This is a genomic window from Streptomyces sp. NPDC127038 (assembly GCF_042725875.1).
Lineage (GTDB): Bacteria > Actinomycetota > Actinomycetes > Streptomycetales > Streptomycetaceae > Streptomyces.
Window position 1 is genome coordinate 1 of the sequence record NZ_JBHXDQ010000015.1, and the last position, 57435, is coordinate 57435.

Here is a 57435-nt window from a genome sequence, read left to right on the forward strand (position 1 = left end):
CATCAGGTTCCGGCCACCCCGGCGGCACGTTTCTGCTGAGCTGTCCCTAGGAGATTCAGCCCTCGTCGTGGGCGACGGCGCGGCGCGCGTCGGCGTCCAGGACGCCCCAGCTGATCAGCTGCTCGGTCAGAACCGAGGGGGACTGGTCGTAGATCACGGCGAGGGTGCGCAGGTCGTCCTGGCGGATCGACAGCACCTTGCCGTTGTAGTCGCCGCGCTGGGACTGGATCGTCGCCGCGTAGCGCTGGAGCGGGCCCGCCTTCTCGGCCGGCACGTGGGCCAGCCGCTCCAGGTCGAGGACCAGCTTCGGCGGCGGCTCGGCGGCCCCGCCCGGAGTGGTGCCCGGAAGCAGCTCCTGGACCGGCACCCCGTAGAAGTCCGCCAGCTCGGCGAGACGCTGTACGGTGACGGCGCGGTCTCCGCGCTCGTACGAACCGACCACGACCGCCTTCCAGCGGCCCTGCGACTTCTCCTCCACGCCATGGAGGGAAAGGCCCTGCTGGGTGCGGATGGCGCGGAGCTTGGCCCCGAGCTGTTTGGCGTATTCGCTGGACATATAGCTCCCCGGACGCTGTATCAACGTGCGGCTCCGCCGCGCGGCTGGTGACTCACTGTGAGGTTACGCAGCGTTACTCTCCCCCGTCAAGCCGAAGGATTTTCGACCGGTCCCGGCCGGGCGTGACCCGGGGTGGCTGAAACCGATGTGATCAGCAGTGTTGCCGGGCTGGTACCGTTGATGGCGCAAATCCGACGTCCTTTAATGATCCGTCCCGTGAGGCGGAGAAGGAGGTCCGTTTCCCATGGACACTCAGCACGACAAGCAGCACGAAGAAGCCGACGCGCGTCCCGTGCTGGAGGCACCCGACATCGCCCGGGTGCTGACCCGCATCGCCCACGAGATCGTCGAACGCGCCAAGGGCGCCGACGACGTGGTGCTCCTCGGCATCCCGACCCGGGGCGTCTTCCTGGCCCGCAGGCTGGCCGACAAGCTCGAAGAGATCACCGACCGCAAGATCCCGGTCGGATCCCTCGACATCACGATGTACCGCGACGACCTGCGCATGCACCCGCCGCGCGCGCTGGCCCGCACCGAGATCCCCGGTGACGGCATCGACGGCCGCCTCGTCGTCCTCGTCGACGACGTGCTCTTCTCCGGCCGCACCATCCGCGCCGCGCTCGACGCGCTGAACGACATCGGCCGGCCGCGCGCCGTGCAGCTCGCCGTCCTCGTCGACCGGGGCCACCGCGAACTGCCCATCCGCGCCGACTACGTCGGCAAGAACCTCCCCACGTCGTTGCGGGAGACGGTCAAGGTCCAGCTCGCCGAGGAGGACGGTCGCGACACCGTGCTGCTCGGTGCCAAGCGGACCTCCACGGGCGAGTCCCGGTAGCACTCCGGCCCACGCCGCAGTGCGCCCCCGCGCGCCCGCATGCCCGAATCCTCCCTGAATTCCCTTACGGAGCCTGACAGATGCAGCGTCATCTCATCTCGGCCGCCGACCTCACCCGCGACGACGCCGTCCTGATCCTCGACACCGCCGAGGAGATGGCCCGGGTCGCGGACCGGCCGATCAAGAAACTGCCGACCCTGCGCGGCCGCACCGTCGTCAACCTCTTCTTCGAGGACTCGACCCGGACCCGGATCTCCTTCGAGGCCGCCGAGAAGCGCCTCTCCGCCGACGTCATCAACTTCACCGCCAAGGGGTCGAGCGTCTCCAAGGGCGAGTCCCTCAAGGACACCGCCCAGACCCTGGAGGCCATGGGCGTCGACGCCGTCGTCATCCGGCACGGCGCCTCCGGAGCCCCCTACCGCCTCGCCACCTCCGGCTGGATCGACGCCGCCGTGATCAACGCGGGCGACGGCACCCACCAGCACCCCACGCAGGCCCTGCTCGACGCCTTCACCATGCGCCGCCGGCTCGTCGGCCGGGACGCCGGACTCGGCCAGGACCTCTCCGGCAAGCGCATCACGATCGTCGGCGACGTCCTGCACAGCCGCGTCGCCCGCTCCAACGTCGACCTGCTGCACACCCTCGGCGCCGAGGTCACCCTCGTCGCCCCGCCCACCCTGGTGCCGGTCGGCGTGGAGAGCTGGCCCTGCGAGATCTCGTACGACCTCGACAGCACCCTCTCCAAGTCCGACGCCGTGATGATGCTGCGCGTGCAGCGCGAGCGGATGAACGCGGCGTTCTTCCCGACCGAGCGCGAGTACTCGCGTCGCTACGGGCTCGACGGCGACCGCATGGCGAGAATGCCGGAGCACGCCATCGTGATGCACCCCGGCCCGATGGTCCGCGGCATGGAGATCACCGCCGAGGTCGCCGACTCCGAGCGCTGCACCGTCGTCGAGCAGGTCGCCAACGGTGTCTCCATCCGCATGGCCGTCCTGTACCTGCTCCTGGGCGGCAACGAGCCCGCCGTCACCCACACCCGTACCGAGGAGAAGTAAGACCATGAGCAAGATCCTTATCCGTGGTGCGCGGGTGCTCGGCGGCGAGCCGCAGGACGTCCTGATCGACGGCGAGGTCATCGAGGCCGTAGGCACCGGGCTGTCCGCCGAGGGCGCCGAGGTCGTCGAGGCCGACGGCAAGGTGCTGCTGCCGGGCCTGGTCGACCTGCACACCCATCTGCGCGAGCCCGGCCGCGAGGACTCCGAGACCGTGCTGACCGGCACCCGCGCCGCGGCGAGCGGCGGCTTCACCGCCGTGTTCGCCATGGCCAACACCTTCCCGGTCGCCGACACCGCCGGCGTGGTCGAGCAGGTCTACCGGCTCGGCCAGGAGCACGGCTACTGCGACGTGCAGCCCATCGGCGCCGTCACCGTCGGCCTGGAGGGCAAGAAGCTCGCCGAGCTCGGCGCCATGCACGAGTCCGCCGCCGGCGTCACCGTCTTCTCCGACGACGGCAAGTGCGTCGACGACGCCGTGATCATGCGCCGCGCGCTGGAGTACGTGAAGGCCTTCGGCGGCGTCGTCGCCCAGCACGCCCAGGAGCCCCGCCTCACCGAGGGCGCCCAGATGAACGAGGGCGTCGTCTCCGCGGAGCTCGGGCTCGGCGGCTGGCCCGCGGTGGCCGAGGAGTCGATCATCGCCCGGGACGTCCTGCTCGCCGAGCACGTCGGCTCCCGCGTCCACATCTGCCACCTGTCGACCGCCGGCAGCGTCGAGATCGTCCGCTGGGCCAAGTCCCGCGGCATCGACGTCACCGCCGAGGTCACCCCGCACCACCTGCTCCTCACGGACGAACTGGTGCGCTCGTACAACCCCGTCTACAAGGTCAACCCGCCGCTGCGCACCGAGCGGGACGTCATGGCCCTGCGCGAGGCGCTCGCCGACGGCACGATCGACATCGTCGCCACCGACCACGCGCCGCACCCGCACGAGGACAAGGACTGCGAGTGGGCGGCCGCGGCGATGGGCATGGTCGGTCTGGAGACCGCGCTGTCCGTCGTCCAGCAGACGATGGTCGAGACCGGCCTGCTCGACTGGGCCGGCGTCGCCGACCGCATGTCCGTCAAGCCCGCCGCGATCGGCCGGGCCACCGGCCACGGACGTCCCGTCTCGGCAGGTGAGCCCGCCAACCTCACGCTCGTGGACACGGCATACCGTGGGACCGTGGACCCCGCCGGCTTCGCCTCGCGCAGCCGCAACACCCCCTACGAGGGCCGTGAGCTGCCGGGCCTGGTCACCCACACCTGGCTGCGGGGCAAGGCCACCCTCGTCGACGGGAAGCTCGCGTGACACCTCACCTCTCCATCGCCGCCGCCCAGAAGTCCGCGGAAGTGACCGACTGGTCCGCCCGGATCGGCTGGCTCGTCGGACTCGCCCTCTTCGTGGCGCTCGTCTACTGGCTGATGCGCGAGGGCTGGAAGTGGCGGGGCACCCTCCAGGGCGACCTGCCCGAGCTCCCCACCGCGCCGGAAGACACCGGCCCGGCCAGACTGAGCATGAGCGGCCGCTACCACGGCTCCACCACCGCCGGGCAGTGGCTCGACCGCATCGTGGCGCACGGTCTGGGCACGCGCAGCCGGGCCGAGCTCACCCTGACGGACGCGGGACTCGACGTCGTACGCCCCGGAGCGGACGACTTCTTCATCCCGGCCTCGCAGCTGCGCGAGGCCCGGCTCGACAAGGGCATCGCGGGCAAGGTCCTCACCGAGGGCGGACTCCTGGTCGTCACCTGGGCGCACGGCGACAGGCTCCTCGACTCCGGATTCCGCTCCGACCGCGCGGCCGAGCACAACGAATGGGCCGACACCCTGAACGACATGATCAACAAGACGGAAACGGAAGGCGCACGATGACGACCTCCACCCAGGGGAACGCCTCGCACAAGGAGAAGGCGCTTCCCGCCGTACTCGTCCTGGAGGACGGCCGGGTCTTCCGCGGCCGGTCCTACGGGGCCGTGGGGGAGACCTTCGGCGAAGCGGTGTTCTCCACCGGCATGACCGGCTACCAGGAGACCCTCACCGACCCGTCGTACCACCGCCAGGTCGTGGTGATGACCGCCCCGCACGTCGGCAACACCGGCGTCAACGACGAGGACCCCGAGTCGCAGCGGATCTGGGTCGCCGGCTACGTGGTCCGCGACCCCGCGCGCGTGCCCTCCAACTGGCGCTCGCGCCGCTCCCTCGACGAGGAACTGCGCAACCAGGGCGTCGTCGGCATCAGCGGCATCGACACCCGCGCCCTCACCCGCCACCTGCGCGAGCGCGGCGCCATGCGCGTCGGCATCTTCTCCGGCAACGCGCTGCCCGACGAGGGCACCATGCTCGCCCAGGTGCGCCAGACGCCCGAGATGACGGGCGCGAACCTCTCCGCCGAGGTCGCCACCAAGGAGACGTACGTCGTCCCCGCGATCGGCACGAAGCGGTTCACCGTCGCCGCCGTCGACCTGGGCATCAAGGGCATGACCCCGCACCGGATGGCCGAACGCGGCATCGAGGTGCACGTGCTGCCCGCGACGGCCACCGCCGAGGACGTCTACGCCGTGAACCCCGACGGCGTGTTCTTCTCCAACGGCCCCGGTGACCCCGCCACCGCCGACGGCCCCGTCGCCGTGATGCGCGAGGTCCTCGCCCGGAAGACGCCGCTGTTCGGCATCTGCTTCGGCAACCAGATCCTCGGCCGCGCGCTCGGCTTCGGCACGTACAAGCTGAAGTACGGCCACCGCGGCATCAACCAGCCGGTGCAGGACCGTACGACCGGCAAGGTCGAGGTCACCGCGCACAACCACGGCTTCGCCGTCGACGCCCCGCTCGACGAGGTCTCCCAGACCCCCTTCGGCCGCGCCGAGGTCTCCCACGTCTGCCTCAACGACAACGTGGTGGAAGGCCTCCAGCTGCTCGACCAGCCGGCCTTCAGCGTCCAGTACCACCCCGAGGCGGCGGCGGGGCCGCACGACGCCGCCTACCTGTTCGACCGCTTCACGTCTTTGATGGAAACAGCTCTGATGGAGGGCCAGCGTGCCTAAGCGCACCGATATCCAGTCCGTCCTGGTCATCGGCTCCGGCCCGATCGTCATCGGCCAGGCCGCCGAGTTCGACTACTCCGGCACCCAGGCCTGCCGCGTCCTGCGCGCCGAGGGCCTGCGGGTCATCCTCGTCAACTCCAACCCGGCGACGATCATGACCGACCCGGAGATCGCCGACGCCACGTACGTCGAGCCGATCACCCCCGAGTTCGTCGAGAAGATCATCGCCAAGGAGCGCCCCGACGTCCTGCTGCCGACCCTCGGCGGCCAGACGGCGCTCAACACCGCCATCTCCATGCACGAGCAGGGCGTGCTGGAGAAGTACGGCGTCGAACTGATCGGCGCCAACGTCGAGGCGATCAACAAGGGCGAGGACCGCGACCTCTTCAAGGGCGTCGTCGAGGCCGTGCGCGAGAAGATCGGCTACGGCGAGTCCGCCCGCTCCGTGATCTGCCACTCCATGGACGACGTGATCGCGGGCGTCGACACGCTCGGCGGCTACCCCGTCGTCGTGCGCCCCTCCTTCACCATGGGCGGCGCCGGCTCCGGCTTCGCGCACGACGAGGAGGAGCTGCGCCGCATCGCCGGCCAGGGCCTCACGCTCTCCCCGACCACCGAGGTGCTCCTGGAGGAGTCCATCCTCGGCTGGAAGGAGTACGAGCTGGAGCTGATGCGCGACAAGAACGACAACGTCGTGGTCGTCTGCTCCATCGAGAACTTCGACCCGATGGGCGTCCACACCGGCGACTCCATCACCGTCGCCCCCGCCATGACGCTGACCGACCGCGAGTACCAGCGGCTGCGCGACATCGGCATCGCGATCATCCGCGAGGTCGGCGTCGACACCGGCGGCTGCAACATCCAGTTCGCGATCAACCCCGACGACGGCCGCGTCATCGTGATCGAGATGAACCCGCGCGTCTCGCGGTCCTCGGCCCTCGCCTCCAAGGCGACCGGCTTCCCCATCGCCAAGATCGCGGCCAAGCTCGCCGTCGGCTACACGCTCGACGAGATCCCGAACGACATCACCGAGAAGACCCCGGCCTCCTTCGAGCCGACCCTCGACTACGTCGTCGTCAAGGCCCCGCGCTTCGCCTTCGAGAAGTTCCCCCAGGCCGACTCCACGCTGACCACCACGATGAAGTCGGTCGGCGAGGCCATGGCGATCGGCCGCAACTTCACCGAGGCGCTCCAGAAGGCGCTGCGCTCGCTGGAGAAGAAGGGCAGCCAGTTCACCTTCGTGGGTGAACCCGGTGACAAGGCGGAGCTGCTGCGCGAGGCCGTCCGTCCCACCGACGGCCGCATCAACTCCGTCATGCAGGCCATCCGCGCGGGCGCCACCCCCGAGGAGGTCTTCGAGTCCACGAAGATCGACCCGTGGTTCGTCGACCAGCTCTTCCTGATCAAGGAGATCGCCGACGAGCTGGCCGCCGCCGACAAGCTCCACCCCGAGCTGCTCGCCGAGGCCAAGCGGCACGGCTTCTCCGACACCCAGATCGCCGAGATCCGCGGGCTGCGCGAGGACGTCGTCCGCGAGGTGCGGCACGCGCTCGGCGTACGCCCGGTCTACAAGACGGTCGACACCTGCGCCGCCGAGTTCGCCGCGAAGACGCCGTACTTCTACTCCTCCTACGACGAGGAGACCGAGGTCGCGCCGCGCGAGAAGCCCGCGGTGATCATCCTGGGCTCGGGCCCCAACCGCATCGGCCAGGGCATCGAGTTCGACTACTCCTGCGTCCACGCCTCCTTCGCGCTCAGCGACGCCGGCTACGAGACCGTGATGGTCAACTGCAACCCCGAGACCGTCTCCACGGACTACGACACCTCCGACCGCCTGTACTTCGAGCCGCTGACGCTGGAAGACGTGCTGGAGATCGTGCACGCGGAGTCGCTGGCCGGCCCGATCGCCGGTGTCATCGTGCAGCTCGGCGGCCAGACCCCGCTGGGCCTCGCGCAGGCGCTCAAGGACAACGGCGTACCGGTCGTCGGCACCTCGCCCGAGGCGATCCACGCCGCCGAGGACCGCGGCGCGTTCGGCCGGGTCCTGGCGGAGGCCGGCCTGCCGGCCCCCAAGCACGGCACCGCCACCACCTTCGCCGAGGCCAAGGCCATCGCCGACGAGATCGGCTACCCGGTCCTGGTCCGCCCCTCGTACGTCCTCGGCGGACGCGGCATGGAGATCGTCTACGACGAGACCCGGCTGTCCTCCTACATCGCCGAGTCCACCGAGATCAGCCCCTCCCGGCCGGTCCTGGTCGACCGCTTCCTCGACGACGCCATCGAGATCGACGTCGACGCGCTGTACGACGGCGAGGAGCTCTACCTCGGCGGCGTCATGGAGCACATCGAGGAGGCCGGCATCCACTCCGGCGACTCGGCGTGCGCCCTGCCCCCGATCACCCTCGGCGGCTTCGACATCAAGCGGCTGCGCGCCTCGACGGAGGCCATCGCCAAGGGCGTCGGCGTCCGCGGCCTGATCAATATCCAGTTCGCGATGGCCGGGGACATCCTCTACGTCCTGGAGGCCAACCCGCGCGCCTCGCGCACCGTCCCCTTCACCTCGAAGGCGACCGCGGTGCCGCTCGCGAAGGCCGCCGCCCGCATCTCGCTGGGCGCGACCGTCGCCGAGCTGCGCGCCGAGGGCCTGCTCCCGGCGAACGGCGACGGCGGCACCCTGCCGCTCGACGCGCCGATCTCCGTCAAGGAGGCCGTCATGCCGTGGTCGCGCTTCCGCGACATCCACGGCCGCGGTGTCGACACCGTGCTCGGCCCGGAGATGCGCTCCACCGGCGAGGTCATGGGCATCGACTCCGTCTTCGGCACGGCGTACGCCAAGTCGCAGGCCGGCGCCTACGGCCCGCTGCCCACCAAGGGCCGCGCGTTCATCTCGGTCGCCAACCGGGACAAGCGCTCGATGATCTTCCCGGCGCGCGAGCTCGTCGCCCACGGCTTCGAGCTGATGGCCACCTCCGGCACCGCCGAGGTGCTCAAGCGCAACGGCATCCACGCCACGATCGTGCGCAAGCAGAGCGAGGGCGAGGGCCCGAACGGCGAGAAGACGATCGTCCAGCTCATCCACGACGGCGAGGTCGACCTCATCGTCAACACGCCGTACGGCACCGGCGGCCGCCTCGACGGCTACGAGATCCGCACGGCGGCCGTGGCCCGCTCGGTCCCGTGCCTGACGACGGTGCAGGCGCTCGCCGCCGCCGTCCAGGGCATCGACGCGCTCAACCACGGAGACGTGGGCGTGCGCTCGCTCCAGGAACACGCCGAGCATCTGATCGCGGCGCGCGACTAGCAGCCCTGAGGGGGACACCGGAAAACGGTGTCCCCCTCTTCATGAGCCCCCCGCCCCTTCCAGAGGCGTTCCCCACCGGGCACCTCAGAGGACACGATCATGTACAAGCTCTTCTTCGGCCTCGTCTTCAAGCGGATGGACCCGGAGCAGGCCCACCACCTCGCCTTCCGCTGGATCCGGCTCGTCGCCCGCGTCCCGGTCCTGCGCACCTTCGTCGCCGCCGCGCTCGCGCCCCGGTACGAGGAACTGCGCACCGAGGCGCTCGGCCTGCGCATGCACGGCCCCTTCGGACTCGCCGCCGGCTTCGACAAGAACGCCGTGGCCATCGACGGCATGGCGATGCTCGGCTTCGACCACATCGAGATCGGCACGGTCACCGGGGAGCCCCAGCCGGGCAACCCCAAGAAGCGGCTGTTCCGCCTCGTGCCGGACCGCGCGCTGATCAACCGCATGGGCTTCAACAACGAGGGCTCCGCGGCCGTCTCGGAGCGACTGGCGGCCCGTACGCCCGTCTTCAGGACCGTCGTCGGCGTCAACATCGGCAAGACCAAGGTCGTCCCCGAGGAGGAGGCCGTCGGCGACTACGTGAAGTCCACCGAGCGCCTCGCCCGGCACGCCGACTACCTCGTGGTGAACGTCTCGTCGCCGAACACCCCCGGCCTGCGCAACCTCCAGGCCACCGAGGCCCTGCGGCCGCTGCTCAGCGCCGTGCGCGAGGCCGCCGACCGCGCCGTCACGGACCGCCGCGTCCCGCTCCTCGTCAAGATCGCGCCCGACCTCGCCGACGAGGACGTCGACGCCGTCGCCGACCTCGCCGTCGAACTCGGCCTGGACGGGATCATCGCGACGAACACCACCATCGCGCGCGAGGGCCTCGGCCTGACCTCGGACCCCTCCCTGGTCGAGGAGACCGGCGGTCTCTCCGGCGCGCCGCTCAAGGCACGCTCCCTGGAGGTCCTCAGGCGCCTCTACGCGCGCGTGGGCGACCGGATCACCCTGGTGGGCGTCGGCGGCGTCGAGGACGCCGAGGACGCCTGGCAGCGCATCCTGGCCGGCGCCACGCTGGTCCAGGGCTACAGCGCCTTCATCTACGAGGGTCCCTTCTGGGGCCGCGCCATCCACAAGGGACTCGCCGCCCGCCTGCGCACGAGCCCGTACGCCACCCTCGCCGACGCGGTCGGCGCCGACGTGAGGAAGCCCGCATGAGCCTGGAACCCTTCGGCGCACGTCTGCGCCGCGCCATGGACGAGCGCGGTCCCCTGTGCGTGGGCATCGACCCGCACGCCTCCCTGCTCGCCGACTGGGGCCTCGGCGACGACATCGCGGGCCTGGAGCGGTTCAGCCGCACGGTCGTCGAGGCGCTCGCCGAGCGGGTCGCCGTCCTGAAGCCCCAGAGCGCGTTCTTCGAGCGGTTCGGCTCCCGCGGGATCGCCGTCCTGGAGAAGTCCGTCGAAGAGGCCCGGGCGGCCGGCGCGCTGGTCGTGATGGACGCCAAGCGAGGCGACATCGGCTCGACCATGGCCGCGTACGCCGAGACCTTCCTGCGCAAGGACGCGCCGCTCTTCTCGGACGCGCTGACCGTGTCGCCGTACCTGGGCTACGGCTCGCTGAAGCCCGCGGTCGAGCTGGCGCGCGAGAGCGGGGCCGGGCTCTTCGTCCTCGCGCTCACCTCCAACCCGGAGGGCGGCGAGGTGCAGCACGCCGTGCGCGCCGACGGGCGGAACGTCGGAGCGACGATGCTCGCGCGCCTGGCCGCCGAGAACGCCGACGAGACCCCGCTCGGTTCCTTCGGCGCGGTCGTCGGCGCGACCCTGGGCGACCTCTCCTCGTACGACCTGGAGATCAACGGCCCGCTCCTCGCGCCCGGCATCGGCGCCCAGGGAGCGACCGCCGCGGATCTCGCGGGCGTGTTCGGGTCCGCCGTGCGCAACGTCGTCCCGAACGTGAGCCGGGGTGTCCTTCGTCACGGTCCCGACGTCATGGCCCTGCGCGAGTCCGCCGAGGGCTTCGCGGAGGAGATCAGGGCCGCCGTGGCGGCCGCCTGAGCGCTCCGACAGCCGTTCGAGAGTCCTCCGACGAGTGCCTTCCCGGCGCCGAGAGTCTGAATACATTCTCAAATCCGGGGAGGTTTGTCGTAAATGTCGGCCTCCAGGGAGGCTGACCAGGACTTTTCCTCTGTTCTCGCTGACTCCGGCGCACTTGCCCGCTAGTCTCCGACGAGTGGGAGCACCTCCCGCGCTGTCAAGGCGGCGGGAATCAACGGGCGAGCGTGTTGCCCGGGGCTCCCAGGTGAGGGGCGACCAGGTCCCTCACCGGTCCGTATCCGACAGTTCGACATCCGAGGTGACGTAGGCGTGGCTCTTCCGCCCCTTACCCCTGAACAGCGCGCAGCCGCGCTCGAAAAGGCCGCCGCGGCTCGCCGGGAGCGGGCCGAGGTCAAGAATCGACTCAAGCACTCCGGCGCCTCTCTTCACGAGGTCATCAAGCAGGGCCAGGAGAACGACGTCATCGGCAAGATGAAGGTCTCCGCTCTCCTGGAGTCCCTGCCGGGCGTGGGCAAGGTCCGCGCCAAGCAGATCATGGAGCGACTCGGGATCTCCGAGAGCCGCCGCGTCCGCGGTCTCGGCTCGAACCAGATCGCCTCTTTGGAGCGCGAGTTCGGCGGTTCCGGCGCCTGAGTCCTGGACACACCGGGATTGCTGGAATAATCGCTGTATGGCTGCAACACCCCGGGGGACGACCCCCGTACCCCCGGACGTACGTCCGCGGCTGACCGTGCTCTCCGGCCCCTCCGGGGTCGGCAAGAGCACGGTCGTCGCTCATATGCGCAAGGCGCACCCCGAGGTCTGGCTCTCGGTGTCGGCGACGACCCGTAAGCCCCGCCCCGGCGAGAAGCACGGAGTCCACTACTTCTTCGTCACCGACGACGAGATGGACAAGCTGATCGCCAACGGCGAGCTCCTGGAGTGGGCCGAGTTCGCCGGCAACCGCTACGGCACCCCGCGGGCCGCGGTCCTGGAGCACCTGGAGTCCGGTGTCCCGGTCCTCCTGGAGATCGACCTCCAGGGAGCCCGGCAGGTCCGCGAGTCCATGCGGGAAGCGCTGCTGGTGTTCCTGGCACCGCCCTCCTGGGACGAGCTGGTGCGCAGGCTCACCGGGCGGGGCACCGAGCCGCCCGAGGTCATCGAGCGCCGGCTGGACGCGGCGAAGATCGAACTGGCCGCCGAACCCGAGTTCGACGTCACCCTGGTCAACACCTCCGTCGAGGACGTTGCGCGTGAGCTGCTAGCCTTGGTGGCAGTTGTTTGATCTTTCAGGTCAATTTCCACCTTTCGGAAGGCAGAGCGTGTCCTCTTCCATCACTGCTCCCGAGGGCATCATCAACCCTCCGATCGACGAGCTTCTCGAGGCCACCGACTCGAAGTACAGCCTGGTGATCTACGCGGCCAAGCGCGCCCGTCAGATCAACGCGTACTACTCGCAGCTCGGCGAGGGCCTCCTCGAGTACGTCGGTCCGCTCGTCGACACCCACGTCCACGAGAAGCCGCTGTCGATCGCGCTGCGCGAGATCAACGCGGGTCTGCTGACCTCCGAGGCCGTCGAGGGCCCCGCTCAGTAGTCGTATCAAAACGCTCATCCCAGGCCCGGCGGCGCGACCGCCGGGCCTGTGGTGTGTCATGGAGTCGTACGTTTCCGAGCCCGGGGAGAGACGGTGGACAAGCCCAAGGTCGTTCTGGGGGTCAGCGGTGGCATCGCCGCGTACAAGGCCTGTGAGCTGCTGCGACGGCTGACGGAGTCGGGTCACGACGTACGGGTCGTGCCCACCGCCTCCGCGCTGAACTTCGTCGGCGCGGCCACCTGGTCCGCGCTCTCGGGCCACCCGGTGTCCACCGAGGTCTGGTCGGACGTCCACGAGGTCCCGCACGTCCGCATCGGGCAGCACGCCGATCTCGTGGTGGTCGCCCCCGCGACGGCCGACATGCTGGCCAAGGCCGCCCACGGGCTGGCCGACGACCTCCTCACCAACACCCTGCTCACCGCGCGCTGTCCGGTCGTCTTCGCGCCCGCCATGCACACCGAGATGTGGGAGCACCCCGCCACCCAGGAGAACGTGGCGACCCTGCGTCGGCGCGGTGCCGTCGTCGTCGAGCCGGCCGTGGGACGTCTGACCGGCGTCGACACCGGCAAGGGGCGGCTGCCCGACCCGGGGGAGATCTTCGAGGTCTGCCGCCGTGTCCTCGCCCGCGGCGCCGCCGAGCCCGATCTCGCCGGACGGCACGTCGTCGTCAGCGCCGGCGGCACCCGTGAGCCCCTCGACCCGGTCCGCTTCCTCGGCAACCGCTCCTCCGGCAAGCAGGGCTACGCGCTCGCCCGCACCGCCGCCGCCCGCGGCGCCCGGGTCACCCTGATCGCGGCGAACACCGGCCTGGCGGACCCGGCGGGGGTCGACGTGGTCCGGGTGGGCACCGCCGTGCAGCTGCGGGAGGCCGTGCTGAAGGCCGCCGCCGACGCCGACGCCGTGGTGATGGCGGCCGCGGTGGCGGACTTCCGCCCCAAGGCATACGCCTCCGGGAAGATCAAGAAGAAGGACGGCAAGGAACCGGAGCCGATCGTTCTCGTACGCAATCCGGACATCCTCGCGGAGATCTCCGCGGACCGCGCCCGCCCCGGCCAGGTCGTGGTGGGCTTCGCCGCCGAGACCGACGACGTCCTGTCCAACGGACGGACCAAACTGGAGCGCAAGGGATGCGATCTCCTGGTGGTGAACGAGGTGGGCGAGCGCAAGACCTTCGGTTCCGAGGAGAACGAGGCCGTCGTGCTCGGAGCCGACGGGAGTGAGACCCCGGTGCCCTACGGACCCAAGGAAGCCCTGGCCGAGACCGTGTGGGATCTGGTGACACACCGGCTGGTGTGAAACCCCTCCTGTCGCACCTGTCACACAAATCGCGCAAAATCGGGCGTGGCGACCCTGGCGAAGACCCATGGCCATGGCGCAGAATGCCCGTGCCGCAGGTCACAGGCCTTCCGAGAGGCGAGACAGGGGTCCCGCGGCCGAGTGCGACCGATAAACTGTTCTCGGACGACGCCGGGCGCAGCCCCCGACCCGTCCACCAATGATCAGCCAGCAGCCGCTGCAACCACAGGGAGCGTTGTGTCCCGTCGCCTGTTCACCTCGGAGTCCGTGACCGAGGGCCACCCCGACAAGATCGCTGACCAGATCAGCGACACCATTCTCGACGCGCTTCTGCGCGAGGACCCGACGTCCCGGGTCGCCGTGGAGACGCTCATCACCACCGGCCTGGTGCACGTGGCCGGAGAGGTCACGACCAAGGCGTACGCGCCGATCGCCCAGCTGGTCCGCGACAAGATCCTGGAGATCGGCTACGACTCGTCGAAGAAGGGCTTCGACGGAGCCTCCTGCGGCGTGTCGGTGTCGATCGGCTCCCAGTCCCCGGACATCGCGCAGGGTGTCGACACGGCGTACGAGTCCCGTGTCGAGGGCGACGAGGACGAGCTGGACAGGCAGGGCGCCGGCGACCAGGGCCTGATGTTCGGGTACGCGACGGACGAGACCCCGAACCTGATGCCGCTCCCGATCCACCTCGCGCACAAGCTCTCGCGCAGGCTGTCCGACGTCCGCAAGAACGGGACCATCCCGTACCTGCGCCCCGACGGCAAGACCCAGGTCACCATCGAGTACGACGGCGACAAGGCGGTCCGTCTGGACACCGTCGTCGTGTCCTCGCAGCACGCCTCGGACATCGACCTGGAGTCCCTGCTCGCTCCCGACATCCGCGAGTTCGTCGTGGAGCCGGAGCTGAAGGCCCTCCTCGAGGACGGCATCAAGCTGGAGACCGAGGGCTACCGCCTGCTGGTGAACCCGACCGGCCGCTTCGAGATCGGCGGCCCGATGGGCGACGCCGGCCTCACCGGCCGCAAGATCATCATCGACACGTACGGCGGCATGGCCCGCCACGGCGGCGGCGCCTTCTCCGGCAAGGACCCGTCCAAGGTCGACCGCTCCGCCGCCTACGCGATGCGCTGGGTCGCCAAGAACGTCGTCGCCGCGGGCCTCGCCTCGCGCTGCGAGGTCCAGGTCGCCTACGCGATCGGCAAGGCCGAGCCCGTCGGTCTGTTCGTCGAGACCTTCGGCACCGCCAAGGTCGAGGCCGAGAAGATCGAGACCGCCATCACGGACGTCTTCGACCTCCGTCCGGCGGCCATCATCCGGGACCTCGACCTGCTGCGCCCGATCTACTCCCAGACCGCCGCGTACGGCCACTTCGGCCGCGAGCTGCCCGACTTCACGTGGGAGCGCACGGACCGGGTGGACGCGCTGCGCAAGGCCGCGGGCCTGTAGGTCCCGGCGGTTTCGTCAGAGCCGTGAGGCCCGGTACCCCTCGGGGTGCCGGGCCTCACGGCTGCGCGGAAAGGGGTGGCCGGACCACGGGCCGGGTCCGTACGCTGATGATCTCCCGGTGCGATGGCCGCGGTTACTTCGGTGGAGTACGCCCATGGCGTGCGGTGAATCTGGATACACGTTCCGCTGCCGACCTGATCTCGGGAGAACCGACTCCGCCCCCGCCCGGTGCGAGGGCCGCGGATACTTCCCGGGGTACCGACCCCTCGCAGGTTCGAATCCTGCTGCCGGTCCCCGACCGGTATGGCCGAGCGGTCCAAGGCAGAAGCGTCTTCACGGCGTACGCGATCCGCGGCCGGCCCGATCTCGGGCGGGCGGCGCTGTCGGTGGGGTCTGGTAGGAATACTGCTGTGAGCAGCGCGAACGGGCGATCCGACGACGGCGCGGGCGGAGCGGAGGGCGCCCCGCCCGAGCAGCTTGCGCTGATCCGCGAGGCCGTGCGGCAGGCCAAGGCGCCGAAGGCCAAGCCGCGGACCTGGCGGGGCGCCCCGCTCGCGAAGGACCTGCCCGTCGCGCGGGTGCTCGTCGACAAGGGCGTGCTGCACCTCGACCGCTACTTCGACTACGCCGTGCCCGAGGACCTGGACGAGGCCGCGCAGCCGGGTGTCCGGGTCCGGGTCCGGTTCGGCGCCGGCGGCCGCACCGTGCGCGAGGGGCGGCGCGAGGGCGGCTCCCTGATCGACGGCTACCTGGTCGAGCGGGTCGCCGAGTCCGACTACTCGGGGCCGCTGGCCGCGCTCGCCCAGGTCGTCTCGCCCGAACCCGTCCTCGGACCCGAACTGCTGGGCCTCGCCCGCGCCGTCGCCGACCGGTACGCGGGATCCCTCGCCGACGTGCTGCAACTGGCCGTGCCGCCCCGGCACGCGCGCGCCGAGGCGCGGGAGTCCCCGGCGCCCCCTCCGGCGCCCTCCGCACCCGACCCCGGGACCTGGCGCCGTTACGCGCGCGGCGCAGACTTCCTCACCTCGCTCGCCTCGGGGGGCGCCCCGCGCGCGGTGTGGACCGCGTTGCCCGGTCCCGAGTGGGCCGAGGAGATCGCCCGCGCCGTGCGGGCGACGCTCGCCTCGGGGCGCGGCGCGCTCGTCGTCGTACCGGCGGGCCGGCCCGCCGCCCGCGTGGACGCCGCCCTCAAGGCGCAGCTGGGGGAGGGGCAGCACGCCGTGCTGACCGCCGACGCGGGACCCGAGCGGCGCTACCGCGACTGGCTCGCCGTACGACGCGGTTCCGTACGGGCGGTGGTCGGCACCCGGGCCGCCATGTTCGCGCCGGTGCGCGACCTCGGGCTCGTCGCCGTCTGGGACGACGGGGACGACGGACACAGCGACGACAACGCGCCCTTCCCGCATGTCAGGGAAGTGCTGGAGCTGCGTGCCTCCCGGGACAAGTGCGGCTTCCTGCTGGGGGGTTGGACCTGCACGGTGGAGGCGGCACAGCTGGTGGAGAGCGGCTGGGCGCTGCCGCTCGCCGCGGACCGGGAACAGGTTCGCGCCGCCGCGCCGTTGGTGCGGACCGTCTCCGACACCGATCTCGCGCGCGACGAGGCCGCCCGCGCCGCCCGGCTGCCGACGCTCGCCTGGCAGACCGTCAGGGAGGGGCTCAAGCACGGCCCCGTGCTTGTGCAGGTGCCCCGGCGCGGCTATGTGCCCCGGATGGCCTGTGCCCGGTGCCGTGAGCCCGCGCGCTGCCGGCACTGCGCGGGTCCGCTGGAGGCGCGGGACGCCCGGGCGCTGTGCTGTGCGTGGTGCGGGCGGGACGAGCCGGCCTGGCACTGCCAGGAGTGCGGCGGGTTCCGGCTGCGGGCCCAGGTCGTCGGCGCCCGGCGGACCGCCGAGGAACTGGGCCGGGCGTTCCCGGCCGTCCCCGTGCGCACGTCCGGGCGGGAGCAGGTGCTGGACACGGTGCCCGCGACGCCCGCCCTGGTCGTCAGCACGCCCGGGGCCGAACCGGTCGCCGAGGGCGGGTACGCGGCGGCCCTGCTGCTCGACGGCTGGGCCATGCTCGGGCGGCCCGATCTGCGGGCGGGCGAGGACGCGCTGCGCCGGTGGACGGGGGCCGCGGCGCTGGTCCGTCCGCAGGCGGCGGGCGGCACGGTCGTGGTCGTGGCCGAACCGACCCTGCGGCCCGTGCAGGCGCTCGTGCGGTGGGATCCGGTCGGGCACGCGGTGCGTGAACTGGCCGAGCGGGCCGAGCTGGGCTTTCCGCCGGTCTCCCGGATGGCCGCGGTGTCGGGGGCGCCCGAGGCGCTCGCCGGGTTTCTCGCGGCGGCCGAACTGCCGCGGGACGCCGAGGTGCTGGGACCCGTGCCGGTCGCGGCCGGTGAGCCGGGGAGGCCCCGGCGCCCCGGTGGGCCGCCCGTCGGGGAGCCGGGGGAGCGGGTGCTGATCCGGGTGCCTCCGGGCAGCGGCGCGGCTCTGGCGGCGGCGCTGAAGAGCGCGCAGGCGGCACGGATGGCCCGTGGCGGCGGTGAGCCCGTACGCATCCGGATCGATCCGCCCGACATCGGCTGAGCCCGGGCCGGGCGGTGCCGAACCGGAGGCGCGGACTCCCGTGCAGGTACGGGTACTTGTGCGGGTACCTGTACGGATACGGGTGTGTGGGTACGCGGGGGACTGCCCCCCGGGTCTGGCGCCGGGAGGCAGGTGTCGCCTCGGTGCGTCGGGTCAGCCGTTGCGCGGGCCAGGGAAGGCCGTGGGCCTGACCTCGTCGCGGAACGCCGGACTGCCGGAGGTCGGCTGCGTCGGCATCGAGCGGGCCGCGGGCACGGTCGGCACCGAGGGGATGACACTGTCGACCGAGACCGGGCGCGGTTCGCCCGTCTCCGTCGCGCGCTCCGCCTCGGCGGCGGCCTGGGCGGCGGCACGGCGGGCGCCGTAACGCCGGTGCACGGCCTGCTTGGTGACCCCGAGGGCCGAGCCCACCGCGTCCCAGGAGAAGCCGAGGGAGCGGTCGAAGTCCACGGCGGCGGTGACCAGGGTCTCGACGCTGTCCCGCAGCTCCTGGGCGAGACGGACCGTCGGGGCGGGGGCGCGCCCGTAGACGACGAAGCCCGTGGAGGGGCCGGCACGGCGCGGGCGGTAGACGTTGCCCAACTGGGCGGTGAGCGTGCGCAGTGCGTCCACCTGCCGACGGACCCGCTCGATGTCGCGCACCAGCAGGTGCAGGCTGGCCCGAGCCTGGGCGTCGTGGGTTGCATGGTCGGCCATGAACAAACCTCTCGAACCGGCGTTGAAAGGGAGCGGGCCGCTGCTCTGCGGCCCGCCGTGGTCAACTCTTTCTTGACCAACGCGTGGACGGGTGAGTGGTCACGGGTGCAAGGGCGCAAGAGCATATGAACGGGGCGCGTCACCTGCTGTACGCCCCCCGTCGTGCGGCGGACGCGCCCCGTGCGCCGCGGGACGAGGCCCACCACCTGCACCGACGCCCGGCCCCACCCCGTACCGCCCGCCCCCTCCGCGTCTTCGTCGGGTGTCGGGTGCCCTCCGTGGGGGCGCGTGGCCCGGGGAACCCCCGGGCCCTTGGGCCGTGGGCGGCATAGACTGGTGCGCTGCCCCGTGCGCCGCACGCGCGCGGGGGACGGAAGTGCTCCCGCCCGAGAGGCCAACCGCCACTTATGAAGCTCGTCTTCGCAGGCACCCCCGAGGTCGCCGTTCCCGCCCTGGACGCCCTGATCGCCTCCGGGCGGCACGAGGTGGCCGCCGTCGTGACCCGGCCGGACGCGCCGGCCGGACGGGGGCGACACCTCGTCGCGAGCCCGGTCGCCGAGCGGGCGGAACAGGCCGGGATCGAGGTGCTCAAGCCCGTGAAGCCGCGGGACGAGGAGTTCCTGGCCCGGCTGCGGGAGATCGGCCCCGACTGCTGCCCCGTCGTGGCGTACGGCGCGCTGCTGCCCCGGGTCGCCCTCGACATCCCCGCCCAGGGCTGGGTCAACCTGCACTTCTCGCTGCTGCCGGCCTGGCGCGGCGCCGCCCCCGTCCAGCACGCGATCATGGCCGGTGACGAGATCACCGGCGCCACCACCTTCCTGATCGAGGAGGGCCTCGACTCGGGACCGGTCTACGGGACCGTCACCGAGGAGATCCGCCCCACCGACACCAGCGGGGACCTGCTCACCCGGCTCGCCTTCGCCGGTTCCGGACTGCTCGCCGCGACGATGGACGGGATCGAGGACGGCACCCTCAAGGCCGTGCCCCAGCCCCTCGACGGCATCAGCACCGCGTCGAAGATCACCGTCGAGGACGCCCACGTCGACTGGGCCGCCCCGGCCCTGCGCGTCGACCGCATGGTCCGCGGCTGCACGCCCGCCCCCGGCGCCTGGACCGTCTTCCGCGGCGAGCGGCTCAAGCTCATCCAGGCCGCCACGGTCCCCGACCGCACCGACCTCGCCCCGGGCGAGCTGTCCGTCGCCAAGAACAACGTCTACGTGGGCACCGGTTCGTACGCCGTCGAGCTGCTGTGGGTCCAGGCCCAGGGCAAGAAGCCGATGCGGGCCGCTGACTGGGCCCGCGGGGTGCGGATCCCCTCCGGCGAACGCCTCGGAGTCTGACGCCGGCCTCGCGGCGTACGCTGATAGACGCACCTTTTCCTGGATCCGGAGCACCTTTTTCGTGAGTGAGCAGCCCCGTCGGCCGCAGAAGCCCGGCAAGCCCTACCGCCGCCCCCAGAAGGACCCGGTCCGCATGCTCGCCTTCGAGGCGCTGCGGGCCGTGGACGAGCGGGACGCGTACGCGAACCTCGTCCTGCCGCCGCTGCTGCGCAAGGCGCGGGCCAAGGGCGACTTCGACACCCGGGACGCGGCGCTCGCCACCGAGCTGGTGTACGGCACGCTGCGCCGCCAGGGGACGTACGACGCCGTCATCTCGGCCTGTGTCGACCGGCCGCTGCGGGAGGTCGACCCGCCGGTCCTCGACGTGCTCAGCCTCGGTGTCCACCAGCTGCTCGGCACCCGCATCCCCACGCACGCGGCCGTCTCCGCCTCGGTCGAGCTGGCCCGGGTGGTCCTCGGCGACGGGCGGGCCAAGTTCGTGAACGCCGTGCTGCGCAAGGTCGCGCGCCAGGACCTCGACACCTGGCTCGAACAGGTCGCCCCGCCCTACGACGAGGACCCCGAGGACCACCTCGCCGTCGTGCACTCGCACCCGCGCTGGGTCGTCTCCGCGCTCTGGGACTCCCTCGGCGGCGGCCGGGCCGGCATCGAGGACCTGCTGGAGGCCGACAACGAGCGCCCCGAGGTGACCCTCGTCGCCCGCCCCGGACGCTCCACCAGCGAGGAACTCCTCGGCTCCCTCGACGAGGACTCGGCGCTCCCCGGACGCTGGTCCCCGTACGCCGTGCGGCTCACCGAGGGCGGCGAGCCCGGTGCCGTCGACGCCGTGCGCGAGGGCCGTGCGGGCGTCCAGGACGAGGGCAGCCAGCTGGTCGCGATCGCCCTGGCGAACGCGCCGCTCGACGGCCCCGACCGTCTCTGGCTGGACGGCTGCGCCGGGCCCGGCGGCAAGGCCGCGATGCTGGCCGGCCTCGCCGCGCAGCGCGGCGCGACGCTGCTCGCCTCCGAGAAGCAGCCGCACCGCGCGGGGCTCGTCGCGAAGGCACTCGACGGGAACCCCGGTCCCTACCAGGTCATCGCCGCCGACGGCACCCGCCCGCCGTGGCGCCCCGGCACCTTCGACCGCGTGCTGATGGACGTGCCCTGCACGGGTCTGGGCGCGCTGCGCCGCCGTCCCGAGGCCCGCTGGCGCCGCCGTCCCGAGGACCTCGACGGCTTCGCTCCGCTCCAGCGCGGACTGCTGCGCACGGCGCTCGCCTCCGTACGGGTGGGCGGTGTCGTCGGCTACGCGACCTGCTCGCCGCACCTCGCCGAGACCCGTGCCGTCGTCGACGACGTCCTCAAGCACTTCGAGGACGGCTCGGCCGAGCTGCTCGACGCCCGCCCGCTGCTTCCCGGCGTGCCCGCCCTGGGGGACGGCCCCGACCTCCAGCTCTGGCCGCACCTGCACGGAACGGACGCCATGTACCTGGCCCTGATCCGCCGGACCGCCTGACCCGGCCGGGGTCGTTCGATCTCCCGTCAGCCGGGTGGCCCGGGTGGCACGGGCGGCCCTGGCGGCTCCGCGTCTGCCGGAGGTGAGCCTCCGTCCTCGTGCGCGGGACCGTCCCCGTGCGCCGGGCCGTCCTCGTGCGCGAGGCGGTTCGGCCACCACACCTTCGGGCCGACGTCCAGGAACAGGGACGTGACCAGCACCGAGCGGACCACGAAGGTGTCCAGGAGCACGCCGAGGGCGACCGCGAAGCCGATCTCCGCGAAGCCCACGATCGGCAGGGTGCCCAGGGCCGCGAACGTGCCCGCGAGCACCAGGCCGGCCGAGGTGATCACCGCCCCGGTCGTGGCGAGTCCCGTGACGACGCCCTGCCGGGTGCCGTGGCGGGTCGCCTCCTCGCGGATGCGGGTCGTCAGGAAGATGTTGTAGTCGATGCCGAGCGCCACCAGGAACACGAACACGAACAGCGGGAAGGCCACGTCCTCGCCCGCGTAGTCGAAGACGTGCCGGAAGGCCAGAGCGCTCACGCCGAGGGCGGTGGCCAGCGACAGCACCACGGTCCCGATCAGCAGGAGCGGCGCCACCAGCGCGCGCAGCAGGACGCTCAGAACCAGCAGGACCACCGCGAGGACGAGGGGGATGACGAGGTAGTTGTCGTGGGCCTGGGCGTTCTCCATGTCCAGCAGGACCGCGGCGCCGCCGCCCACCTTCGCGTCCGCCCCCGGCACGGCGTGCACCGCGTCGCGTACCCGCTCCACCGTGTCCTTCGCGGCGGCACTGTCCGAGGGGGCCCGGGTCGTCGCCTCGAACAGCACCCTGCCGTCGTGCACGGGCGCCGTGCCCGGGGGCACGCCGATGCTCGCGGGCACCACGCCCGGGTCCGCCGCCACGGTCCGGCCGACCTCCCTGGCCTGGGCCGTGTTCGACACGATGACCAGGGGATCCCCGTCGCCCGCCGGGAAGTATCGCGCCGACACCTCCTGGCCGACGACCGAGTCCGGTCTCCCGGTGAACTGGTCCGCGTTGGGGATGCCCGCGGCCCGCAGCTGGATCAGACCGAGGGACAGCAGCCCCAGCGCCAGCGCCGTGGCCACCCAGGTGGTCCGGGGACGGCGGGCGATCCGCCGGCCGGTACGCGCCCAGACACCGCTGCGGGTCGGATCGGCCGAGCCGACGTGCGGGACGGCGGGCCAGAAGATCCAGCGGCCGAAGACGAGCAGCAGCGCGGGGAAGAGCGTGAGCATGGCGAGCAGACCGACGGCCACGCCGATCGCGGCGACCGGGCCGAGGCCCCTGGTGGAGTTCATCTCGGCGACCAGGAGCACCAGCATGCTCAGGACGACCGTCGCGCCCGACGCGAGGATGGCGGGACCGGCCCGGTTCATGGCGAGCTTCATCGCCTCGTGCCGGTCCTCGTGGCGCCGCAGTTCCTCGCGGTAGCGGGCGACCAGCAGCAGCGCGTAGTCGGTCCCCGCGCCGAACACCAGCACGGTCAGGATGCCGGCGCTCTGGCCGTTGACGGTCAGACCCGCGTGTTTCGCCAGCAGATAGATCAGCGCCTGGGCCGTGAACAGGGCGACGACCACCCCGAGCAGGGGCACGAACAGCAGGATCGGGCTGCGGAAGGTGATCAGCAGCATCACCACGACGACCGCCATCGCGGCGTAGAGCAGCGTCGAGTCGATGCCCTGGAAGGCCTTGGAGGAGTCGGCGGCCGTACCGCCGGGCCCGGTGATGTGCACGGAGAGCCCGTCTCCGCCCTTGCCGACCTGGTCACGGATCGAGGAGACGGCGGGGGCGATCCGCTGCCAGCCGGACGCGTCCATGGTGATGGGGACGTAGACCTGCGCCGCGCGCGGATCGGGCTGCCGGTCGAACACCGGGCCCCGGGTCTCCTCGCCGCGGACGCCGTGGGCCCGCAGCGTCCTGAGCTGCCCGACGTCCTCGGCGATCTGCACGCGGTCCTTCGCCGTCAGGCCGTCCGGGCGCGCGTAGACGACGACCGCGGGGATCTGCTCGGGCCTGAACCCGTTCGAGATGCCGAGGACCTGGGTGGACTCCGCCGAGCCCGGCAGCCAGGACTGGGCGTCGTTGTCCTCGGCGCCGCTGAGCTTGGCCCCGAGGGGCGCCACGAAGAGCAGGACCAGCAGCCACAGGGCCAGGACCAGCCACTTGGAGCGCCTGCCGCACACGGCCGAGACGGCCCCGTGCTTCCAGCCGTCGAGCCGGTTCATGCCCACCCCCGGGACCGGGCGCCGTGCCTCAGGACCGTTCCGCGGGGCACGACGGACCCTCGTACGGTGTCCACGGAGCGAACCAGGTCCGGACCGAGGCGGGCAACGGGCCCGCGGCATGGCAGTCTTGGGGCATGGCCGCGCAGATCAACCCCAGCATCCTGTCCGCCGACTTCGCCCGTCTTGCCGAGGAGGCAAAGGCGGTGGAAGGCGCGGACTGGCTCCATGTCGACGTCATGGACAACCATTTCGTACCGAACCTCACCCTCGGGGTGCCGGTCGTGGAGTCCCTGGCCCGTGCCACCGACACGCCGCTGGACTGCCATCTGATGATCGAGGACGCCGATCGCTGGGCGCCCCAGTACGTGGAAGCCGGTGCCGGCTCCGTCACCTTCCATGTGGAGGCGGCCGCCGCGCCCGTCCGGCTCGCCCGCGAGATCCGGGCCAAGGGCGCCCGTGCCTCGATGGCGCTCAAGCCCGCGACCCCGATCGAGCCGTACGAGGATCTGCTGCCCGAGCTCGACATGCTGCTGATCATGACGGTCGAGCCCGGATTCGGAGGCCAGGCTTTTCTTGACATCATGCTCCCCAAGATCCGCCGCACGCGCGAGTTGATCAGCAAGCACGGACTGGAACTGTGGCTCCAGGTCGACGGCGGCGTCTCCGCCTCCACCATCGAGCGGTGCGCGGAGGCGGGAGCCGACGTGTTCGTCGCCGGTTCGGCGGTGTACGGGGCCGCGGACCCGGCCGGGGCGGTACGTGCACTGCGCACCCAGGCCGAGGGGGCGATGACCCGTGCGTCGTGGGCGTGCGGCCACTGAGCCAAGGGAACGTGAACGCCGCCCATCAGGGCGGATCAAGTGCGCCGGATCTGCAAGGATGAACGGCGTATCCAGAGTGTGAACAGAAGTGAGGAGATGGCCGTGTCGGGTATGTCGGCGGGCCGGTCAGCCATGCGGATGGGACCCGCTGAGCTGGTCCAGGCGGCGGCCATGGCCCGCCGCTTCTACCTCGAGGGCAAATCCAAGATCCAGATCGCCGAGGAGTTCGGCGTCAGCCGCTTCAAGGTGGCCCGGGTCCTGGAGACCGCTCTCGAACGGGATCTCGTGAGGATCGAGATCCGCGTCCCCGCCGAGCTCGACGCGGAGCGCTCGGACGCGCTGCGGGCCCGCTACGGCCTGCGGCACGCCGTGGTCGTCGAGTCCCCGGCCGAGGCCGAGGAGTCGCCCGACCCGGAGAACCTCGGCGAGGTGGCCGCCGACCTGCTCGGCGAGCTCGTCAACGAGGGCGATGTGCTCGGCCTCGCCTGGGGCCGTTCCACCATCCACATGGCGGCCGCCCTGGACCGGCTTCCGCCCTGCACCGTGGTGCAGCTGACGGGCGTGTACGACGCCGGGACCGCCGAACGCGGCTCCGTCGAGGCCGTCCGGCGCGCCGCGCAGGTGTCGGGCGGCGACGCCCACCCCATCTACGCGCCGATGCTGCTCCCCGACGCGGCCACCGCGGCGGCGCTGCGCCACCAGACGGGGATCGCCCGCGCCTTCGAGTACTTCGACAAGGTGACGGTCGCCTGCGTCTCGATCGGCTCCTGGGAGCCCGGCATCTCCACGGTGCACGACATGCTCAGCGACGCGGAGCGCGCGCACTACGCCTCGCTCGGTGTCGCCGCCGAGATGTCCGCGCACCTCTTCGACGCCGAGGGCCGCCGGGTCGGGCGCGACCTGGGCGAGCGCTGCATCACGGTCGAGGCCGACCGACTGCGCCGCATCCCCGAGGTCGTCGCCATAGCGGGCGGGCAGCGCAAGGCGGCCGCCATCGACGCGGTGCTGCGGTCCGGGCTCGTCACCAGCCTGGTGACGGACACCTCGGCCGCGGACGCGCTGATGACGGCGGGCCCGCCGCCGCGTCCGGCGCTGAACCGGGCGGACCCCGACGGGCCCTGAGGAGGGCACACGGAGCGCGCCCCGAGGGGACGGTCGTGGCAGCATCGACGTCATGCTGCCACGGCCGTCCCCTCGGGCGTTCACGGTCCGCCTGTTCGCGGGACTGCTGGTCTGTCTGACCGTCCTGCTGACGGGCTGCTCGGCGACGGGCGGGGCCGGTCCGGGAGACTCGGCGGCCACCGCCGTGAGCCGTTCCGGGCGGACCCCGTCATGGGCCGGCGGTCTGCCGGCCGTCTCCGTGACCGCGCTCCCCGCCGAGGCGCGGTCGACCCTCGCCCTCATCGACCGGGGCGGCCCCTTCCCGTACGCCAAGGACGGCGCCGTCTTCGGCAACTTCGAGCGCGAACTGCCGGGGCACACCAGGGGCTACTACCACGAGTACACGGTGCCGACCCCGGGGGAGCGGGACCGGGGGGCCCGCCGCATCGTCACCGGGCGGGGCGGGGAGATCTTCTACACCGACGATCACTACAACTCGTTCAAGGCGGTGCTGAGATGACGCACGGTCCGCTCGCCGCGGTGTGCCGTTCGGCCGGGTGGCAGGTCACCGAACTCGACCTCACCGGGGTCCTCGACAAGGCCGCCTTCATGGCGCGCTGCGTCCGCTCCCTCGACCTGCCTGAGTGGTTCGGGCGCAACTGGGACGCGCTCGGCGACCTGCTCGGCGACCCCGACTGGGGACCGGCCAGTCCGGGCAGACTCCTCGTGGTGACCGGCTGGCGCCCCTACGCGCGGGCCCGGCCCGACGAGTGGGAGACCGCGCAGGAGGTCCTGGAATCGGCCTCCGGCTACTACCAGGACTCCGACGCGGCCCTCTCGGTGGTCCTGTCCCTTGGAGGATCCGACCAGCTGCCCCCTGACCAGCCTGGATGATCCGCCCGGGGACCGCGCACCGGCGGTCATGGGACAATGAAGTACGTGCTCTTCCCCCTGGCTGACCTGTCCGGGGGCCACCTCTGATCGACTGGGATGTGCAGCACGTGCGTTTCCTCAACGACATCCAGCCCCCGTACGACCTGACGTACGACGACGTCTTCATGGTGCCCAGCCGCTCGGCCGTGGGCTCCCGTCAGGGAGTGGACCTCTCCTCCCCCGACGGCACCGGCACCACCATCCCCCTCGTGGTCGCCAACATGACGGCGATCGCGGGACGCCGGATGGCCGAGACCGTCGCCCGCCGCGGTGGCCTTGTCGTCATCCCGCAGGACATTCCGATCGACGTCATCACCGAGGTCGTCGGCTGGGTCAAGGGACGCCATCTGGTGCTCGACACCCCGATCGTCCTCGCGCCCCACCAGACCGTCGCCGACGCCCTCGCGCTGCTGCCCAAGCGCGCGCACAACGCGGGCGTCGTCGTCGACGAGGACCACCGCCCCGTCGGTGTCGTCACCGACACCGACCTGTCCGGCGTGGACCGCTTCACCCAGCTGTCCGAGGTCATGTCCAAGGACCTGCTGCTCCTGGACGCCGACATCGAGCCCGGCGAGGCCTTCAACCGGCTCGACGCCGCCAACCGCCGCTACGCCCCCGCCGTGGACGCCGACGGCAAGCTGGCCGGCATCCTCACCCGCAGGGGCGCCCTGCGCGCCACGCTGTACACGCCGGCCACCGACGCGAACGGCCGGCTGCGCATCGCCGCCGCCGTCGGCATCAACGGCGACGTGGCGGGCAAGGCCAAGCAGCTGCTCGACGCCGGCGTGGACACGCTCGTCATCGACACGGCGCACGGCCACCAGGAATCGATGATCAGCGCCGTGCGGACCGTGCGCGCGCTGGATCCCCAGGTGCCGATCGTGGCCGGCAACATCGTGGCCGCCGAGGGCGTCAAGGACCTGATCGACGCGGGCGCGGACATCATCAAGGTCGGTGTGGGCCCCGGCGCCATGTGCACCACCCGCATGATGACCGGCGTCGGCCGGCCGCAGTTCTCCGCGGTCCTGGAGTGCGCCGCCGAGGCGAAGAAGTACGGCAAGCACGTGTGGGCCGACGGCGGTGTCCGCCACCCCCGTGACGTCGCCATGGCGCTGGCCGCCGGCGCGTCCAACGTCATGATCGGCTCGTGGTTCGCGGGTACGTACGAGTCCCCCGGCGACCTCCAGCAGGACGCGAACGGGCGCCTGTACAAGGAGTCGTTCGGCATGGCGTCCGCCCGTGCCGTCAAGAACCGCACCAGCGAGGAGTCCGCGTACGACCGGGCCCGCAAGGCGCTGTTCGAGGAGGGCATCTCCACCTCGCGCATGTTCCTCGACCCGTCCCGTCCGGGCGTCGAGGACCTGATCGACTCGATCATCGCGGGCGTCCGTTCCTCCTGCACCTACGCCGGCGCCAACTCGCTGGAGGAGTTCGCCGAGAAGGCGATCGTCGGCATCCAGAGCGCGGCCGGCTATGCCGAGGGCAAGCCGCTGCACGCCAGCTGGAGCTGATCTTCCGCCCTTCCCGTACGGCCCCCGCTCCCCACTGCCGGGAGCGGGGGCCGTACGCGTGGGAGGGCTCCCATCGCGGGCGGAAGTCGCCTCGCGCAACCATCGAAAAGCCCTGCGCAACGAACAGGCGCCGGGATGCGATGAACGCAACGATCTTGCGGAGATGCGCAAGGTTGCTGCATTACGCCCGTGAAGCCCGAACTCATAGGGTCGGGCGCTGTACACAGGCGTGGCGGGGACCCCGCTCGGCGGGTCCCGGCTGTCAGGGGTGCCGCCGGTTCCCGTCCTCTTCGACCGGCAGCGATGAAGGAGAGCGCGCGTGCTCGACCAAGGCACACCCCCGCAGTCCCCACCCACCACCGCCCCGTCGTCCCCGGGCCTCGGCGCGCGCCTCATGCGCCGCAAGCCGGTGGAACTGCTGGTGCGGGAGGGCGGACACGGTGAGGGCGGCTCGCTGCGGCGCTCCCTCGGCCTGTGGCAGCTCACCATGATCAGCATCGGTGCGACGCTCGGCACCGGCATCTTCGTGGTCCTCGGCCAGGCCGTCCCCAAGGCCGGGCCCGCGGTCACCCTGTCGTTCGTGATCGCCGGTGTCACGGCGCTCTTCTCCGCCCTCTCCTACGCGGAACTGGCCGGCACCATCCCGGTCGCCGGGTCCTCGTACTCGTACGCGTACGCAACCATGGGCGAGCTGATCGCCTGGATCTGCGGCTGGTGCCTGGTCCTGGAGTACGGCGTCTCGGTCGCGGCCGTCGCGGTCGGCTGGGGCGAGTACCTGAACGAACTGCTCGACGGCACCATCGGCGTCACCATCCCGGACGCGCTCTCCGCGCCGCCCGGTGACGGAGGCATCTTCAACCTGCCCGCGCTCATCGTCGTGATGCTCGCGATGGCGTTCCTGCTGGGCGGAGCCCGCGAGTCGGCGCGCGCCAACACCGTCATGGTGGCCGTGAAGATCGCCGCGCTGCTGCTGTTCTGCGCGATCGGCGTCCAGGGCCTGCGCTCGGGCAACTACGAGCACTTCATGCCGCTCGGCATGGCGGGCGTCAGCGCCGCAGGCGCCACCCTGTTCTTCTCCTACATCGGCTTCGACGCCGCCTCCACCGCCGGTGAGGAGGCCAAGGACCCGCAGCGCGACCTGCCCCGAGCGATCATGCTTTCGCTGGTCATCGTGACCGCCCTGTACGTCCTGGTCGCGGCCGTCGCCGTCGGGGCGAAGCCCTGGCGTCAGTTCGGCGACGCGCACGCCGCGCTCGCGGAGATCATGAAGGAGGTCACCGGGCAGACCTTCTGGGGCACGCTGCTGGCCGCCTGCGCCGTGATCGCCATCGCCAGTGTCGTGCTGACCGTGCTGTACGGCCAGACCCGCATCCTGTTCGCGATGGCCCGGGACGGTCTCGTGCCCAAGGTGTTCGCCCGGGTCCACCCGAAGACCGGCACGCCCCGCGCCAACACGGTCATCGTCTCGCTGTTCTGCGGTGTCCTGGCCGCCGCGATCCCGCTCGGCCAGCTCGCCGACGCCACCAGCATCGGCACGCTGTTCGCCTTCGCGCTGGTCAACGTCGCCGTCGTCGTGCTGCGCCGGACGCGCCCGGCCATGCGCCGCACCTTCCGGGTTCCGTTCGCGCCGGTCTTCCCCGTGATCGGCTTCCTGCTGTGCCTGTGGATGATGGCCAGTCTCTCCGCCGTGACCTGGGAGGTCTTCGGCGTCTGGATGGCCGTGGGCCTCGTGTTCTACTTCAGTTACGGCCACCGCCGGTCCCGGATGGCGGTCGCGGAACCCGCCGCCGCCGAGCAACCGTAGAACTCCTCGCAGAAAAGTGAACCGCCCGCAGTGCTGAACGATCTCGACGAACGCATCGTGCACGCCCTCGCCGAGGACGCCCGCCGGTCCTACGCGGACATCGGGCAGCTCGTCGGCCTGTCCGCGCCCGCCGTGAAACGCCGGGTCGACCGGCTGCGGGCCACCGGGGCCATCACCGGGTTCACCGTACGGGTGGACCCGGCAGCCCTCGGCTGGGAGACGGAGGGCTTCGTCGAGATCTACTGCCGCCGGAACACCTCGCCTGAGACGATCCAGCGCGGGCTCGAGCGGTACCAGGAGGTCGTGGCCGCCTCCACCGTCACCGGGGAGGCGGACGCGGTGGTGCAGGTGTTCGCCTCGGACATGCGGCACTTCGAGCGGGTGCTGGAGCGGATCGCGGGGGAACCGTTCGTCGAGCGGACGAAGTCCGTTCTGGTGCTCTCCCCGCTTCTGCGGAGGTTTTCGTCGGGGTCGCCGACCTAGGTGGTCCCCCCTTCAGGGGCGCACCAGAGGGTGGGGGTTTCCCGTCGTGGGCGGGTGCGGGTGTGGGTGCCTCGTGGGTTGTCGCGCAGTTCCCCGCGCCGCTGACGGGCGCTCCCCTAACGGGCGCTTCTCGCTCCTTGCGGGGCCTACTCGGCTGGTTTTCTTGCCAGGGTGTTGTTGCCGATCGAGTTGTGGATGCTGAAGCTCACCGCGTCCGAGCGGTAGCGGTCGTCGGACCATTCCACCGGGCGGCCCTCGCGGGTGGTGGTGACGCGGCGGACGCGCAGCAGGGGACTGGTGCGGCGGACGCCGAGGAGGTCGGCGTCCTGGGCCCCCGCCGCCACCGCGTCGATCACGTGCTCGCCGTACGCGAAGACCAGGCCGGTGTCCTCGAAGAGCCGCTGGGTGACCGAGGGGCAACCGGGTTCGATCGCCGCGACGGCCGGGGAGATCCAGTCGGCGTACACCGTACGTTCCAGCAGTACCGGTTCGCCGTCCAGTCCGCGCACCCGCAGGACGTGCAACACCGGTGTCCGCTCGGCGAGTTGGAGGCGTACGGCGTCCTCCGCCGTCGCCGGGCGGTACTCCTGGGACACCACGCTCCCGGTCGCCTCGCGCCCCATCGCCCGGGCCCACTGCGCGAAGCTCCGCAGTTCGGCGAAGCTCTGGCTGCGACGGCCCGCGAGGACCACGCGCCGGGCGCCCTGACGCGACCCGATGAGCCCCTCGGCGGTCAGGGCCGCGACGGCCTGGCGGACCGTGCCGCGCGAGACGCCGTACTGGGCCGCGAGGTCGGTCTCCGCCGGCAGCAGACTGCCCACGGTGTACTCCTCGCGGTCGATCGCCCGCCGCAGCTCCTCGGCGATCTCCTCGTGTCGCGCCGTCATTCTTCCCCTCTGGTCAGCCCGCTGTGCACAGCCTGACCAGCCTAATCGACAGCGGACGGTGATCGGGAACGGTCGGGATTGTGCAGGGAATAGGGGCTTGGGGTTTCACCGCCGTTCACCGTGGGGACACCATCGGCGGGCCTACTGGGGCCGACTTGTTCAGACAAGTTCTTCGATCCACCCCACCCTCGTGCGTCACCCTGGAGAGACCGTGACCGTGTTCCTGCCGAGGACCGCCCTCCTCACCGGCGGCCTCGCCGTCGCCGCAGCGCTCACCCTGAGCGCCTGCGGCGCCGCTCCCGACGACAAGGCGACCACCGCCGACGGCAAGAGCGCGGCCACCGCGACCTCCGCCGCGGACTTCGGCGGTCTCGACGCCCTGGTCAAGGCCGCCAAGAAGGAGGGCACGCTGCACGCGATCGCCCTTCCCCGCGACTGGGCCAACTACGGCGCCCTCATCGACGGCTTCACCAAGAAGTACGGCATCAAGATCCAGGTCGAGAGCCCGGACGGCTCCAGCCAGGACGAGATCAACGCCGTCACCTCGCGCAAGGGCCAGGACCGCGCCCCCGACGTCCTCGACCTCGGCAGCTCCTTCGCGCTGAGCGCCGCCCAGCAGGGCCTGCTCGCCCCCTACAAGGTGGCCGCCTTCGCCGACCTGCCCGCCGGCCAGAAGGACCCGCAGGCCCGCTGGTTCAACGACTACGGCGGCTACATCTCCATCGGCTGCGACGCCAAGAAGGTCAAGGAGTGCCCGACGACCTTCAAGGACCTGCTCAAGCCGCAGTACAAGGGCCAGGTCGCCCTCAACGGCAACCCCACCAAGTCCGGTTCGGCGTTCGGCGGCGTGTACGCGGCCTCGCTCGCGAGCGGCGGCTCCTTCGACGACATCCAGCCCGGCCTCGACTTCTTCGCGAAGCTGAAGAAGAACGGCAACTACACGCCCGTCGAGTCGACCCCGGCCACCGTCGAGAAGGGCGAGACGCCCATCAGCATCGACTGGGACTACCTCAACGCCGGTTACGCCGACGAGTTCAGGTCCAAGGGCGTCGACTGGAAGGTCGCCGTGCCGAGCGACGGCCAGTTCTCGCAGTACTACTCCCAGGCCGTCAACAAGGACGCCCCGCACCCCGCGGCCGCCCGGCTGTGGCAGGAGTACCTCTACAGCGCCGAGGGACAGAACCTCTGGCTCAAGGGGTACGCCCGTCCGGCCCTGATGACCGCGATGGACAAGGCCGGCACGCTCGACAAGACCGCCGCCGCGAAGCTCCCCGCCGTCTCGGGCACCCCGAGCTTCCCGACCGAGGCCCAGCAGAGCAAGGCCAAGACCGTGCTCGCCCAGGGCTGGGGCAAGGCCGTCTCCGGATGACCACCGCCCTCACCGAGGCTCCGGCCGACGTGGCGCCCGCCGCTGCCCACCGGCAGCGGCGGCGCCGGGCCACCGGCCCGCTCGCCGTCCTCCCGCTGCTCGTCTTCGTCGCGGTCTCCTTCGGTGTCCCCGCGCTCGCCATGCTCAACGGCGCCTTCACCGTCAAGGACCAGGCCACCGGCGCCACTTCGTACACGACGGCCAACCTGACCGGCTCGTTCCAGGGCGCCTACCTGACCGCGCTCATGGGCAGCGTCAAGCTGTCCGCCGTCTCCGCCGGCCTCGCGACCGTCCTCGGACTGCCGCTGGCCCAGGCCGTGGTGACCTCCCGCTTCCGCGCCCTGCGCGAGGCCGTGCTCACCGCCTCCGGCGTCCTCGCCAACTTCGGCGGTGTGCCGCTCGCCTTCGCCTTCGTCGCCACCCTCGGCAACTCCGGTGTGCTGACACGGCACTTGAGCCTCACCGAGCGGGGCTGGGACCTCTACAGCTTCTGGGGCCTGGTCGTCGTCTATCTGTACTTCCTGATCCCGCTCATGGTGCTCACCATCACGCCCGCCCTCGACGGTCTGCGCTCCCAGTGGCGCGAGGCCGCGCGGAACAACGGCGCGACGACCGTCCAGTACTGGCTGCACGTCGCCCTGCCGGTCCTCGCGCCCTCGCTCCTCGGCGGACTCGTGCTCCTCTTCGGCAGCGCCTTCGCCGCGTACGCCACGGCGGCCGCCATGGTGGGCAGCGCGGTGCCGCTCGTGACCCTCCAGATCGCCGACGCCATCTCCGGCAACGTGCTGGTCGGCCAGGAGAACGTGGCGCTCGCCCTCAGCCTCGACATGGTCCTCATCGCGGGCCTGGTCATGGCCGTGTACCTGCCCCTGCAACGACGGAGCGCGCGATGGCTCGCCTGAACCCGTGGCGCTGGGTGGTCCTCGCCCTCGCCGCGCTGTACTTCCTGGTGCCCATGGCCGCGTCCGTGGTCTTCACGGTCGACGTGCCGGGACAGGGCGTCACCTTCGACGCCTACAGCCGGATCGTGTCCGCCGACGGCTTCGCCTCCAGCCTCGTGCTCTCCCTGGAGCTCGCCGCAGCGACCATCGCCGTGGTGCTGCTCCTGATGGTCCCCGCCATGGTCGCGCTGCGGCTCGGCTCGCCCCGGCTGCGGCCCGTCGTCGAGGTGGTGTGCTCCCTGCCGCTGGTCGTGCCCCCGATCGCGTTCGTCGCCGGCATCTCCACCGTCCTGAAGTGGGGACCCGAACACCTCTCGCGCACCCCGCTGTTCCAGACCTTCGTGGCGATCCAGGACCCGGGCTTCCCGGTCGTCCTCGTCCTCGCGTACGTCGTGATGGCGCTGCCGTTCGTGTACCGGGCCCTGGACGCGGGACTGCGCGCCGTCGACGTGCGCACCCTCGTCGAGGCCGCCCGCAGCTGCGGCGCGAGCATGCCGCAGGCCCTCGTGCGGGCGGTGCTGCCCAACCTGCGCGGCGCGCTCCTGAACGCCTCCTTCCTCACCCTGGCCCTGGTGCTCGGCGAGTTCACGGTCGCGAGCCTGCTCGGCTACCAGCCCTTCGCCGTGTGGATCTACGACATCGGCGGCTCGCAGGCCCAGATGTCCGTCGCCGTCTCCGTGCTCAGTCTGTTCCTCACCTGGGCACTGCTCCTCGCGCTCGCCGTCCTCGGCGGCCGCTCCCGTACCGCTTCCGCCTCCCGGGGATGAACATGACCGTCGCCACGCTCGACAAGGCCGCCACCGTCGAATTCCGCGGACTCAGGAGGGAGTTCGGTCCGACCGTCGCCCTCGACGGCCTCGACCTCACCGTCCGGCCGGGTGAACTCCTCGCCCTGCTCGGCCCCTCCGGCTGCGGCAAGACCACCGCGCTGCGCATGCTCGCCGGCTTCGAACACCCCGACTCCGGCGAGGTGCTGGTCGACGGCGAGGACATCACCCGGGTCCCGGCGCACCGCCGCGACGCCGGAATGGTCTTCCAGTCGTACAGCCTCTTCCCGCATCTCAGCGCCCTGGACAACGTGGCCTTCGGACTGCGGATGCGCAAGGTGCGTACGGCCGAACGGCGCTCCCGCGCGGCCGAGTTGCTGGAACTCGTGGGACTCGGGGACAAGGGGGAGCGGTTCCCGCACCAGCTCTCCGGCGGTCAGCAGCAGCGCGTCGCGCTGGCCCGCGCGCTCGCCCTGCGGCCCCGTGTCCTGCTGCTCGACGAGCCGCTGTCGGCGCTGGACGCCAAGGTGCGGCTCTCGCTGCGCGAGGAGATCCGCCGGCTCCAGCTGGAGCTCGGCATCACCACCCTGTTCGTGACCCACGACCAGGAGGAGGCGCTGTCCATGGCGGACCGGGTCGCGGTGATGCGGGCCGGGCGGCTCGAACAGTGCGCTTCCCCCGCCGAGTTGTACGGGCGTCCCGCCACCGCCTTCGTCGCCGAGTTCGTGGGCACGATGAGCCGGATCCCGGGGACGCTGGACGGTGACCTGGTCGAGGTCCTCGGCCGGCGGCTGCCGGTGGACGGGGACGTGCCCGCGCCGGGGGCGGTGGACGTGCTGGTGCGGCCGGAAGCGGTCCGGGTGAGCGCCGACACGGTCGGGGACGCACGGGTCGTGGCCACCGCGTTCCTCGGTGCGGCCACCCGGGTGACCGTGCGGCTCGCCGACGGGACCGAGGTCAAGGCCGATCTGCCCACGCACGAGGCCGTGGCGCTCGGGGCGGGCGCGGCCGTGACGGTCACTCTGCCGGAGCGGCCGGTGCTGGTCGCCGCGCGTCCGGGCCGGTAGCGTCCGCCGGCCCCCTGACCCCGGGTTCCGGTGCGTGACCCTGCCGCCCACAAGCGATGATCGCCCCCTCCGCCCCTTCCCGACCCGAACCCGGGGCTCCGCCCCGGACCCCGCTCCTCAAACGCCGGAGGGGCTGAAATTTCCCGGGACTGCGTCTCCCCCCACCGAAGAAAGAGATCACCGTGACCCACCGTTCCACCGCCCGGGCCTCCCTCCAGGCCGTTCTGTTCGACATGGACGGCACGCTCGTGGACACCGAGCGGCTTTGGTGGGAGGCGGTGGAGGAGGTGGCCGGCGGGCTCGGGCACGTGCTGACGGGGGCCGATCAGCCGCACGTCCTCGGGCGGCCCGTCGAGCACACCGCCGCCTGGCTGGCCGGTGCCACCGGCGCGCCCCGGGAGGCCACCGCCGCCGAACTGCACCGGCAGTTCGCCGACCGGGTCCGCACGGGCATCGTGCCCCGGCCCGGCGCCGGCGAACTGCTCCTCGCGCTCGCCCGCGAACGCGTGCCCACCGCCCTGGTCACCGCCTCCCCGCGCGCGGTCGCCGACACCGTCCTCGAAGCGCTCGGCGCCGACCGGTTCGCCGTCTCGGTCACCGCCGACGACACCCGCCGCACCAAGCCGGCCCCCGACCCCTACCTCGCCGCCTGCCGCGCCCTCGGCGTCGACCCCGCCGCCTGCGTGGCCGTCGAGGACACCCAGACCGGCGTCACCTCCGCCGAGTCGGCCGGCTGCGCCGTCCTCGCGGTGCCCTCGCTCGCACCGATCGCCCCCGCGGCCCGCCGTACCGTGATCGGCAGCCTGGAAGGGGTCTCCCCGGCCCGGCTGCGGGCCATGGTCGCCCCGGGCGAGCTGCGGGTGATGAGCTGGAACCTCTGGCTCGGCGGCACCCAGGTCGACGGACACCGCGAGAAGCAGCTCAAGGCCATCACCGGGACCGGCGCGGACGTCGTCGGGCTCCAGGAGACCAACGGGACCGCGGCACGCGAACTCGCCGACGCCCTCGGCTGGTACCACCACCAGGCGGGCGACAACCTCGGCGTCATCAGCCGCCATCCGATCACCGCCCGGTTCGGCGACCCGGAGGTCGGCTTCTACGGGGGCACCGGCGTCAGGATCGAACTGGACGGCGGGCAGCGGGTGGACGTCTGGAGCGCGCACCTCGACTGTGCGCCGTACGGCCCCTACGAGGCACGTTTCGACGGCCTGCCCGAGGCCGATCTGATCGCGCACGAGAGCGGCCGCCTCGCCCGGATGCGGGAGATCCTGCGCCGGATCGACGACACCGGCGACGCCTCCGTCCCGGTCGTGCTGACCGGTGACTTCAATGTGCCCTCGCACCTGGACTGGCCGGAGGTCGCCTGGCCGGTGACGCGGGCCGCCGAGGAGGCGGGCCTGCGGGACTCCTACCGGGAGGCCCACCCCGACCCCGTACGGGACCCCGGACACACCTGGTCGCCCGTCCACGCCGAGCACGAGGACGGCAGCGGGCGCCCGGAGCCGCAGGACCGGATCGACTTCGTGCTGCACCGGGGACTGACCGTCCTCGACTCCCGCACGCTGGTCGGCGGTGCTCCGCGCCCCTGGCCGGACGTCGCCGACAACGAATGGCCCTCCGACCACGCGGCGGTCGTCACCGTCTTCGCCCTGCCCGGAGGCGAGTGAGCCGGCACATCCGGTGCCGGATCCGGGGCCCCGGCCGGGGACGGACGCGGTGCCGGATCCGGTGACCGCACGCAGCGTACGTTGAACGCTCAGTCAGTCCGGACCATTGCGGTCCGGGCTCACCATCGACTAGTTTGAGCCGCGCGCCCGCTACCCGCGAGTAACACATGGGTCACCACACGTCACCCGGCCACCCGTTCGTCCCGTCGTCCTGGGGAGACCATGCGCTGGCCCATCGGCCGTCCGCCCACGGTCCGTTCGCGGATCGTGGCCCTCTCGATCGCCCCCGTGATCGCCCTCATGACACTGTGGAGCTTCGCCATGGTGTCCGTCACCGGCGATCTCCGCGCGCTCGTCCGGCTCCAGGGCGTCTACGACGACTTCGGCACGCCGGTCGACACGGCGGTCGGCCAGATCCAGATCGAACGCCGCCTCGCCGCCGCCTACCTGGGCGCGAAGAGCGGGACGACGGCGGGCGTCGAGCTGCTGGCCCAGGAGCGCCGCACCGACCGGGCCGTGACCGCCCTGCGCGCGGCGGTCCGCGACGGGGACCGCAGCCGGCTCTCCGGACAGCAGCGCCGGGCGCTCGACACCCTGCTGCACTCCGTGGACGGGCTGGAGGGACTGCGCGGCCGGGTGCTGGCGCACACCGTCACCTGGGACCGGGCCGTGGCCGAATACAGCACCCTGGTGGAGCCCTCCTTCGACGTCGAGTCCGCGCTCACGGCGCTCCAGGCGGGACAGCTGGCCCGTGAGGCGCAGGTCGTCGTCGAGCTGGTGCGGGTACGGGAGTTCGTGTCCCGCGAGGACGCGCTCGTCGCCGGGGCACGCGCCGCCGGCACGCTCAGCGACCACCAGTACGACACCCTCACCGCGACCATCGAGGACCGCCGCGTCTTCGAGCGGACCTATGTGCCCGATCTGCCGGCCGACTCGCGCTCCCTCTTCGAGACCTTCCAGCGGGGCGACCTCCACCAGGAGCTGACCCGGGACGAGGACACCCTGCTGCGGGCGGGCGCGCGGCAGGCCGGGGAGGCCGTCGCCGCCGGATCCTGGCGCACCACCACCGACCGCGCCGTCAAGCGCTACATGCTGCTGTGCACCCGGTCCGCCCTCAACTCCGCCGCGCGCGGACGGGCGTTCGCCTACCAGGAGCTCACCAAGGCCGCGATCGTCGGCGTGGTGGGGCTGGCCGCCGTGGGCCTGTCGCTCTGGTTCGCGGTGCGCGGCGCCCGGCGCATCTCGCGCCGCCTGGAGTCGCTGCGCGACGCCGCCGACCTGCTGACCAACCGTCAACTACCCCAGGTCATGGAACGGTTGAGCGCGGGACAGGAGGTCGACGCGGCCGCCGAGGCGCCGCCGCTCGCGGACGTGGAGGCGGTGGCCGACGAGATCGGGCAGGTCGGCCGGGCCTTCAACACCGCCCGGCTCGCCGCCGTCGAGGCCGCCGTCAAACAGGCCACCCTGCGCCGCGGGCTGTTCGCGGTCCTGCTGAACATCGCCCGCCGCAACCAGGCGCTCGTCCACCGCCAGCTCAAGCTCGTCGACACGCTGGAGCGCCGCACCGACGACCCGGACGTCCTGGACGACCTGTTCCGGATCGACCACCTCACCACCCGGATGCGGCGCCACGCGGAGAGCCTGATCATCCTCTCCGGCTCGGCCCCCGGCCGGCGCTGGCGGCGGCCGGTGCCCGTCGCCGAGGTCGTGTCCTCCGCGGTGAGCGAGATCGAGCAGTACGCGCGCGTGGTGGTCCCCCCGATGCCCGAGGTGGGCGTCGCCGCGGACGCCGTCGCCGACGTCGTGCACCTGATCGCCGAACTGGTCGAGAACGCCACCGTGTTCTCCCCGCCCCGGACCCAGGTCACCCTGCGCACCGGACGCGCCGGGACCGGTTTCGTCCTGGAGATCGACGACCGGGGCCTCGGCCTCGCGCCCGACCAGATCGACGAGGCGCACCGCACCCTGAACACGCCCGAGGAGTTCGACCCGACCCGGCACGACCGGCTCGGCCTGTACGTGGTGGGCCGGCTCGCGGCACGGCACGGCATCAAGGTCACGCTGTGCCGCTCGCCGTACGGCGGTACGACAGCCGTCGTGCTGCTGCCCGAGGCCGTGCTCGCACCGGTCGAGACCGTGTACCCGGCGGCCGCGGCGGACCCGGCTCCGCTGCCCTCGCGTACCGCCACCGCGGTCCTCCCGGCGCAGCGGACGGCGTCCGGGGAGCGGAAGACCGGCTCCGCACCCCCGGAGACCTCCCGCGCGGCGACCGAGGCCGCCTCAGCGGCGACCGGGGACCTCTCCCCAAAGGCCGAAGACCTCTCCGTACCGGCCGGGGACCCCTCCGTACCGGCCGGGGACCCCTCCGTACCGGCCGGGGACCCCTCCGTACCGGCCGAGGACTCCTCCGTACCGGCCGGACCCCCGGCTCCCGAACCTCCCGTGCTGCCCACCCGGGTCCGCCAGCGGGCCCTCGCCCCGGAGCTGCGCACCGAGGCACCGGCGGCCGACGGCACGCCGGAGCGCGAGATCACTCCCGAGGAGATGCGCGCGGTCTTCGGGGCCTTCCAGCGCGGTCTCGACCGGGGCCGCAAGGGCCTGCCCTCCCGGCCGGAGACCGACACGATCGACACGACCGGTGGGACCCGGTCCGAGCACCCGGACGAACGGTCCGGCCCCGCGCGGCGAAGCGACACCGAGGAAGGGACGGACGTCCACGATGAGCCCTGACCAGTTCCCAGACAGGCCCGGCAGGACCCTCGGGGCCCGGCGCCCTGACCCGGTGGGCGGCGCCCTCGGGACCGGGGACGACACGGACCGGCCCGGCACCGACCTCGGCTGGCTGCTCGACGACCTCGTGGCCAGGACCGACCACGTCCGCCAGGCCGTGCTGCTGACCGCCGACGGCCTCCCGCTGAGCTGCTCGGACGGCATGCGCAGACGGGACATCGAACACCTCGCGGCGGTCTGCTCGGGCTTCCACAGCCTCGCCCGCTCGGTCGGCGAGCGCTTCGCCGCGGGCGGGGTGCGCCAGACGATGGTGATGCTCGACGACGCCTACCTCTTCATCACCCCGGCGGGTGACGGAAGCAGGCTCGCCGTGCTGAGCGAGGTGCAGACGGACGTCGGACAGCTGGCCCACGAGATGGAACTGCTCGTCCGCCGTGTCGGCCGCCACATGGCCGCCGCCGTACGTTCGGCGGCCGACCCCGCGGGCCGCTGATCCGGCTGTGACCGACGAGCACTGGTACGAGGACGAGACCGGGCCCATGGTGCGGCCCTACACCGTCACCGGGGGCCGGACCCGGCCCTCGGACCGGCACGTCATCGATCTGATGTCCAGGGTCACGGTCCTGGAGACGGACGAGGGCCGCCCGGGAGTCGATCACGCGGCCGCCGCTCTGCTCGCCCTGGCCCGCCGCGGCCCCCGCCCGGTGGTGGAGCTCGCCGCGGACGCCGACCTGCCGCTGACCGTCGTACGCGTGCTGCTCGGCGATCTGGCCGAGGCGGGCCTGCTGGTCATCGACGAGCCGTACCGCCCTCCGGGCGGCGGGCCCGCGGCCGACCCGGAACTGCTGCGCGAGATCGTGGAGCGCCTGCGCGACCTGTGACCGCCCGCCGGGCCGGGCCGTGCGGTCCGCAGCGGCGGAACCCGGGGCGGGTCCCCGCTGTGACCTGCGTCTCCTGGGGTTCGGGACGTTCGGGACCTTGACCGCGCGAGCCCGACGGGCCGCGCAACGAATCGCCGTCGGGGGCCCGAGGTGCGCAACGAATCGTCCACCGGCGCGCAACGGGTCCTTCTTGTCCCCCCGAGCCGGCCGACCGTACCGTCTAAGCGACCCCCCGAACCCCCCTCGTACCGGTGGAGAACCCGCATGCGCACAGCCCTGCTCCAGAGCTCCGGCCGCCCCGGCTCGGTCGTCGAGAACCTCAAGGTCCTCGACGAGGCCGCGGGCCGCGCCGCCGCATCGGGGGCCCGGCTCGTCGTCACGTCGGAGATGTTCCTGACCGGCTACGCCATCGGCGACGACATCGGTCGGCTCGCCGAGCCCGCCGACGGCGACTCCGCCGACGCGGTGGCCGAGATCGCCACCCGGCACGGCGTGGCCGTCGCCTACGGCTACCCCGAGCGCGAGACCCCCGAGGGCGAGGCGGCCGGGGACGGCGGGGCGAAGGTCTTCAACTCCGTACAGCTGATCTCCGCGGACGGCACCCGGCTCGCGAACTACCGCAAGACCCACCTCTTCGGCTGCTTCGAGCACGACCACTTCACCCCCGGCGAGCGGACGGTCGTCCAGGCCGAACTGGACGGCCTCCGGGTCGGCCTCATGATCTGCTACGACGTCGAGTTCCCGGAGAACGTCCGGGCGCACGCCCTCGCCGGCACCGACCTGCTGCTCGTGCCGACCGCGCAGATGCACCCGTTCCAGTTCGTCGCCGAGTCCGTCGTCCCGGTGCGCGCGTTCGAGAACCAGATGTACGTCGCCTACGTCAACCGCAGCGGTCCGGAAGGGGAGTTCGAGTTCGTCGGACTGTCCACGCTGGCCGGACCCGACGGGGTCGCCCGCGCCCGTGCCGGCCGCGGCGAGGAACTGCTCCTGGCGGACGCCGACCCGGTCCTGCTGGCCGCCTCGCGGGAGACGAACCCGTATCTGAAGGACCGCCGCCCCGGCCTCTACGGCTCCCTCGTCTGATCCTCCCCCCGGTCCGCCCCCGGCCGGTCACGCACAGCCTCCCCTCACCTTTTCCGCGCAAGGAGTCCGACCCCATGACGTCCACCGTGCCCAACGCCGTCCAGCACGCCGACGTGCAGCAGCCGCCGATCACCATGTTCGGCCCGGACTTCCCCTACGCCTACGACGACTTCCTCGCGCACCCCGCAGGCCTCGGACAGATACCCGCGACCGAGCACGGCACCGAGATCGCGGTGATCGGCGGCGGACTGTCCGGCATCGTGGCCGCCTACGAGCTGATGAAGATGGGCCTCAAGCCCGTCGTGTACGAGGCCGACGAGATCGGCGGCCGGCTGCGCACGGTCGGCTTCGAGGGCTGCGACCCCTCGCTGACCGCCGAGATGGGCGCGATGCGCTTCCCGCCGTCCTCCACCGCCCTCCAGCACTACATCGACCTGGTCGGCCTCACGACCACGCCGTTCCCCAACCCGCTCGCCGAGTCGACGCCCTCGACGGTCGTCGACCTCAAGGGCGAGTCCCACTACGCGACCTCCGTCGACGACCTCCCGCAGGTCTACCGCGACGTCATGAACGCCTGGAACGCCTGTCTGGAGGACGGCGCCGACTTCTCCGACATGAACCAGGCCATGCGCGAGCGCGACGTCCCGCGCATCCGCGAGATCTGGTCGAGGCTCGTCGAGAAGCTCGACAACCAGACCTTCTACGGCTTCCTGTGCGACTCGGAGTCCTTCAAGTCCTTCCGCCACCGCGAGATCTTCGGCCAGGTCGGCTTCGGCACCGGCGGCTGGGACACCGACTTCCCGAACTCCATCCTGGAGATCCTGCGGGTCGTCTACACCGAGGCCGACGACCACCACCGCGGCATCGTCGGCGGCTCCCAGCAGCTCCCGCTGCGCCTGTGGGAGCGCGAGCCGGAGAAGATCGTCCACTGGGCGTACGGCACCTCGCTCTCCTCGCTGCACGATGGCGCCCCGCGTCCGGCCGTCACCCGGCTGAACCGCACCGCGGGCAACGGCATCACCGTGACGGACGCCAACGGCGACATCCGCACCTACAAGGCGGCCATCTTCACCGCCCAGTCCTGGATGCTGCTCTCCAAGGTCGCCTGCGACGACTCGCTCTTCCCGATCGACCACTGGACGGCGATCGAGCGCACGCACTACATGGAGTCGAGCAAGCTCTTCGTGCCCGTGGACCGGCCGTTCTGGCTGGACAAGGACGAGCAGACCGGCCGTGACGTCATGTCGATGACGCTCACCGACCGGATGACCCGCGGCACCTACCTCCTGGACGACGGCCCGGACAAGCCCGCCGTCATCTGCCTCTCGTACACGTGGTGCGACGACAGCCTGAAGTGGCTGCCGCTGTCCGCGAGCGAGCGCATGGAGGTCATGCTGAAGTCGCTCGGCGAGATCTACCCGAAGGTCGACATCAGGAAGCACATCATCGGCAACCCGGTGACCGTGTCCTGGGAGAACGAGCCCTACTTCATGGGCGCGTTCAAGGCCAACCTGCCGGGCCACTACCGCTACCAGCGCCGTCTGTTCACGCACTTCATGCAGGAGTCGCTGCCCGAGGACAAGCGGGGCATCTTCCTCGCGGGCGACGACATCTCCTGGACGGCCGGCTGGGCCGAGGGCGCCGTCCAGACCGCGCTGAACGCGGTCTGGGGCGTCATGCACCAGCTCGGCGGCACCACCGACCCGACCAACCCCGGGCCCGGCGACGTCTACGACGAGATCGCGCCGGTGGAACTCCCCGAGGACTGACCGCCCGGGGCGGGCGGCCGCTTCAGACCCCGGCCGCCCGCGCCGCCTCGTACAACTCGGCCGCCACGTCCTTCAGTTCCTCGGCGTCGCGAACCGAGCTCTGGAGGTCGAGGAAGATGTCGTCGAAGCCGATCCCGGCGTGGGCGGCCAGATCCTCCACGATCTGTCCGACGGCTCCCTGGAACGGCTGACGGTCCTCGCCCGCGTACGGCTTGGGCGTGTAGCGCTCGTTGGTGCGCAGCACCGTCCGGATCGGCCGGGTGCGCCCGCGCTCGGCGGCCAGCTCCCGCAACCCGGCCCACTGCGCCGCGAGTTGCCCGACCCCCATGCCGATCGGCATCCAGCCGTCCGCGTGGTCGACGAGCCGGCGCCTGGCCTTGGCCGAGTTCGCGGCGAGCAGGATCGGGATCGGCCGGGCCGGCTTGGGCCCGACCACGGCCGAGGCGATCCGGGAGAGACGGCCCTCGTGGACCACGGGGTCGGGGCCCCACACCGCGCGGCACACCTCGATCACCTCGTCCAGGGCCTCGCCGCGCTCCTCGAAGGGACGCGGGGCAGCCGCCGCGTACTCGTCGAGCGACCAGCCCGTGCCGAGACCGGCGACGACCCGGCCCCCGGCAGCCGCGTCGATCGAGGCGAGGGTCTTGGCCAGCCGGAAGGGCGTGTGCAGCGGGGCGACCAGCACGCTGGTGCCGAGTTCGGCGCGCTCGGTGGCCGCGGCCGCGAGCGTCAGGGTCACCAGCGGGTCGGCGACGCTCCGGTAGGAGTCCGGCCAGGCCAGTCCCTCGATGCCGTACAGCCCCTGGGTCGGCGGGTCGGGGAACAGGGCCCGCTCGAACACCCACAGGCTGTCGTACCCGAGCGCCTCGGCGGCGCGTGCCACGTCCGGCACGTCCCGTCCCAGGTCGTAGTGCCGCATCTGCGGGAGGGCGAGGCCGAGTCGCGTCGTCATACCGGTGTACTCCTTCGCATCGGGGTGTGCCGACGTGCCAACGTACAGTGAGCGTCGCGATGTTCCGGCGAGGACCGCGCCGGGGCGCCGGATCAGGCCGGCAGGGGAGTGAGCAGCATCCGGCCGGCCAGGCCCACCGCCGAGTCGAGGCGGTCGCCGAACTCCTCGGCCAGGTCCGGGAGTCCGCGCAGCGCCCACAGGGCCCGCGCCGCCGCCCAGGTGGCCTCGCGGGCGCGTTCCAGGCTCCAGGAGCCGAGCAGATGGGTGAGCGGGTCGGCGATCTGGAGCAGGTCGGGGCCCGGCATCAGTTCCTCGCGGACGCGTTCCTCCAGCGACACGAGCAGATCGCCCACCAGGTCGAACTCGTCCTCCAGATCGGCCGGTTCGCAGCCGAGGGTGTGACAGCCGTCCACCACGGCGAGCGCGAGGTCGTGCCCGATGTGGGCATTGATGCCCGCGAGCGCGAACTGGAGCGGCCGTACGCCCGGATGGCGGCGGAACCGCAGCAGCGGGCGCCAGCAGGCCGGGGCCCTGCCCTCCTCGGCCACCGTCAGGTAGCGCTCGGCGAACCGCACGTCCAGCGCCGTCGCGGCCCGCCGGTCGGGGAAGGCCCCGGCGTCGAGCCGGCGGTCGAACTCCTCGGTGACGGTGAGGTAGACGCGGTTGAAGACCGCGAGACCGTCGCCCGCGGGGAGGCTCGCGTCCAGGGCCCGCATCCGGGCGACGACCGTGTCGACGGGGGTGGTGAGCCGTGCCGAGTGCGCCATGACCGCAGCGTCCCAGGCCCCGCCCGGTGGGCACGCCGCCGGGCCGCGGGGTTCCCCGGAACGGGGGAACGCGGCCGGGCGGCACGGGCTTCCCGGCGGACGGCGGCTATGCTCCGGCGGGCCGGTCGCCGGGGTCGTCGTACGCCGACGTCCCCGCGTCGAGCAGCGGTTCGGTCCTCAGGTGGGGCGGGGCCATCGCCCGCAGCGCGTGATAGCCGGTGATCACGACGATGGTGCCGAGCGCGATGCTGTTCAGCGAGAAGTGGTCGGTGAACTTCAGGGAGACCCCGCCGATGCCGATGATGATGCCCGCGGCGGCGGGCACCAGGTTCAGCGGATTGCGCAGGTCCACACGGCCGTTGAGCCAGATCTGGGCGCCGAGCAGCCCGATCATGCCGTAGAGGATCACGGTGATGCCGCCGAGGACACCGCCCGGGATCGCCGCGACCACCGCGCCGAACTTGGGGCACAGCCCGAAGAGCAGGGCGAACCCGGCGGCGGCCCAGTAGGCGGCCGTGGAGTAGACGCGGGTCGCGGCCATCACGCCGATGTTCTCGGAGTAGGTGGTGTTGGGCGGGCCTCCGACCGCGGTGGAGAGCATGGAGGCGGCACCGTCCGCGGAGATCGCGGTGCCCAGTTCGTCGTCCAGCGGGTCACCGGTCATCTCGCCGACGGCCTTGACGTGCCCCGCGTTCTCGGCGACCAGCGCGATGACCACCGGCAGCGCGACGAGGATCGCGGACCACTCGAAGGTCGGTCCGTGGAAGGAGGGCAGTCCGATCCAGTCGGCCCGCTCGACCGCGGAGAGGTTCAGCCGCCAGTGGTCGGTGACCTTGCCGCTCGCGTCCGCCGAGTGGATCCGGCCGAAGACCCGGTCGAAGGCCCAGGAGACCGCGTAGCCGAAGACCAGTCCGAGGAAGATCGCGATACGTGACCAGAAGCCGCGCAGACACACCACGGCCGCGCCGGTGACCAGCATGGTGAGCAGCGCCGTCCACTGGTCCTGCGGCCAGTAGGTGGACGCGGTCACCGGTGCCAGGTTGAAGCCGATCAGCATGACGACCGCGCCGGTCACGATGGGCGGCATCGCCGCATGGATGATCCTCGCCCCGAACCGGCGGACGGTCAGACCCACCAGGAACAGCGCGACGCCGACCACGAAGCACGCGCCGGTGACCGTGGCGCTGGTGCCGCCCTGCGCGCGGATGACGGCCGCGACGCCCACGAAGGAGAGCGAACAGCCCAGGTAGCTGGGCACCCGGCCACGGGTGGAGAGCAGGAAGACGACGGTCGCGACGCCCGACATCATGATCGCGAGGTTGGGGTCGAGTCCCATCAGGACGGGTGCCACGAAGGACGCCCCGAACATGGCCACCACGTGCTGGGCGCCGAGGCCGAAGGTCCGGGGCCAGGAGAGGCGTTCATCGGGGCGGACGACCGCTCCCGGGGCGGGGGTCCGTCCGTCGCCGTGCAGTTTCCAGCGCACGCCTAGGTCCATGTCGAGGCTTCGCTTTCTCCGTATGTGAATGTGTCCGGACCATTGTCACGTCCGACCAGTCGCTCTACGCTCACACGGTCCCTCTCATGAACATCGTTCATATGTATGATCGGAGTGTTCGGTGAGTACACGATTCGGGCCGGGCCTGGCCGCCGTGGCGGCCGCCCTCACGCTCGCCTCCCTCGTCGCCCCCTCGGCGTCGGCGCGCACGGCCGGGGGCGCCCCGTCGGCCTCGTCCCGCACGACGGCCGGGAGTGGCGCCACGGCATCGGGGCGCAGCGCGCCCGCGGTCCTCGCCGCCCGGGCCCGCCGGGCCGCGCCCGGATCGCCGCGGACCGTGGTCCTCGACGGCGACAGGCTCCGGCGCACCCGCACCCGGCTGGAACACGGCGACCGCCGACTCGCCCGGACACTGCGGGAGTTGACGGCCCGCGCCGACAACTGGCTCGACCAGGGCCCCTGGACGGTCGTCGACAAGCCGCGACCCGCTCCCGGCGGCGACGTCCACGACTACCTCAGCCAGGCCCCCTACTGGTGGCCCTCGAAGCCCGCCACCGCGGACAACCCCTGGGGCTGCCCGTACGTGCAGCGGGACGGGCAGCGCAACCCCGAGGTGGACACCGGCACCGACCGCCAGGACGCGGAGAAGGTCTTCGACTCGACGTACGATCTCGCGCTCGCCTGGTACTACACCGGGGAGAAGCGCTACGCGGTGAAGGCCGGCCAGGTCCTGCGCACCTGGTTCCTGGACCCGGCCACCCGGATGAACCCGAACCTGGAGCACGGCCAGTTCATCCCCTGCCGGTACGACGGCCGTGCCATCGGCGTCATCGACTTCTCGCAGTCCTGCACGAGCGTCCTCGACGCGATCGCCCTCCTGGACACCGGCGCCCCCGGCTGGTCGCGCCGCGACCGGGCCGCGATGCTCGCCTGGAACACCGGCTACCGCGACTGGCTGACGGACAGCGCCTTCGGCGAGGAGGAGAGTGCCGCGCGCAACAACCACGGCACCTTCTACGACATGCAGCTCGCCGCCCTCGCCCTCGCGACCGGCGACGAGGACCTGGCCCGGCGGACCGTCCTCGCCGCGCGGGCCCTGCGCATCGACCCGCAGATCGCCGCCGACGGCAGCCAGCCGCAGGAGCTCGCCCGCACCCGCAGCTGGCACTACTCGACGTTCGACCTGGTCGCGTACACCCGGCTCGCGGCGGTCGGCGAGCGGGTCGGCGTCGATCTGTGGGCGTACCGGGGGCCGGACGGGCAGAGCCTGTTCGGGGCGGTCGACCATCTGCTGCCCGCGGCGACCGGGGCCGCGCCGTGGAGCGGCCCCGAGCTGGAGTTCCACCGCTTCGCGGCGAGCGACGTGGTGCGGGCCGCGGCCGACGCGGGGGACCGGGCCGCGCGGGCCGCCGTGCCGGCGCTCGAAGCACCGCCCGGCGGTGATCTGTGGGAGCTGCGGCCGGCCGCCGAGCAGCTCGACTCGATCGCGGGCTGACCCCGCCCGGGCAGGGCTCCTGAGCGTTTGCTTAGGCGTTTGCCTAGGATGGGGGTGTCGATTCGAGCCAGGCCCGCCCGTCCGCGCGCCGCAGCAGCCAGGAGCCCCACCCGTGACCGCCGAAGCCCCCGTCGCCCCCGCCCCGCCGTACGGCCGGCTCCTGCCCGTCACCGTCCACTTCGACGACCTCGACGCGCTCGGACTGCTGCACAACGCCCGCTACCCGGTGCTGGTCGAGCGCGCCTGGACCGCGCTGTGGAACGAGCGGGGCTTCGGCTTCGAGGGCGACTGGGAGGCGGCGGGCGATTCGTGCAACGCCGTCAAGGAACTGCGGATCACCTATGAGGCCCCGGTCAACCGCCCCGGCGCGTACGCCGTCCACCTCTGGCTGGAGCGGCTCGGGACCACCGGGCTCACGTACGGCTTCCGCTTCTGCTCCCTCGACGGCGCGGTCACCTACGCCCACGGGACCCGGGTGCTCGTCAGGCTCGACGCCGGGACGCTGCGCCCGGCGCCGTGGAGCGAGTCCTTCAGGGCCGTGGGCCGGGAACTGCTGCGCTCGGGGGAGTGACCTTCGCCTGCGAGGGGGCGCGGTCCCCGGAGCGCAGCACCCCCGCGAGCGCGGTGAGCCCGAACGCCAGGACCGTGACCAGGACGAACGACACCATCAGGTTCGTCGCCTGCGCCACCGACCCGATCAGGCTCGGGGCTATGAGCCCCGAGGTGTAGGTGATGGTCGCGACGCCCGCGATGGCCTGGCTGGGGTTGGGGCCGCTGCGTCCGGCCGCCGCGAAACAGAGCGGGACGACGACCGCGATGCCGAGTCCGAGCAGCGCGAAGCCGCCCATGGCCACCGGCGGATTCCCCGCGAGGACGACCATCAGCCCGCCGAACGCGGCCAGGACACCGCCCGCCCGCACGGTCCGTACGGCACCGAAACGGTTCACCACCGTGTCGCCGACCAGCCGGGCCACCGCCATGGTGAGCATGAAGCCGGTGGTGCAGGCCGCGGCGAGCGCGGCCGAACTGTCCAGCCGGTCCCGCAGATAGACCGCCGACCAGTCCAGGCTCGCGCCCTCCGCGAAGACCGCGCAGAAGCCGGCCGCGCCGATGAGCAGGGCCGACCGGGGCGGCAGCGCGAACCGCGGCGGCGGTTCCTCGTCCTCGGTGGGCTGGAGGTCGAGCACCCACCGGCAGGCGGCGAGACCGAGGAGCGTGAGGGTCGCCGCGGCCAGGGCGTGGTGCAGACGCGCGTCCGCGCCCAGGTGCGCGGCGAGGGTGCCGGCCGCCGCGCCGGTCAGCGCGCCGGCGCTCCACATCCCGTGCAGCCCCGACATGATCGACTTGTCGAGCCGGTTCTCGACCTCGACACCCAGCGCGTTCATGGCGACGTCCGCCATCCCCGCCGTGGCGCCGTACACGAACATCGCGAGGCACAGGACCGGCAGGTTCGACGCCAGGGACGGCAGGACCAGGGCCAGCGTCCACAGGGCCAGGAGCCCGCGCAGCGCCGTACGGCTGCCGAAGCGGTGGGTGATCCGGCCGGCCAGCGGCATCGAGCAGGACGCGCCGAACGCGGTGAAGGCGAGGGCGAAGCCGAGCTGCCCGGCGCTCACCGACGCGTGGTCCTGGATCCACGGGACGCGGGTCGCGAAGGACCCGGTGACGGCTCCGTGCACGGCGAAGACGGCCGCCACGGCGTACCGGGCGTGTCTGACCTCGCGCTGGTCGTCGACCACTTCACTCATGCTCGGGCCCTCCCCGGTCGATGGTTCCACGGCGTCCGCTCCACGGTGTGCCGCCGTAAACTATCAGGAACCCTGCCTGATAAATAGATGTCCGCCCGCCGCCCGGTCGCCCGGTGGCCGCACCGATCTGGGAGGATTCCCGCCATGCCCGCATCCCCGAGCACCGCACGGGCCATCAACGACCGGCTCGCGCTGCGGCTGTTGCAGCAGGAGGGCCCGTTGACGGCAGGGCGGCTGAAGCAGCTCACCGGACTGTCCCGGCCGACCGTCGCCGACCTCGTGGAACGCCTGACGGCCTCCGGGCTCGTCACCGTCGTCGGGGAGTCGGGGGAGCAGCGGCGCGGCCCGAACGCCCGGGTCTACGGGATCGTGGCGGACCGAGCCCACCTGGCCGCCCTGGACGTCCGCACGGAAGGGGTCTCCGTCGTCGTCTCCGACCTGGTCGGCCGGGTCCTGGCCGAGGCGTCCGCGCCCATCGGGGAGGGGACCGGGACCGGACCGGCCGTGGAGCAGGCCGTCGCGCTCGTCGAGCGGGCGGCGAAGGAGGCCGGCTCCCTCGGGACGCCGCCCCCGGGGGAGCGCGCCGGAGGGTGGGGCGGGCTGCACACCGTCGGCATCGGGGCGCCGGGACTGATCGACCCCGCCAGCGGTGAACTCCGCGACTCCACCGGGCTGCCCGCGTGGCACCGGCGCCTGGTCGCGGCCCTTCAGGAACGGCTTCCCGAGGCCCGCGTCCTCGTCGAGAACGAGACCAACCTCGCGGCCCTGGCCGAGCAGCGCGAGGGTGCCGCCCGCGACCGTGACACCTTCGTCCTGCTGTGGCTCGGCCACGGGACCGGCGCCGCCGTGGTCCTCGACGGCGCCCTGCGCCGGGGCGCCTCCGGAGGGACCGGGGAGATCGGCTTCCTTCCGGTGCCGGGCACCACGGGCCTGCCCTCGGCGACCGACTGCGGAGGCGGCTTCCACTCCCTGGCCGGGTCCGCGGCGATCGCGGAACTGGCGGCGGAACACGGCGTGCTGGCGCGGCCCGAGGGCTACGAGCCGTGGGCGGCGGCGCTGGTGAGACAGGCGATCGCGGCCTCGGGAACCCCGGCGGCCGACGGCTTCCTCGACGCGCTCGCCCAGCGCCTCGCGATCGGCGCGGCGTCCGTCAGCGCCGTGCTCGACCCGGGCTGCGTGGTCCTCGGCGGCGAGGTGGGCCAGGCGGGCGGCGCGGAACTCGCGGCGCGGGTCGAGCGGCTGCTCGCCCGGATGTCACCGCTCCCGACAGAGGTGCGCGCCACCGCGGTGGGCGGGGCCGCGGTCCTGCGCGGAGCCCTGCTCACCGCGCGCGACGGCGCCCAGGACGAACTGTTCGCCCCGCAGCCGACGCGGTAGCCGGGGGTGCTGCCCGGCATCCGGAGCGGACTCGGGTGGCGCCCGGATCCGGTCGCGGGGGGCGCGGATGCCGCGCGGAATCCGGAGCAGGGCGCGGGTGCCACCAGGAATCCTGAGCGGCGAGGGTGCCCTCCGGAGCCGGTCGTGGGGAACGCCGGCGCCGATCGGAGTAGGGAGCGGGATGCCGAGGGCCTCCGGAGTCAGAAGCGGGGATGCCGGGGCGTCCGGACCGGGGACGCGGGGCTCCTCGCGGCCCGGGGCGCCGGGGCCGCGCCGGAGCGGGGACGCTTCGTCGGCGGGGCGGATCACGTGGGGGGCCGGCCTGGCGGGCCGGCTGGAGACCCGGCGGCGGGGCAAGGGCCTTCGTCACCGCCGCCGGGTCGATCGTGGGGGGACCGGCAATGAATGATCACGCAGTCTTGATCGAGGACATTAAGAGGACTAGACCAGAGCGTCAATAGGTATGGACCAGTTGTGCGAAGCCGTGACCTGGCCCAAGACCGCCCGGAGCCAAGGCGGTTGGCCGGGAAACCGGTCCGCGGAAGTCCATGCGCAACGGCTGTGAGCCAGCCCACAGGGGTACGGCCGTATGACCGTCGTTCGGGCGTGGCACACTGGCCATGTACCAGAAGCAGCGCACTCCGGGGTCGGTGTAATTCCGAACCGGCGGTTACAGTCCGCGACCCGGCCGCTTCCAGCGGCCGGTTGACCAGGTGGAATTCCTGGACCGACGGTTAAAGTCCGGATGGGAGGCAGTGCGCGGCGGGCGGGCATTCGTGCGCGCTGCCGTCAGTTGCTGCTCGTCCTTCGGGACGGGTGTCCTTTCGGCGTCGCTCCCGGTGTGCCGCTGTCCGCTCATTCTGTCGTCATCGACAGCCCCGGAGTCCGTGCCCCATGAGGCAGGAGGACCCGGGAAGTGTTCACCGGAATCGTCGAAGAGCTGGGTGAGGTCACCGCCGTCGAGATGCTCGACGACGCCTCGCGTTTCCGGCTGCGTGGCCCCGTCGTCACGCAGGGCGCGCAGCACGGCGACTCCATCGCCGTCAACGGAGTCTGTCTCACCGTCGTCGAGCACGAGGGTGACGAGTTCACCGCCGACGTCATGGCCGAGACCCTCGACCGCTCCAGCCTCGGGGCCCTCACCGTCGGCTCCCGCGTCAACCTGGAACGGCCGATGGCCGTGGGCGACCGCCTCGGCGGGCACATCGTGCAGGGGCACGTCGACGGCACCGGCGCGGTCATCGAGCGCAAGCCGTCCGAGAACTGGGAGATCGTCAAGATCTCGCTGCCCGCCGACCTTTCGCGCTATGTCGTCGAGAAGGGCTCCATCACCGTCGACGGCATCAGCCTGACCGTCGTCGACGCCGGCCCCGACTTCTTCACCGTCAGCCTCATCCCCACCACCCTCGACCTGACCACCCTCGGCCACAAGCAGCCGGGCGACCCGGTCAACCTCGAGGTCGACGTGATCGCCAAGTACGTCGAGCGACTGCTGGGCGCCCGCGGCGAGGGGCCCGCCGGTCTGCCCGGCGGCCAGGAGGCCGGCCGGTGAACTGGCTCAACTCCGAGGCCTTCGTCCTGTTCGGCCAGCACATCATGTGGTCGGACATGATCGGCAACGTGATCGGCCTGATCGCCCTCGCGCTCGGCTGGCGGCGCTCCGTGTGGAGCTGGCCCGTCCAGCTCCTCTCCGGTCTCGTCCTCTTCGCCGCCTTCTTCGGCCACCTCACCGGCAGCGCCGGCAAGCAGGTCGTCGTCATCGCCGTCGCCCTGTGGGGCTGGTGGCAGTGGAACCGCGGCGAGGGCAAGGACGGCCGCGTCTCCGTACGGTTCGCCACCTGGCGCGAGCGCGCGTACATGGCGGGCGCCGCGGCCGTGGGCACCCTCGCCGTCAGCGCCCTGTTCCACGCGTACCCGACCCTGTCCTGGGACCCCTGGCCGGACGCCTACATCTTCGTCGGCACGATCGTCGCCATGTACGCGCAGGCCCGCGGCATGGTCGAGTTCTGGTTCGCCTGGCTGCTCGTCGACGTGGTGGGCGTCCCGCTCAACTTCGCCAACGGCTACGCCTTCTCCGGATTCGTCTACGTCCTGTACGGCGCGCTCGTCCTGTGGGGCATGCGCGACTGGTGGCTGCGCTCCCGTGAGGCCGGGCAGCCCGTCATGGAAGGAGCCCCGGCATGACAACGGCGCCGGTTCGGTACAGCACCGGGCACGATCAGGATGCCCTCGACCTCGCCCTCGACCCCGTCGAGCGGGCCATCGCCGACATCGCGGCCGGCCGCCCCATCGTGGTCGTCGACGACGAGGACCGGGAGAACGAGGGAGACCTCGTCGTCGCCGCCGAGATGGCGACCCCCGAGATCGTCGCCTTCATGATGAGCGAGTGCCGCGGGCTGATCTGCGCGCCCATGGAGGGCGACGAACTCGACCGGCTGCGGCTGCCGCAGATGGTCGACGACAACACCGAGTCGATGAAGACCGCGTTCACGGTGTCGGTGGACGCGTCCGCCGCCCACGGGGTGACCACCGGCATCTCGGCGGCCGACCGCGCCGCCACCCTGCGGCTGCTCGCCGACGGTGTCTCGGAGGCGGACGACTTCGTCCGCCCCGGCCACATCTTCCCGCTGCGCGCACGGCCCGGCGGCGTGCTGGCCCGCAACGGCCACACCGAGGCCGCCGTCGACCTGGCGCGGCTGGCGGGACTGCGCCCGGCCGGGGCGATCGTCGAGATCGCCGGCGAGGACGGCCGGATGCTCCGGCTGCCCGAGCTGATCCCCTTCGCCCGCAAGCACGGCCTGACGATCATCTCCATCGAGGACCTGATCGCCTACCGCCGTGCCACCGAACGCGGCACGGCGGCCGAGGCCGGGGCGGTGCCCGCCCCCACCGTGCGCCGCGAGGCGGAGGTCCATCTCCCCACCGCCTTCGGCGAGTTCACCGCGTACGGCTACCGCTCCACCGCCGACGGCGTCGAGCACGTGGCCCTCGTCCACGGCGAGATCGGGGACGGCGAGGACGTCCTGGTCCGGGTCCACTCCGAGTGCCTCACCGGTGACGTCTTCCACTCGCACCGCTGCGACTGCGGCCCCCAGCTCCAGGCGTCCATGGAGCGCATCCAGACCGAGGGCCGCGGCATCGTGGTCTACCTCCGCGGTCACGAGGGGCGCGGTATCGGCCTGCTCTCCAAGCTCCGCGCGTACGAGCTCCAGGAGCGCGGCCGGGACACCCTCGACGCCAACCTCGAACTCGGCCTGCCCGCCGACGCCCGGGACTACGGCGCCGGCGCCCGCATCCTGGAGGACCTCGGCGTCCGCAGCCTGCGGCTGATGACCAACAACCCGGACAAGATCGACGCGCTCGTCCGGTACGGGCTGCGGGTCAGCGCGCGCGAGCCGATGCCCGTGGAGGCCGGCGAGCACAATCTGAGCTATCTGCGGACCAAGCGGGACCGGATGGGGCACGACCTGCCCTGGCTCGACCAGCTCACCGTGTCGGCCTGCGGGAGCCAGTGACCCGTACGCCGGGCCCCCACGGGCCAGGCACCATCGGCACGACAGCACGACAGCACGACAGCACGACAGCACGACAGCACGGCGGCGATCGTGGGCGGCACAGCGCCCGCGGCCCCGCATCATCGGCAACACGGCACAGCGGGACTGAAGGAGAGACGTGAGCGGCAAGGGTGCACCTGAACTGTCCGTACGCAACTGCGGCGACCTGCGGGTCGCGGTCATCGCGGCACAGTGGCACGACAAGGTGATGGACGGTCTCGTCGACGGCGCGCTGCGCGCCCTGCGGGAGCTGGGAATCGACGAGCCGACCCTGCTGCGGGTCCCCGGAAGTTTCGAACTGCCGGTCGCCGCCAAGGTCCTGGCGGGCCGCGGCTACGACGCGATCGTCGCGCTCGGCGTCGTCATCCGTGGCGGAACCCCCCACTTCGAGTACGTGTGCCAGGGCGTGACCCAGGGTCTCACCCAGGTCTCCATCGAGACCGGCGTCCCCATCGGCTTCGGCGTGCTGACCTGTGACACCGAGGAGCAGGCCCTGGACCGCGCGGGCATCGAGGGCTCCAACGAGGACAAGGGCCACGAGGCGGTGACGGCCGCCGTGGCGACCGCGGCCACCCTCCGCTCAGTATCTGAACCCTGGCACTGAGGTACGGCCCCGAGCGCGTAGGGTGAGGACCACCATGTCCAATAAGACGTTCGAGGAGCTCTTCACCGAGCTCCAGCACAAGGCCGCCACGGGCGATCCCGCCACCTCGCGCACCGCCGAACTCGTCGGCAAGGGCGTCCATGCCATCGGCAAGAAGGTCGTCGAAGAGGCCGCCGAGGTCTGGATGGCCGCCGAGTACGAGGGCAAGGACGCCGCCGCCGAGGAGATCTCGCAGCTGCTCTACCACGTCCAGGTGATGATGGTCGCGCGCGGGATCTCCCTCGACGACGTGTACGCGCATCTGTAGGAACCGCCCCCGGCGGTATCCCCGGCGAGCACGTCCGCCCCACCCACCCCGAACACCACTACCGAGCAAAGGAAGCCGACCTCATGCTGCGCATCGCCGTCCCCAACAAGGGTTCCCTCTCAGGACCTGCGGCGGACATGCTGCATGAGGCCGGCTACCAGCAGCGCCGGGAGTCCAAGGAACTGCGGATCGTCGACCCGAACAACGAGGTCGAGTTCTTCTACCTCCGCCCCCGCGACATCGCGATCTACGTCTCCTCCGGCCGCCTCGACATCGGCATCACCGGCCGCGACCTGCTGGTCGACTCCGGCGCCCACGCCGAGGAGATCCTCCCGCTCGGCTTCGCCCGCTCCACCTTCCGTTTCGCCGCCAAGCCGGGCACCGCGAACGGCGTCGCGGACCTGAAGGGCCGGACGATCGCCACCTCCTACGAGGGCATCGTCGCGGGCCACCTCGCCGACCACGGCATCGACGCCTCCGTCGTCCACCTCGACGGCGCCGTCGAGACCGCCATCGAGCTCGGTGTCGCCGAGGTCATCGCGGACGTCGTCGAGACGGGCACCTCGCTGCGCAACGCGGGCCTGGAGATCTTCGGCGAGCCGATCATGAAGTCCGAGGCCGTCGTCATCCGGCGGGTCGGAGCCGGTCCCACCGAGGACGCCGAGCCCAAGGTGCAGCAGTTCCTGCGCCGCCTCCAGGGCGTGCTGGTCGCGCGGACCTACGTGATGATGGACTACGACTGCCGCGCCGAGCACCTGGAGCGGGCCGTCGCGCTCACCCCCGGCCTGGAGTCGCCGACCATCTCGCCGCTCCACAACGAGGGCTGGGTCGCCGTCCGCGCCATGGTCCCCTCCAAGGAAGCGCAGCGGATCATGGACGACCTGTACGAGCTCGGCGCGCGGGCCATCCTGACCACGGCCATCCACGCCTGCCGGCTCTGACGGGACCCACGGACATGTCGGACCTTCCCACCCTTCCCATAACCTTCCGCCCCTCCAGAACCCGGGCCGTGCTGCTCACCGCGGGCGCGTCGATCGTTGTGGTCATCACCACGGTCGTCATGCTCCTGGAGCAACTCGGTCCGGGGGAGCGGGCGAGCTTCATCGTCACCGCCCTGCTCCTCTTCGGGGTGCTCGGGCTGCTCTCGCGGCCCAAGGTCGTCGCCGACGAGAGCGGTGTCACCGTCGTCAACATCGCGAGCCGCCGGCACCTGGACTGGGCGGAGATCCTCCAGGTCAACCTGCGTCCCGGCGACCCCTGGGTGTTCCTCGACCTCAGCGACGGCACCAGTCTCCCGGCGCTCGGCATCCAGCCGGGCATCGCCCGGCAGCGCGCCATCGAGGACGCCCGCGCCCTGCGCGCCCTGGCCTCGGCCCGCTCGATCCCGGAGCCGGACGGACACCGCGGTGAACATCGGGGCTGACTCTCGGCCCTCCACCCTGCCCTGAGAGCCCATGTCTTGATTAATCTGTCGGCGGAGGCGTTTTTCATCGCGCCTCCGCCTCCGATGTGCTCCCGCCCTCAGAGGCCCCCTGCTACCCGAGGAGTGACTCCCTCCAGCGATGGACGGATCGTCCTGTAGTACCTGCGCCGCCCCCTTCCGACATAGCGAGGCGGCGGCATGACCATCCCCCTGTTGCTCCTTGGCGCGGCGTTCCTGCTGATCCTCGCCAACGGCTTCTTCGTGGCCGCCGAGTTCGGCCTCGTCACCGTGGAGCGCCCCGACGCCGAGAAGGCCGCCGCCGAGGGCGACCAGCGCGCCGGCACGGTCGTCGAGTCGCTCAAGGAGCTGTCCTTCCAGCTCTCCGGCACCCAGCTCGGCATCACCATCACCTCGCTCGTCGTCGGCATGCTCG

General features: G+C 72.1%; 52 protein-coding genes and 1 riboswitch (1 of these 53 only partly in view). Of the genes, 44 read left to right on the forward strand and 8 right to left on the reverse strand.

Going from position 1 to position 57435, the window contains the following annotated elements; translation table 11 throughout:
• Positions 1-55 precede the first annotated feature (55 nt).
• A complete protein-coding gene (gene bldD, locus ACFWI4_RS13865; protein WP_037621142.1) occupies positions 56-556 on the reverse strand; it encodes a transcriptional regulator BldD in 501 nt (166 codons plus the stop codon).
• A gap of 244 nt (positions 557-800) precedes the next feature.
• On the opposite strand from bldD, the gene pyrR reads away from it, so the two are divergent.
• The 14 genes from pyrR (at position 801) to ACFWI4_RS13935 (ending at position 17701) form a co-directional block, all read left to right on the forward strand.
• Positions 801-1391, forward strand: a complete 591-nt coding sequence (gene pyrR / locus ACFWI4_RS13870) for a bifunctional pyr operon transcriptional regulator/uracil phosphoribosyltransferase PyrR (RefSeq protein WP_387194959.1) — start codon at positions 801-803, stop codon at positions 1389-1391.
• An 80-nt stretch (positions 1392-1471) separates the two neighbouring features.
• Positions 1472-2449, forward strand: a complete 978-nt coding sequence (locus tag ACFWI4_RS13875; RefSeq protein ID WP_387194962.1) for an aspartate carbamoyltransferase catalytic subunit — start codon at positions 1472-1474, stop codon at positions 2447-2449.
• 4 nt (positions 2450-2453) lie between these two features.
• Positions 2454-3740: a dihydroorotase gene (locus ACFWI4_RS13880; RefSeq protein WP_387194965.1), complete on the forward strand. Its 1287-nt coding sequence runs from the start codon at positions 2454-2456 to the stop codon at positions 3738-3740.
• Positions 3737-4303, forward strand: a complete 567-nt coding sequence (locus tag ACFWI4_RS13885; protein ID WP_385408728.1) for a hypothetical protein — start codon at positions 3737-3739, stop codon at positions 4301-4303. Before ACFWI4_RS13880 ends, ACFWI4_RS13885 begins: the two co-directional genes overlap by 4 nt.
• Positions 4300-5472 carry a glutamine-hydrolyzing carbamoyl-phosphate synthase small subunit gene (gene carA / locus ACFWI4_RS13890; RefSeq protein WP_387194969.1) on the forward strand — a complete coding sequence of 391 codons (1173 nt, stop codon included), beginning with the start codon at positions 4300-4302 and terminating at the stop codon, positions 5470-5472. Before ACFWI4_RS13885 ends, carA begins: the two co-directional genes overlap by 4 nt.
• Positions 5465-8773, forward strand: a complete 3309-nt coding sequence (carB, locus tag ACFWI4_RS13895; RefSeq protein WP_387194972.1) for a carbamoyl-phosphate synthase large subunit — start codon at positions 5465-5467, stop codon at positions 8771-8773. The genes carA and carB overlap by 8 nt, the downstream gene beginning before the upstream one ends.
• Before the next feature lie 99 nt (positions 8774-8872).
• The gene (locus tag ACFWI4_RS13900) at positions 8873-9979 is read left to right on the forward strand and encodes a quinone-dependent dihydroorotate dehydrogenase (RefSeq protein ID WP_387194975.1); all 1107 of its coding nucleotides are present in this window, start codon (positions 8873-8875) and stop codon (positions 9977-9979) included.
• A complete protein-coding gene (gene pyrF / locus ACFWI4_RS13905; protein ID WP_387194978.1) occupies positions 9976-10818 on the forward strand; it encodes an orotidine-5'-phosphate decarboxylase in 843 nt (280 codons plus the stop codon). The genes ACFWI4_RS13900 and pyrF overlap by 4 nt, the downstream gene beginning before the upstream one ends.
• 309 nt (positions 10819-11127) lie before the next feature.
• The gene (locus ACFWI4_RS13910) at positions 11128-11451 is read left to right on the forward strand and encodes an integration host factor (RefSeq protein ID WP_016638838.1); all 324 of its coding nucleotides are present in this window, start codon (positions 11128-11130) and stop codon (positions 11449-11451) included.
• A gap of 37 nt (positions 11452-11488) precedes the next feature.
• Positions 11489-12082 (forward strand): guanylate kinase, encoded by a 594-nt coding sequence (gene gmk / locus ACFWI4_RS13915; RefSeq protein ID WP_339128167.1) that lies wholly within the window; start codon positions 11489-11491, stop codon positions 12080-12082.
• 37 nt (positions 12083-12119) lie between these two features.
• Positions 12120-12392, forward strand: a complete 273-nt coding sequence (gene rpoZ / locus ACFWI4_RS13920; RefSeq protein WP_003982715.1) for a DNA-directed RNA polymerase subunit omega — start codon at positions 12120-12122, stop codon at positions 12390-12392.
• A 93-nt stretch (positions 12393-12485) separates the two neighbouring features.
• Positions 12486-13688 carry a bifunctional phosphopantothenoylcysteine decarboxylase/phosphopantothenate--cysteine ligase CoaBC gene (gene coaBC, locus ACFWI4_RS13925; protein WP_387194981.1) on the forward strand — a complete coding sequence of 401 codons (1203 nt, stop codon included), beginning with the start codon at positions 12486-12488 and terminating at the stop codon, positions 13686-13688.
• Between the two features lie 237 nt (positions 13689-13925).
• Positions 13926-15134: a methionine adenosyltransferase gene (gene metK / locus ACFWI4_RS13930; RefSeq protein WP_385408741.1), complete on the forward strand. Its 1209-nt coding sequence runs from the start codon at positions 13926-13928 to the stop codon at positions 15132-15134.
• A gap of 410 nt (positions 15135-15544) precedes the next feature.
• A complete protein-coding gene (locus ACFWI4_RS13935) occupies positions 15545-17701 on the forward strand; it encodes a primosomal protein N' (protein WP_387194984.1) in 2157 nt (718 codons plus the stop codon).
• 153 nt (positions 17702-17854) lie between these two features.
• Here ACFWI4_RS13935 and ACFWI4_RS13940 read toward each other — a convergent pair whose 3' ends face one another.
• Complete coding sequence (locus ACFWI4_RS13940; protein WP_385408745.1) at positions 17855-18397, reverse strand: hypothetical protein; 543 nt, start codon at positions 18395-18397, stop codon at positions 17855-17857.
• Positions 18398-18804: 407 nt separating this feature from the next.
• On the opposite strand from ACFWI4_RS13940, the gene fmt reads away from it, so the two are divergent.
• Complete coding sequence (gene fmt, locus ACFWI4_RS13945; protein WP_387194987.1) at positions 18805-19737, forward strand: methionyl-tRNA formyltransferase; 933 nt, start codon at positions 18805-18807, stop codon at positions 19735-19737.
• Positions 19738-19798: 61 nt separating this feature from the next.
• Complete coding sequence (locus ACFWI4_RS13950) at positions 19799-21232, forward strand: RsmB/NOP family class I SAM-dependent RNA methyltransferase (RefSeq protein ID WP_387194990.1); 1434 nt, start codon at positions 19799-19801, stop codon at positions 21230-21232.
• Positions 21233-21258: 26 nt separating this feature from the next.
• Here ACFWI4_RS13950 and ACFWI4_RS13955 read toward each other — a convergent pair whose 3' ends face one another.
• Positions 21259-23463, reverse strand: coding sequence for an MMPL family transporter (locus ACFWI4_RS13955; protein ID WP_387194993.1), 2205 nt, complete (start codon positions 23461-23463; stop codon positions 21259-21261).
• 134 nt (positions 23464-23597) lie between these two features.
• On the opposite strand from ACFWI4_RS13955, the gene rpe reads away from it, so the two are divergent.
• The 7 genes from rpe (at position 23598) to ACFWI4_RS13990 (ending at position 30116) form a co-directional block, all read left to right on the forward strand.
• The gene (gene rpe, locus ACFWI4_RS13960) at positions 23598-24284 is read left to right on the forward strand and encodes a ribulose-phosphate 3-epimerase (protein WP_387194996.1); all 687 of its coding nucleotides are present in this window, start codon (positions 23598-23600) and stop codon (positions 24282-24284) included.
• A gap of 78 nt (positions 24285-24362) precedes the next feature.
• The gene (locus ACFWI4_RS13965; protein ID WP_387194999.1) at positions 24363-25406 is read left to right on the forward strand and encodes a sugar-binding transcriptional regulator; all 1044 of its coding nucleotides are present in this window, start codon (positions 24363-24365) and stop codon (positions 25404-25406) included.
• 52 nt (positions 25407-25458) lie between these two features.
• Positions 25459-25905, forward strand: coding sequence for a ribonuclease domain-containing protein (locus ACFWI4_RS13970; protein ID WP_387195002.1), 447 nt, complete (start codon positions 25459-25461; stop codon positions 25903-25905).
• A complete protein-coding gene (locus ACFWI4_RS13975; RefSeq protein ID WP_387195005.1) occupies positions 25902-26279 on the forward strand; it encodes a barstar family protein in 378 nt (125 codons plus the stop codon). Before ACFWI4_RS13970 ends, ACFWI4_RS13975 begins: the two co-directional genes overlap by 4 nt.
• A 107-nt stretch (positions 26280-26386) precedes the next feature.
• Complete coding sequence (locus tag ACFWI4_RS13980; protein WP_387195204.1) at positions 26387-27829, forward strand: GuaB1 family IMP dehydrogenase-related protein; 1443 nt, start codon at positions 26387-26389, stop codon at positions 27827-27829.
• A gap of 319 nt (positions 27830-28148) precedes the next feature.
• The gene (locus ACFWI4_RS13985) at positions 28149-29633 is read left to right on the forward strand and encodes an amino acid permease (RefSeq protein ID WP_387195008.1); all 1485 of its coding nucleotides are present in this window, start codon (positions 28149-28151) and stop codon (positions 29631-29633) included.
• A gap of 30 nt (positions 29634-29663) precedes the next feature.
• Entirely contained in the window at positions 29664-30116 is a 453-nt protein-coding gene (locus ACFWI4_RS13990) for an Lrp/AsnC family transcriptional regulator (protein ID WP_015661832.1), read from the forward strand.
• Positions 30117-30262: 146 nt separating this feature from the next.
• On the opposite strand, the gene ACFWI4_RS13995 is transcribed toward ACFWI4_RS13990, so the two are convergent.
• Positions 30263-31003 (reverse strand): GntR family transcriptional regulator, encoded by a 741-nt coding sequence (locus ACFWI4_RS13995; RefSeq protein ID WP_385399237.1) that lies wholly within the window; start codon positions 31001-31003, stop codon positions 30263-30265.
• A 211-nt stretch (positions 31004-31214) separates the two neighbouring features.
• Between ACFWI4_RS13995 and ACFWI4_RS14000 the strand changes: the two genes are divergently transcribed.
• The 10 genes from ACFWI4_RS14000 (at position 31215) to ACFWI4_RS14045 (ending at position 43277) form a co-directional block, all read left to right on the forward strand.
• Positions 31215-32372 (forward strand): ABC transporter substrate-binding protein, encoded by a 1158-nt coding sequence (locus tag ACFWI4_RS14000; protein ID WP_385399239.1) that lies wholly within the window; start codon positions 31215-31217, stop codon positions 32370-32372.
• Entirely contained in the window at positions 32369-33274 is a 906-nt protein-coding gene (locus tag ACFWI4_RS14005; RefSeq protein WP_387195011.1) for an ABC transporter permease, read from the forward strand. Before ACFWI4_RS14000 ends, ACFWI4_RS14005 begins: the two co-directional genes overlap by 4 nt.
• Positions 33262-34080 (forward strand): ABC transporter permease, encoded by an 819-nt coding sequence (locus ACFWI4_RS14010; RefSeq protein WP_387195014.1) that lies wholly within the window; start codon positions 33262-33264, stop codon positions 34078-34080. Before ACFWI4_RS14005 ends, ACFWI4_RS14010 begins: the two co-directional genes overlap by 13 nt.
• Before the next feature lie 2 nt (positions 34081-34082).
• Positions 34083-35147 (forward strand): ABC transporter ATP-binding protein, encoded by a 1065-nt coding sequence (locus tag ACFWI4_RS14015; RefSeq protein WP_387195017.1) that lies wholly within the window; start codon positions 34083-34085, stop codon positions 35145-35147.
• Positions 35148-35329: 182 nt separating this feature from the next.
• The gene (locus ACFWI4_RS14020) at positions 35330-36814 is read left to right on the forward strand and encodes an HAD-IA family hydrolase (RefSeq protein WP_387195020.1); all 1485 of its coding nucleotides are present in this window, start codon (positions 35330-35332) and stop codon (positions 36812-36814) included.
• A gap of 222 nt (positions 36815-37036) precedes the next feature.
• Complete coding sequence (locus tag ACFWI4_RS14025; protein ID WP_387195022.1) at positions 37037-39544, forward strand: nitrate- and nitrite sensing domain-containing protein; 2508 nt, start codon at positions 37037-37039, stop codon at positions 39542-39544.
• Entirely contained in the window at positions 39534-40037 is a 504-nt protein-coding gene (locus tag ACFWI4_RS14030) for a roadblock/LC7 domain-containing protein (RefSeq protein ID WP_387195025.1), read from the forward strand. The genes ACFWI4_RS14025 and ACFWI4_RS14030 overlap by 11 nt, the downstream gene beginning before the upstream one ends.
• 7 nt (positions 40038-40044) lie before the next feature.
• A complete protein-coding gene (locus tag ACFWI4_RS14035) occupies positions 40045-40425 on the forward strand; it encodes a DUF742 domain-containing protein (RefSeq protein ID WP_387195029.1) in 381 nt (126 codons plus the stop codon).
• Positions 40426-40689: 264 nt separating this feature from the next.
• Positions 40690-41508 (forward strand): carbon-nitrogen hydrolase family protein, encoded by an 819-nt coding sequence (locus ACFWI4_RS14040; protein WP_387195032.1) that lies wholly within the window; start codon positions 40690-40692, stop codon positions 41506-41508.
• A gap of 74 nt (positions 41509-41582) precedes the next feature.
• On the forward strand, positions 41583-43277 hold the full coding sequence (locus tag ACFWI4_RS14045) for a flavin monoamine oxidase family protein (RefSeq protein ID WP_387195035.1): 1695 nt from the start codon (positions 41583-41585) through the stop codon (positions 43275-43277).
• A gap of 22 nt (positions 43278-43299) precedes the next feature.
• Here the strand turns inward: ACFWI4_RS14045 and ACFWI4_RS14050 are convergent, their stop codons facing one another.
• The 3 genes from ACFWI4_RS14050 to ACFWI4_RS14060 form a co-directional block, all read right to left on the reverse strand.
• Positions 43300-44229 carry an LLM class F420-dependent oxidoreductase gene (locus ACFWI4_RS14050; RefSeq protein ID WP_387195038.1) on the reverse strand — a complete coding sequence of 310 codons (930 nt, stop codon included), beginning with the start codon at positions 44227-44229 and terminating at the stop codon, positions 43300-43302.
• A gap of 92 nt (positions 44230-44321) precedes the next feature.
• A complete protein-coding gene (locus ACFWI4_RS14055) occupies positions 44322-44996 on the reverse strand; it encodes a DUF5995 family protein (protein WP_385399265.1) in 675 nt (224 codons plus the stop codon).
• Between the two features lie 106 nt (positions 44997-45102).
• Positions 45103-46494 (reverse strand): uracil-xanthine permease family protein, encoded by a 1392-nt coding sequence (locus ACFWI4_RS14060; protein ID WP_387195041.1) that lies wholly within the window; start codon positions 46492-46494, stop codon positions 45103-45105.
• A 121-nt stretch (positions 46495-46615) separates the two neighbouring features.
• Here ACFWI4_RS14060 and ACFWI4_RS14065 point away from each other — a divergent pair, with 121 nt between their 5' ends.
• Together ACFWI4_RS14065 and ACFWI4_RS14070 are read left to right on the forward strand one after the other, a co-directional pair.
• Entirely contained in the window at positions 46616-47989 is a 1374-nt protein-coding gene (locus tag ACFWI4_RS14065) for an alginate lyase family protein (RefSeq protein WP_387195044.1), read from the forward strand.
• Between the two features lie 112 nt (positions 47990-48101).
• Positions 48102-48560 (forward strand): acyl-CoA thioesterase, encoded by a 459-nt coding sequence (locus ACFWI4_RS14070; RefSeq protein ID WP_387195047.1) that lies wholly within the window; start codon positions 48102-48104, stop codon positions 48558-48560.
• On the opposite strand, the gene ACFWI4_RS14075 is transcribed toward ACFWI4_RS14070, so the two are convergent.
• Positions 48520-49737 (reverse strand): MFS transporter, encoded by a 1218-nt coding sequence (locus tag ACFWI4_RS14075; RefSeq protein ID WP_387195050.1) that lies wholly within the window; start codon positions 49735-49737, stop codon positions 48520-48522. The two genes, ACFWI4_RS14070 and ACFWI4_RS14075, sit on opposite strands and share 41 nt — an antisense overlap.
• 144 nt (positions 49738-49881) lie before the next feature.
• Here ACFWI4_RS14075 and ACFWI4_RS14080 point away from each other — a divergent pair, with 144 nt between their 5' ends.
• The 9 genes from ACFWI4_RS14080 to ACFWI4_RS14120 form a co-directional block, all read left to right on the forward strand.
• Positions 49882-51114, forward strand: a complete 1233-nt coding sequence (locus tag ACFWI4_RS14080; RefSeq protein ID WP_387195053.1) for an ROK family transcriptional regulator — start codon at positions 49882-49884, stop codon at positions 51112-51114.
• Between the two features lie 632 nt (positions 51115-51746).
• A riboswitch (FMN riboswitch) is annotated at positions 51747-51877 on the forward strand.
• A 153-nt stretch (positions 51878-52030) separates the two neighbouring features.
• Positions 52031-52666: a riboflavin synthase gene (locus ACFWI4_RS14085; protein WP_385399279.1), complete on the forward strand. Its 636-nt coding sequence runs from the start codon at positions 52031-52033 to the stop codon at positions 52664-52666.
• Complete coding sequence (locus ACFWI4_RS14090) at positions 52663-53298, forward strand: nicotinamide mononucleotide transporter family protein (RefSeq protein ID WP_339128136.1); 636 nt, start codon at positions 52663-52665, stop codon at positions 53296-53298. Before ACFWI4_RS14085 ends, ACFWI4_RS14090 begins: the two co-directional genes overlap by 4 nt.
• Entirely contained in the window at positions 53295-54629 is a 1335-nt protein-coding gene (locus tag ACFWI4_RS14095; protein WP_387195056.1) for a bifunctional 3,4-dihydroxy-2-butanone-4-phosphate synthase/GTP cyclohydrolase II, read from the forward strand. The genes ACFWI4_RS14090 and ACFWI4_RS14095 overlap by 4 nt, the downstream gene beginning before the upstream one ends.
• Before the next feature lie 157 nt (positions 54630-54786).
• Positions 54787-55272 carry a 6,7-dimethyl-8-ribityllumazine synthase gene (gene ribH, locus ACFWI4_RS14100; protein ID WP_037621081.1) on the forward strand — a complete coding sequence of 162 codons (486 nt, stop codon included), beginning with the start codon at positions 54787-54789 and terminating at the stop codon, positions 55270-55272.
• 34 nt (positions 55273-55306) lie between these two features.
• The gene (locus ACFWI4_RS14105; RefSeq protein WP_030038616.1) at positions 55307-55579 is read left to right on the forward strand and encodes a phosphoribosyl-ATP diphosphatase; all 273 of its coding nucleotides are present in this window, start codon (positions 55307-55309) and stop codon (positions 55577-55579) included.
• A gap of 83 nt (positions 55580-55662) precedes the next feature.
• The gene (gene hisG, locus ACFWI4_RS14110; protein WP_385399285.1) at positions 55663-56520 is read left to right on the forward strand and encodes an ATP phosphoribosyltransferase; all 858 of its coding nucleotides are present in this window, start codon (positions 55663-55665) and stop codon (positions 56518-56520) included.
• Between the two features lie 14 nt (positions 56521-56534).
• Positions 56535-57002 (forward strand): PH domain-containing protein, encoded by a 468-nt coding sequence (locus ACFWI4_RS14115; protein ID WP_387195061.1) that lies wholly within the window; start codon positions 56535-56537, stop codon positions 57000-57002.
• 198 nt (positions 57003-57200) lie between these two features.
• Positions 57201-57435: the beginning of a hemolysin family protein gene (locus ACFWI4_RS14120; protein ID WP_387195064.1), read on the forward strand. 1097 nt of this gene lie beyond the right edge of the window; the window shows 235 of its 1332 coding nt (coding positions 1-235); it begins with the start codon at positions 57201-57203; its stop codon lies beyond the right edge, outside the window.

Excerpts from the sequence above, each read along its gene's own strand:
- bldD (WP_037621142.1), bottom strand. The coding sequence starts at position 556 with ATGTCCAGCGAATACGCCAAACAGCTCGGGGCCAAGCTCCGCGCCATC.
- pyrR (WP_387194959.1), top strand. The coding sequence starts at position 801 with ATGGACACTCAGCACGACAAGCAGCACGAAGAAGCCGACGCGCGTCCC.
- ACFWI4_RS13875 (WP_387194962.1), top strand. The coding sequence starts at position 1,472 with ATGCAGCGTCATCTCATCTCGGCCGCCGACCTCACCCGCGACGACGCC.
- ACFWI4_RS13880 (WP_387194965.1), top strand. The coding sequence starts at position 2,454 with ATGAGCAAGATCCTTATCCGTGGTGCGCGGGTGCTCGGCGGCGAGCCG.
- carA (WP_387194969.1), top strand. The coding sequence starts at position 4,300 with ATGACGACCTCCACCCAGGGGAACGCCTCGCACAAGGAGAAGGCGCTT.
- ACFWI4_RS13900 (WP_387194975.1), top strand. The coding sequence starts at position 8,873 with ATGTACAAGCTCTTCTTCGGCCTCGTCTTCAAGCGGATGGACCCGGAG.
- pyrF (WP_387194978.1), top strand. The coding sequence starts at position 9,976 with ATGAGCCTGGAACCCTTCGGCGCACGTCTGCGCCGCGCCATGGACGAG.
- gmk (WP_339128167.1), top strand. The coding sequence starts at position 11,489 with ATGGCTGCAACACCCCGGGGGACGACCCCCGTACCCCCGGACGTACGT.
- ACFWI4_RS13940 (WP_385408745.1), bottom strand. The coding sequence starts at position 18,397 with ATGGCCGACCATGCAACCCACGACGCCCAGGCTCGGGCCAGCCTGCAC.
- fmt (WP_387194987.1), top strand. The coding sequence starts at position 18,805 with ATGAAGCTCGTCTTCGCAGGCACCCCCGAGGTCGCCGTTCCCGCCCTG.
- ACFWI4_RS13955 (WP_387194993.1), bottom strand. The coding sequence starts at position 23,463 with ATGAACCGGCTCGACGGCTGGAAGCACGGGGCCGTCTCGGCCGTGTGC.
- rpe (WP_387194996.1), top strand. The coding sequence starts at position 23,598 with ATGGCCGCGCAGATCAACCCCAGCATCCTGTCCGCCGACTTCGCCCGT.
- ACFWI4_RS13970 (WP_387195002.1), top strand. The coding sequence starts at position 25,459 with ATGCTGCCACGGCCGTCCCCTCGGGCGTTCACGGTCCGCCTGTTCGCG.
- ACFWI4_RS13975 (WP_387195005.1), top strand. The coding sequence starts at position 25,902 with ATGACGCACGGTCCGCTCGCCGCGGTGTGCCGTTCGGCCGGGTGGCAG.
- ACFWI4_RS13995 (WP_385399237.1), bottom strand. The coding sequence starts at position 31,003 with ATGACGGCGCGACACGAGGAGATCGCCGAGGAGCTGCGGCGGGCGATC.
- ACFWI4_RS14005 (WP_387195011.1), top strand. The coding sequence starts at position 32,369 with ATGACCACCGCCCTCACCGAGGCTCCGGCCGACGTGGCGCCCGCCGCT.
- ACFWI4_RS14010 (WP_387195014.1), top strand. The coding sequence starts at position 33,262 with ATGGCTCGCCTGAACCCGTGGCGCTGGGTGGTCCTCGCCCTCGCCGCG.
- ACFWI4_RS14015 (WP_387195017.1), top strand. The coding sequence starts at position 34,083 with ATGACCGTCGCCACGCTCGACAAGGCCGCCACCGTCGAATTCCGCGGA.
- ACFWI4_RS14025 (WP_387195022.1), top strand. The coding sequence starts at position 37,037 with ATGCGCTGGCCCATCGGCCGTCCGCCCACGGTCCGTTCGCGGATCGTG.
- ACFWI4_RS14030 (WP_387195025.1), top strand. The coding sequence starts at position 39,534 with ATGAGCCCTGACCAGTTCCCAGACAGGCCCGGCAGGACCCTCGGGGCC.
- ACFWI4_RS14040 (WP_387195032.1), top strand. The coding sequence starts at position 40,690 with ATGCGCACAGCCCTGCTCCAGAGCTCCGGCCGCCCCGGCTCGGTCGTC.
- ACFWI4_RS14045 (WP_387195035.1), top strand. The coding sequence starts at position 41,583 with ATGACGTCCACCGTGCCCAACGCCGTCCAGCACGCCGACGTGCAGCAG.
- ACFWI4_RS14050 (WP_387195038.1), bottom strand. The coding sequence starts at position 44,229 with ATGACGACGCGACTCGGCCTCGCCCTCCCGCAGATGCGGCACTACGAC.
- ACFWI4_RS14055 (WP_385399265.1), bottom strand. The coding sequence starts at position 44,996 with ATGGCGCACTCGGCACGGCTCACCACCCCCGTCGACACGGTCGTCGCC.
- ACFWI4_RS14060 (WP_387195041.1), bottom strand. The coding sequence starts at position 46,494 with ATGGACCTAGGCGTGCGCTGGAAACTGCACGGCGACGGACGGACCCCC.
- ACFWI4_RS14075 (WP_387195050.1), bottom strand. The coding sequence starts at position 49,737 with ATGAGTGAAGTGGTCGACGACCAGCGCGAGGTCAGACACGCCCGGTAC.
- ACFWI4_RS14080 (WP_387195053.1), top strand. The coding sequence starts at position 49,882 with ATGCCCGCATCCCCGAGCACCGCACGGGCCATCAACGACCGGCTCGCG.
- ACFWI4_RS14095 (WP_387195056.1), top strand. The coding sequence starts at position 53,295 with ATGACAACGGCGCCGGTTCGGTACAGCACCGGGCACGATCAGGATGCC.
- ACFWI4_RS14105 (WP_030038616.1), top strand. The coding sequence starts at position 55,307 with ATGTCCAATAAGACGTTCGAGGAGCTCTTCACCGAGCTCCAGCACAAG.
- hisG (WP_385399285.1), top strand. The coding sequence starts at position 55,663 with ATGCTGCGCATCGCCGTCCCCAACAAGGGTTCCCTCTCAGGACCTGCG.
- ACFWI4_RS14115 (WP_387195061.1), top strand. The coding sequence starts at position 56,535 with ATGTCGGACCTTCCCACCCTTCCCATAACCTTCCGCCCCTCCAGAACC.